This is a genomic window from Streptomyces sp. H27-C3 (assembly GCF_030063415.1).
Taxonomy (GTDB): domain Bacteria; phylum Actinomycetota; class Actinomycetes; order Streptomycetales; family Streptomycetaceae; genus Streptomyces.
Map to the genome: position 1 here is coordinate 113,489 of NZ_JASITA010000011.1, position 57,110 is coordinate 170,598.

Annotated in this window: 51 protein-coding genes and 1 pseudogene (2 of these 52 running past the window's edge); 32 read left to right on the forward strand and 20 right to left on the reverse strand. The window is 70.5% G+C overall.

What is annotated here, in order from left to right:
* Both QMK30_RS13380 and QMK30_RS13385 read left to right on the forward strand, forming a co-directional pair.
* Positions 1-600, forward strand: the 3' portion of a protein-coding gene (locus tag QMK30_RS13380) for a hypothetical protein (RefSeq protein WP_283517896.1). The gene continues 123 nt to the left of window position 1, outside the view; the window shows 600 of its 723 coding nt (coding positions 124-723); its start codon lies off the left edge, out of view; it ends in the stop codon at positions 598-600.
* 26 nt (positions 601-626) lie between these two features.
* Complete coding sequence (locus QMK30_RS13385; RefSeq protein WP_283517897.1) at positions 627-1,133, forward strand: GNAT family N-acetyltransferase; 507 nt, start codon at positions 627-629, stop codon at positions 1,131-1,133.
* Positions 1,134-1,316: 183 nt separating this feature from the next.
* Here the strand turns inward: QMK30_RS13385 and QMK30_RS13390 are convergent.
* Positions 1,317-2,372 (reverse strand): annotated as a pseudogene (locus QMK30_RS13390) (AMP-binding protein).
* 169 nt (positions 2,373-2,541) lie between these two features.
* Positions 2,542-2,829, reverse strand: coding sequence for a hypothetical protein (locus QMK30_RS13395; RefSeq protein ID WP_283517899.1), 288 nt, complete (start codon positions 2,827-2,829; stop codon positions 2,542-2,544).
* A 184-nt stretch (positions 2,830-3,013) separates the two neighbouring features.
* Between QMK30_RS13395 and QMK30_RS13400 the strand changes: the two genes are divergently transcribed.
* On the forward strand, positions 3,014-3,265 hold the full coding sequence (locus QMK30_RS13400) for a LuxR C-terminal-related transcriptional regulator (RefSeq protein ID WP_283517901.1): 252 nt from the start codon (positions 3,014-3,016) through the stop codon (positions 3,263-3,265).
* Positions 3,266-3,313: 48 nt separating this feature from the next.
* On the opposite strand, the gene QMK30_RS13405 is transcribed toward QMK30_RS13400, so the two are convergent.
* Positions 3,314-3,529, reverse strand: coding sequence for a hypothetical protein (locus tag QMK30_RS13405; protein WP_283517902.1), 216 nt, complete (start codon positions 3,527-3,529; stop codon positions 3,314-3,316).
* Positions 3,530-3,653: 124 nt separating this feature from the next.
* Positions 3,654-4,769, reverse strand: coding sequence for a winged helix DNA-binding domain-containing protein (locus tag QMK30_RS13410; protein WP_283517903.1), 1,116 nt, complete (start codon positions 4,767-4,769; stop codon positions 3,654-3,656).
* A gap of 145 nt (positions 4,770-4,914) precedes the next feature.
* On the opposite strand from QMK30_RS13410, the gene QMK30_RS13415 reads away from it, so the two are divergent.
* Entirely contained in the window at positions 4,915-6,045 is a 1,131-nt protein-coding gene (locus QMK30_RS13415) for a magnesium and cobalt transport protein CorA (protein WP_283517904.1), read from the forward strand.
* 733 nt (positions 6,046-6,778) lie between these two features.
* On the opposite strand, the gene hypB is transcribed toward QMK30_RS13415, so the two are convergent.
* Positions 6,779-7,555: a hydrogenase nickel incorporation protein HypB gene (gene hypB / locus QMK30_RS13420; protein WP_283517905.1), complete on the reverse strand. Its 777-nt coding sequence runs from the start codon at positions 7,553-7,555 to the stop codon at positions 6,779-6,781.
* A gap of 57 nt (positions 7,556-7,612) precedes the next feature.
* Complete coding sequence (locus tag QMK30_RS13425) at positions 7,613-7,942, reverse strand: hydrogenase maturation nickel metallochaperone HypA/HybF (RefSeq protein WP_283517907.1); 330 nt, start codon at positions 7,940-7,942, stop codon at positions 7,613-7,615.
* 302 nt (positions 7,943-8,244) lie between these two features.
* Here QMK30_RS13425 and QMK30_RS13430 point away from each other — a divergent pair, with 302 nt between their 5' ends.
* The 14 genes from QMK30_RS13430 to QMK30_RS13490 are packed head-to-tail and all read left to right on the forward strand — an operon-like array spanning position 8,245 to position 21,511.
* Positions 8,245-9,300 carry an NADH-quinone oxidoreductase subunit B family protein gene (locus QMK30_RS13430; protein ID WP_283517908.1) on the forward strand — a complete coding sequence of 352 codons (1,056 nt, stop codon included), beginning with the start codon at positions 8,245-8,247 and terminating at the stop codon, positions 9,298-9,300.
* A gap of 37 nt (positions 9,301-9,337) precedes the next feature.
* Positions 9,338-11,128 carry a nickel-dependent hydrogenase large subunit gene (locus QMK30_RS13435; protein WP_283517909.1) on the forward strand — a complete coding sequence of 597 codons (1,791 nt, stop codon included), beginning with the start codon at positions 9,338-9,340 and terminating at the stop codon, positions 11,126-11,128.
* A 1-nt stretch (position 11,129) separates the two neighbouring features.
* Positions 11,130-12,095, forward strand: coding sequence for a NifU family protein (locus QMK30_RS13440; protein WP_283517910.1), 966 nt, complete (start codon positions 11,130-11,132; stop codon positions 12,093-12,095).
* A complete protein-coding gene (locus QMK30_RS13445) occupies positions 12,092-12,745 on the forward strand; it encodes a DUF5947 family protein (protein WP_283517911.1) in 654 nt (217 codons plus the stop codon). Before QMK30_RS13440 ends, QMK30_RS13445 begins: the two co-directional genes overlap by 4 nt.
* The gene (locus tag QMK30_RS13450) at positions 12,742-13,383 is read left to right on the forward strand and encodes a DUF6084 family protein (RefSeq protein ID WP_283517913.1); all 642 of its coding nucleotides are present in this window, start codon (positions 12,742-12,744) and stop codon (positions 13,381-13,383) included. The genes QMK30_RS13445 and QMK30_RS13450 overlap by 4 nt, the downstream gene beginning before the upstream one ends.
* Entirely contained in the window at positions 13,380-14,822 is a 1,443-nt protein-coding gene (locus QMK30_RS13455; RefSeq protein WP_283517915.1) for a hypothetical protein, read from the forward strand. Before QMK30_RS13450 ends, QMK30_RS13455 begins: the two co-directional genes overlap by 4 nt.
* 14 nt (positions 14,823-14,836) lie before the next feature.
* On the forward strand, positions 14,837-14,956 hold the full coding sequence (locus QMK30_RS38780) for a DUF6893 family small protein (RefSeq protein ID WP_502963133.1): 120 nt from the start codon (positions 14,837-14,839) through the stop codon (positions 14,954-14,956).
* Positions 14,957-14,973: 17 nt separating this feature from the next.
* Positions 14,974-15,180 carry a hypothetical protein gene (locus QMK30_RS13460; RefSeq protein WP_283517916.1) on the forward strand — a complete coding sequence of 69 codons (207 nt, stop codon included), beginning with the start codon at positions 14,974-14,976 and terminating at the stop codon, positions 15,178-15,180.
* 3 nt (positions 15,181-15,183) lie between these two features.
* Entirely contained in the window at positions 15,184-15,696 is a 513-nt protein-coding gene (locus QMK30_RS13465; protein WP_283517918.1) for a hydrogenase maturation protease, read from the forward strand.
* A 2-nt stretch (positions 15,697-15,698) separates the two neighbouring features.
* On the forward strand, positions 15,699-18,257 hold the full coding sequence (gene hypF / locus QMK30_RS13470) for a carbamoyltransferase HypF (protein ID WP_283517919.1): 2,559 nt from the start codon (positions 15,699-15,701) through the stop codon (positions 18,255-18,257).
* 37 nt (positions 18,258-18,294) lie between these two features.
* Positions 18,295-18,591: a HypC/HybG/HupF family hydrogenase formation chaperone gene (locus tag QMK30_RS13475; protein ID WP_283517921.1), complete on the forward strand. Its 297-nt coding sequence runs from the start codon at positions 18,295-18,297 to the stop codon at positions 18,589-18,591.
* Positions 18,588-19,691 carry a hydrogenase formation protein HypD gene (gene hypD, locus QMK30_RS13480; RefSeq protein WP_283517922.1) on the forward strand — a complete coding sequence of 368 codons (1,104 nt, stop codon included), beginning with the start codon at positions 18,588-18,590 and terminating at the stop codon, positions 19,689-19,691. The genes QMK30_RS13475 and hypD overlap by 4 nt, the downstream gene beginning before the upstream one ends.
* Positions 19,692-19,699: 8 nt before the next feature.
* A complete protein-coding gene (gene hypE, locus QMK30_RS13485; protein WP_283517924.1) occupies positions 19,700-20,767 on the forward strand; it encodes a hydrogenase expression/formation protein HypE in 1,068 nt (355 codons plus the stop codon).
* The gene (locus QMK30_RS13490) at positions 20,768-21,511 is read left to right on the forward strand and encodes a DUF6390 family protein (RefSeq protein WP_283517925.1); all 744 of its coding nucleotides are present in this window, start codon (positions 20,768-20,770) and stop codon (positions 21,509-21,511) included. It begins immediately after the preceding gene.
* A gap of 72 nt (positions 21,512-21,583) precedes the next feature.
* Here QMK30_RS13490 and QMK30_RS13495 read toward each other — a convergent pair whose 3' ends face one another.
* Positions 21,584-22,114: a hypothetical protein gene (locus tag QMK30_RS13495; RefSeq protein ID WP_283517927.1), complete on the reverse strand. Its 531-nt coding sequence runs from the start codon at positions 22,112-22,114 to the stop codon at positions 21,584-21,586.
* On the opposite strand from QMK30_RS13495, the gene QMK30_RS13500 reads away from it, so the two are divergent.
* The 9 genes from QMK30_RS13500 to fxsT all read left to right on the forward strand — a co-directional run bounded on the left by QMK30_RS13500 (position 22,113) and on the right by fxsT (position 35,812).
* Complete coding sequence (locus tag QMK30_RS13500) at positions 22,113-22,409, forward strand: hypothetical protein (protein WP_283517928.1); 297 nt, start codon at positions 22,113-22,115, stop codon at positions 22,407-22,409. The genes QMK30_RS13495 and QMK30_RS13500 overlap by 2 nt on opposite strands.
* Before the next feature lie 81 nt (positions 22,410-22,490).
* Positions 22,491-23,000, forward strand: a complete 510-nt coding sequence (locus tag QMK30_RS13505; protein WP_283517930.1) for a CHRD domain-containing protein — start codon at positions 22,491-22,493, stop codon at positions 22,998-23,000.
* A 477-nt stretch (positions 23,001-23,477) separates the two neighbouring features.
* The gene (locus QMK30_RS13510; RefSeq protein WP_283517931.1) at positions 23,478-24,155 is read left to right on the forward strand and encodes a response regulator transcription factor; all 678 of its coding nucleotides are present in this window, start codon (positions 23,478-23,480) and stop codon (positions 24,153-24,155) included.
* A gap of 2 nt (positions 24,156-24,157) precedes the next feature.
* Positions 24,158-25,495: a sensor histidine kinase gene (locus tag QMK30_RS13515; protein ID WP_283517932.1), complete on the forward strand. Its 1,338-nt coding sequence runs from the start codon at positions 24,158-24,160 to the stop codon at positions 25,493-25,495.
* 76 nt (positions 25,496-25,571) lie between these two features.
* Positions 25,572-26,924 carry a hypothetical protein gene (locus tag QMK30_RS13520; protein WP_283517934.1) on the forward strand — a complete coding sequence of 451 codons (1,353 nt, stop codon included), beginning with the start codon at positions 25,572-25,574 and terminating at the stop codon, positions 26,922-26,924.
* Between the two features lie 545 nt (positions 26,925-27,469).
* Positions 27,470-28,699 (forward strand): hypothetical protein, encoded by a 1,230-nt coding sequence (locus QMK30_RS13525; protein WP_283517935.1) that lies wholly within the window; start codon positions 27,470-27,472, stop codon positions 28,697-28,699.
* 68 nt (positions 28,700-28,767) lie between these two features.
* The gene (locus tag QMK30_RS13530) at positions 28,768-30,366 is read left to right on the forward strand and encodes a VMAP-C domain-containing protein (protein ID WP_283517936.1); all 1,599 of its coding nucleotides are present in this window, start codon (positions 28,768-28,770) and stop codon (positions 30,364-30,366) included.
* Positions 30,363-31,403, forward strand: a complete 1,041-nt coding sequence (locus QMK30_RS13535; RefSeq protein WP_283517938.1) for an AAA family ATPase — start codon at positions 30,363-30,365, stop codon at positions 31,401-31,403. Before QMK30_RS13530 ends, QMK30_RS13535 begins: the two co-directional genes overlap by 4 nt.
* Before the next feature lie 110 nt (positions 31,404-31,513).
* On the forward strand, positions 31,514-35,812 hold the full coding sequence (fxsT, locus tag QMK30_RS13540) for an FxSxx-COOH system tetratricopeptide repeat protein (RefSeq protein ID WP_283517940.1): 4,299 nt from the start codon (positions 31,514-31,516) through the stop codon (positions 35,810-35,812).
* Between the two features lie 94 nt (positions 35,813-35,906).
* On the opposite strand, the gene QMK30_RS13545 is transcribed toward fxsT, so the two are convergent.
* From QMK30_RS13545 to QMK30_RS13580, 8 genes are all read right to left on the reverse strand, one after another.
* The gene (locus tag QMK30_RS13545) at positions 35,907-37,799 is read right to left on the reverse strand and encodes an aKG-HExxH-type peptide beta-hydroxylase (RefSeq protein ID WP_283517941.1); all 1,893 of its coding nucleotides are present in this window, start codon (positions 37,797-37,799) and stop codon (positions 35,907-35,909) included.
* 57 nt (positions 37,800-37,856) lie between these two features.
* The gene (locus tag QMK30_RS13550; RefSeq protein WP_283517942.1) at positions 37,857-38,036 is read right to left on the reverse strand and encodes a hypothetical protein; all 180 of its coding nucleotides are present in this window, start codon (positions 38,034-38,036) and stop codon (positions 37,857-37,859) included.
* Between the two features lie 136 nt (positions 38,037-38,172).
* The gene (locus QMK30_RS13555; protein ID WP_283517943.1) at positions 38,173-39,276 is read right to left on the reverse strand and encodes an effector-associated domain 2-containing protein; all 1,104 of its coding nucleotides are present in this window, start codon (positions 39,274-39,276) and stop codon (positions 38,173-38,175) included.
* Positions 39,277-39,661: 385 nt separating this feature from the next.
* The gene (locus QMK30_RS13560; RefSeq protein WP_283517945.1) at positions 39,662-40,810 is read right to left on the reverse strand and encodes an aromatic ring-hydroxylating oxygenase subunit alpha; all 1,149 of its coding nucleotides are present in this window, start codon (positions 40,808-40,810) and stop codon (positions 39,662-39,664) included.
* Between the two features lie 11 nt (positions 40,811-40,821).
* A complete protein-coding gene (gene solA, locus QMK30_RS13565; protein WP_283517947.1) occupies positions 40,822-41,985 on the reverse strand; it encodes an N-methyl-L-tryptophan oxidase in 1,164 nt (387 codons plus the stop codon).
* Positions 41,986-41,997: 12 nt separating this feature from the next.
* Complete coding sequence (locus tag QMK30_RS13570) at positions 41,998-44,448, reverse strand: GcvT family protein (protein ID WP_283517948.1); 2,451 nt, start codon at positions 44,446-44,448, stop codon at positions 41,998-42,000.
* Between the two features lie 66 nt (positions 44,449-44,514).
* A complete protein-coding gene (locus QMK30_RS13575; RefSeq protein ID WP_283517950.1) occupies positions 44,515-45,600 on the reverse strand; it encodes an S-(hydroxymethyl)mycothiol dehydrogenase in 1,086 nt (361 codons plus the stop codon).
* 191 nt (positions 45,601-45,791) lie between these two features.
* A complete protein-coding gene (locus tag QMK30_RS13580; protein WP_283517952.1) occupies positions 45,792-46,601 on the reverse strand; it encodes an IclR family transcriptional regulator in 810 nt (269 codons plus the stop codon).
* 155 nt (positions 46,602-46,756) lie between these two features.
* On the opposite strand from QMK30_RS13580, the gene QMK30_RS13585 reads away from it, so the two are divergent.
* On the forward strand, positions 46,757-47,095 hold the full coding sequence (locus QMK30_RS13585) for a bifunctional 3-phenylpropionate/cinnamic acid dioxygenase ferredoxin subunit (RefSeq protein WP_283517953.1): 339 nt from the start codon (positions 46,757-46,759) through the stop codon (positions 47,093-47,095).
* Between the two features lie 23 nt (positions 47,096-47,118).
* Positions 47,119-48,294 (forward strand): NAD(P)/FAD-dependent oxidoreductase, encoded by a 1,176-nt coding sequence (locus QMK30_RS13590; protein ID WP_283518017.1) that lies wholly within the window; start codon positions 47,119-47,121, stop codon positions 48,292-48,294.
* Between the two features lie 41 nt (positions 48,295-48,335).
* Here QMK30_RS13590 and QMK30_RS13595 read toward each other — a convergent pair whose 3' ends face one another.
* Complete coding sequence (locus QMK30_RS13595; RefSeq protein ID WP_283517955.1) at positions 48,336-49,019, reverse strand: pyridoxamine 5'-phosphate oxidase family protein; 684 nt, start codon at positions 49,017-49,019, stop codon at positions 48,336-48,338.
* 152 nt (positions 49,020-49,171) lie between these two features.
* On the opposite strand from QMK30_RS13595, the gene QMK30_RS13600 reads away from it, so the two are divergent.
* From QMK30_RS13600 to QMK30_RS13610, 3 genes are all read left to right on the forward strand, one after another.
* Positions 49,172-50,380, forward strand: coding sequence for a lycopene cyclase family protein (locus QMK30_RS13600; RefSeq protein WP_283518019.1), 1,209 nt, complete (start codon positions 49,172-49,174; stop codon positions 50,378-50,380).
* Between the two features lie 73 nt (positions 50,381-50,453).
* The gene (locus tag QMK30_RS13605) at positions 50,454-51,191 is read left to right on the forward strand and encodes a class I SAM-dependent methyltransferase (RefSeq protein ID WP_283517957.1); all 738 of its coding nucleotides are present in this window, start codon (positions 50,454-50,456) and stop codon (positions 51,189-51,191) included.
* Positions 51,188-52,762 (forward strand): FAD-dependent oxidoreductase, encoded by a 1,575-nt coding sequence (locus QMK30_RS13610; protein ID WP_283517958.1) that lies wholly within the window; start codon positions 51,188-51,190, stop codon positions 52,760-52,762. Before QMK30_RS13605 ends, QMK30_RS13610 begins: the two co-directional genes overlap by 4 nt.
* Before the next feature lie 166 nt (positions 52,763-52,928).
* Here the strand turns inward: QMK30_RS13610 and QMK30_RS13615 are convergent, their stop codons facing one another.
* The 4 genes in view from QMK30_RS13615 to QMK30_RS13630 are tightly spaced (each overlapping or abutting the next) and all read right to left on the reverse strand, a layout consistent with a single transcriptional unit that may run on beyond the window.
* A complete protein-coding gene (locus tag QMK30_RS13615; protein WP_283517960.1) occupies positions 52,929-53,966 on the reverse strand; it encodes a Rieske (2Fe-2S) protein in 1,038 nt (345 codons plus the stop codon).
* Entirely contained in the window at positions 53,963-55,036 is a 1,074-nt protein-coding gene (locus QMK30_RS13620; RefSeq protein ID WP_283517961.1) for a phytoene/squalene synthase family protein, read from the reverse strand. The genes QMK30_RS13615 and QMK30_RS13620 overlap by 4 nt, the downstream gene beginning before the upstream one ends.
* Positions 55,033-56,598: a phytoene desaturase gene (locus tag QMK30_RS13625; RefSeq protein WP_283517962.1), complete on the reverse strand. Its 1,566-nt coding sequence runs from the start codon at positions 56,596-56,598 to the stop codon at positions 55,033-55,035. Before QMK30_RS13625 ends, QMK30_RS13620 begins: the two co-directional genes overlap by 4 nt.
* A protein-coding gene (locus QMK30_RS13630; RefSeq protein WP_283517963.1) for a polyprenyl synthetase family protein crosses the window boundary here: on the reverse strand, positions 56,595-57,110 show its 3' end. The gene runs 924 nt beyond the window's last position; 516 of the gene's 1,440 nt are visible here — the last part of the coding sequence; the start codon falls outside the window, past its right edge; its stop codon occupies positions 56,595-56,597. The genes QMK30_RS13625 and QMK30_RS13630 overlap by 4 nt, the downstream gene beginning before the upstream one ends.

The window sequence follows — 57,110 nt, forward strand, 5'->3', positions numbered from 1 at the left end:
GAGCGGATCACGCACCGCACCTGGACCGACGCCTGGGTCACGGTCCGCTGCGAGTCCTGCGGGCGCCAGGACCAGTGGCCGCAGCCCGAGCTGGGCTGCGCGTGCGGGGTGGTACTACGCATTCCGGTGCGTCCGGTGCCGCGCACCGCGGCGGCAGGATCCCCGCCCGCAGCCGGTCACCCGTCCCACATCCCTTTGCCGCCGACCGAGGCTCCTCCGCGCCCCACGTTCCGCCCGATGACGATCAGGACCGCGCGGGACGCGGTGACCGCGGCGGCGCTCTATCTGAAGTGGCTCGGGTTCCGCGACATCATGCAGTCGCCCGAGCGGCCGGCGTCCGGCATCGATCTGCGCGGGGCCGGCCTGGTCGCGCAGATCGACCCGACGACCCGGCCCGCCAAGCTGCGCGACGTCGAATGCCTGTGGCTCAACGGTCTGAGCTCGTCGGCGGTGAGCGTCTTCTTCTCGCTCGCCGGGTACGCCGACGACGCCAGGGCCCGAGCGGACTCGCTGGGCATCCCGCTCTTCGTCATGGATCTCACGGGGACACCGCAGCCGGTCAACGGCCCGGCGGACGAGCTCATCAGCACGGGCGCGTAGGGCACTGCCTGAGCGATACTGCCGCCATGCGCATCCGACCCGCGACCTTGGCCGAACTCCCCCTGCTCCAGGCCGTCGAGCGTGCGGCGGGCGAGCCGTTCCGCGCTCTGGGCATGGCCGAGATAGCCGACGACGAGCCCCCGGCGCTGGACCTGCTGGCCCGCTACCTGCGGGCGGGCCACGCCTGGGTCGCGGCGGACGCCGGGGAGCGGCCCGTCGCGTATCTGATCCACGACGCCGTGGACGCGGCGGCCCACATCGAGCAGGTCTCCGTCCACCCCTGCGCCGCCGGCCGCGGCACGGGCCGCGCCCTGATCGACCACCTCGCGGACCGCGCCGCGGCCGAGAGCGCGACCGCCCTGACCCTGACCACGTTCACCGACGTCCCGTGGAACGCCCCGTACTACGCCAGGATCGGTTTCCGCACGCTCCCCGACCGCGAGCTCACTCCGGGCCTGCGGAAGATCCGCGCCGAGGAGGCGGAGCTGGGCCTGGACCGCTGGCCGCGAGTCTGTATGCGCCGAGAGCTCTGAGCAGCGCTCTCGCACCCGTGGCCAGGTGTACCGGTAGCTAGTGCCGCGGCAGGTGACGTTTGCCCGTCAAGGAGCGGCGTCCGGTGCGTGCTCTCGGCGTGCCGGCCGGAAGTCCTCGTACTGGACGTACTTGGGCTTTCGGCCGGTGCGGCGAGAGTATGTGCCGGCCGCCGCGACGGGGCACTAGGTGTACCGCTCGCGCAGTTCCGCCTTCCTGACCTTGCCGCTGACCGTCATCGGGAACGCGTCCATGACCTGGAGTCTGCGCGGGATCTTGTAGTGCGCGAGCCCGGTCGCGGCAGAACTCCGTCAGCTCCTCCAGCGTCGGCGGATACCGCGGGTCGCGCGGAATGACGCAGGCCAGGATCTCTTCGCCGTACCGCTCGTCGGAGGTGCCGACCACCTGGACGTCGGAGATCTTCGGATGGCCGTGGAGGAACTCCTCGATCTCTCGCGGATAGACGTTCTCACCACCGCGAATGATCATGTCCTTGATGCGGCCGACGATCTGGACATACCCGTCCTCGCGGATCACCGCCAGGTCCCCGGTGTGCATCCAGCGGCCCGCGTCGATGGCGTCCGCCGTCTTCCGCAGCTCCTCCCAGTAGCCGAGCATCACGCTGTAGCCGCGGGTGCGCAGCTCGCCCGCCGCGCGACAGCGTCACTCCCGTCACCGGGTCCACGACCTTGACCTCGATGTGCGGCAGCACCCGCCCGACCGTGCCCGTGCGGCGCTCCAGGTCGTCGTCGCGGCGGGTCTGGGTGGAGACCGGGGAGGTCTCCGTCATGCCGTAGCAGATGGACACCTCGGCCATGCGCATCTCGCCGCCCACCCGCTTCGCAGTCGCCCCGCACCTCTTCGACCATCCGCCGGTAGTCGCTTCCCTGGTGCGCCAGCGAGGCGATCAAGACCGAGACCCCTGCCTGGTTCAGGACGTGCTTCAGCTCGTGCGTGCGGTACGCGGGATTGATGTTGACCATGACCGCACCGATCCGCGCGGTGGCGTACCGCGTCAGCACCCACTCCGGGCAGTTGACCGCCCAGAGCCCCGACCTGAGCCACCTCTGCCAGACACTCGCCACGTTGCCGTATGGCAGCTCCGACCAGGGGCATCCGCTGCGCGCCTTGAGCAGCATGGCGTCCAGAAGGGCCCTGGGGTCCTTCGATCGACGGCCTGGCCGGGCATCAAGAATCGGCTTCGCACGGGCCCACGCGTCGTCGGTGAGGAGGGGAACCACACGCTCCCGCGCCCGGAACCAAGTGCTGATCTGGTCGTCGGACCGCTTCTTCCTTGGGGCCTCTCCCAAAATGGTCACGCGCAGGTCCAGCAGGTCAATCACGCTCTCCTGCTCCCAGGGCGCCATCCTGTGCGAATTCACCCGAGCCATCTCGACCAGGGCATTAAGGTCACGCGCCCGATCGACAGGTTTCTCTGCTTCCTTCCTGCCACGCCACTGCTTCGTTCCGGAGCTCTTCCAAGCCCGCCAGTTCGTCATTGAGTGGGCGAACTGCTCGATCAACGGCTTCCTCAGCCGCCTTGCGGTCGAGCTTCTTACGTGCGGCCTGTCGAGCTGTTACGGCAGTCGTCACGGCGATAGTCTCGTCCAACTCTTCTATCTGCTCGCCCAGCTCTTTGATGCGCGCCGCGTAGTCGGTGCCGTTACTGTTGACCATGTCAATCCAGTCAGCTGCCATCAGCTTCAGACGCTCAGGGTCTTCGAGGAGCCCGCAGACCTCAGACCAGACGCGGTTTTCCAGGGCGTCCGCGTTGATCCGCGTGGCCCGCGGCGTGGGAGCTGGTCAGGGACGCGCACCGGGAGCTGCGCGCGCTGGCCCCGCGCGTCGTCGACCCGGAGCTGCGCAATGAACTCGTCCTGGTGTGCGGCTGGTTGGCGGCGGCGACCGGGAGCGGCTCGGACCGGGCTCCGGCCCGCTGGTGGCGCTGACGCCGCGCGAGCTGGATGTGCTGGCGTGCGTGGCGGCGGGCTCGACGACTGCGGCGGCGGGTCAGCAGCTGGGGCTGCGGCCGGAGACGGTGAAGGGGTATCTGCGTTCCGTGATGCGGAAGTTGGGGGCGCACACAAGACTGGAAGCGGTGGTCGCGGCACGACGGGCGGGCCTGCTGCCGTGACGGTGGCCCGGGAGCGGGGAACAGCCCCGGGCAGCGGTCCACCCCCCGTCAGAACAGCGGCAGCTGACCCGAAAACGTCGGTACGTCGTACCCGTCCAGCGAAGCCCGCACCGCAGGATCCAGCGGCGCGTGCCTCCGCGACCCGAGGCACGACACCAAGTCGCCCACGTGCCGCGCCCCGGAAGGATCGTGGCGGGCAAACCTGCTCGCCACGACGGCGATTTCACGGCGGCACACCGGGCACGTGCGACGGGGAGAGGACATGCCCCCAGTCTGCCCTGCCCGCCGCGGCGCCGTGCCCCGGAGATCCGCGATGTCCCTCAGATGCCGGGCTCCGGGCTCCAAACCGCTCATCAGAAGCCCGTGTCCGCGGATGCGGCGAGGTCCCTCAGCTGTCGAGCGGCGCGAACCGGATCTCGTGCACGGCCGCCGACGCCATCGTGCCCAGCAGCCGCTCCCCCTCCTCGGCGATCTCCGCACGCTGGGCGCGGGTGAACGTACCCAGGGCCTCGATGGTGAGCGTCGCGGTGCCCTTGGTCTCCTCCATATGCCAGAGGCCGGCCGGGAAGCCGTCGACGAGGAGGGGGCGGTAGTACTCGTTCTGGTTCCGGGTACGGAGCCGGTACTTCGTCGCGACCACCCGGCTGCGGTCGGCGTGCGAGAGCAGCAGGTTGTCGAACTCGGGGAGGAAGCGGGGTGGGGCCGGGGTGTCCTCCGCCGGGCGGGACGCGTCGGGAAGGTCGAAAAGCTCGACGCCGTTCTCGTCGCTGAAGGTGAGCAGCCGCGGCCGCAGCCGCTCGAACGCCTCCCGCAGCCGGGTCAACCCCGCCCAGACCTGCATGTCCTTGACCGAGGCGGGCCCGAACGCCGCCAGGTAGCGCAGCACGGCCGCGTCGGGCGTCGCCGGCGCGGGCTCGGACGGCCGGCCCAGCCAGTGCTCGGCGGTGGTGAGCGCCACCTGGCCGCTCCTGCCCCACAGGCCCCGCGGAGTGACCTGGACCAGGGGCAGTTTGCAGCGGGCCGCGACGGCCAGGGCCGACGGGTCCGCGTCCGGCCACTCCTTCAGCAGCGCCTCCCGGAGTTCCGCCATGGTCCGTGGCCGCTCCTCGACGAGGCCACGGCTCAGCGCGGCCAGCCGGTCGAGGTCCACGCCCCGCAGCCCCTTGCGGAACGCCTTGAGCTCCCGTTCACGCGCCGCCTGGACGAGAGGCCGCAGGGCGAGGCAGTCGTCGGCGGTGTGCGTGTGGATGGTGGAGCGCATGGTGACGATGCGTACGACGTCGCGCGAAGCCATCAGGCCCGAGAGCTCCTCGGGGGCGAAGCCTTCGAGGCGGGCGAAGAGCTGGTAGTACGGCGGCTTGGTGTTCTGCGCCTGCAGGCCGACCAGATGCTCGACGGCGTCCGCGGCGGGCATCGCGGCGCGGGACAGCAGGAGCTGGCGCGCCAGAGTCGCGCGGTTCAGGGCACGGGTACTGAGCATGGCCTTCGCCGGGGATGTGGTCATGCTCCGCACGCTACTCACCCTTGCGGACAGTTTCCGTCCGCATCTCGGAGATCCCCGCACCTCGCAGGCCATGCGCCCGACATTTGGGACGTATATTCTGCACCGTGGCCATGACACCGCATCACCCATGGGAGGCGGGACCCGTATGAAGCACTCCTGGCGCCGCCAGCCGGCGCCCCCAGCCATGCCTCCCACGGCCGCGCGCCCTCCAGCCCGCCCGGCCGCCGCCTCCACCGATCCGGCGCAGCAGAACCGGGCCAGCGTCGTGCATGCCGCGCTCTACCGGTACGGCCGGCGCGTCTCCACGCCGGACTCGCTCGCCGAGACGTTCCGTCAACTGCGGGAGGATCCCGACGGCATGGCCTGGATCGGCCTACACCGGCCGACCGAGGCCGAAATCCTCACCCTGGCCGACGAGTTCGACCTGCACCCACTGGCCGTCGAGGACGCGATGGAGGCGCACCAGCGCCCCAAGCTGGAGCGGTACGGCGAGACGCTCTTCGTCGTCCTTCGAGCGGCCCGCTACCTGGACGCCGCCGAGGAGGTCGACTTCGGTGAGCTGCATGTCTTTGTCGGCAGGGACTTCGTCATCACCGTCAGGCACGGCGCGGCGCCCGACCTCTCCGCCGTACGCAACCGGATGGAGGAGACCCCGGAGCTGATGGCGCTGGGGCCCGAGGCGGTGCTTTACGCGATTCTCGACGCCGTCGTCGACGGATACGCGCCGGTGGTCGAGGGCGTACAGAACGACATCGACGAGATCGAGACCGAGGTCTTCCGGGGTGACCCCGAGGTCTCCCGGCGCATCTATGAACTCTCCCGCGAAATGGTGGAGTTCCAGCGCGCCACCCGCCCCCTGGTCGGCATGCTGCACGGTTTGATGGCGGGCTTCGCGAAGTACCGCACCGATGAGGAACTCCAGCGTTACCTGCGTGACGTCGCCGACCACGTCACGCACACCAGCGAGCGCGTGGACGGCTTCCGCCAGGCCCTGGCCGACATCCTCACGGTCAACTCGACCCTGGTCACACAGCAGCAGAACGCGGAGATGCGGGCCATCGCCGAGGCGGGCTTCGAGCAGAACGAGGAGATCAAGAAGATCTCGTCGTGGGCAGCGATTCTGTTCGCACCCACACTCGTGGGAACCATCTACGGCATGAACTTCGACGAGATGCCCGAGTTGCACTGGGCGTTCGGCTACCCGTTCGCGATTCTGCTGATGGCGGCGGTGTGCGTGAGCCTGTACTTCATCTTCAAGCGACGGGACTGGCTGTAGCCGACAGATCGACCCAAGCATCTATATCCGCATTAGCGAACCTTTCTCTGGGCTGGCCTCAGCGCTCTGGGGAGAATCTGGGGAGAATCCGCGGCGATGGGGAGCGGGGGCGTTGTCAACTTCCTGGAGCCCGCGGTGGCGTGGTCCGGATTGGGGCGTGTCTGGCCGTTGTGGGGGCCCCTGGTCAGGCGGCCGGGGACAGGCCCGTGGCCTGCCTCCAGGTGGTGAAGCGGTCGGTCATCTCGGTGCGGTAGTGGGGTGCGGTGAGGAGGTGTCGGCGGGGTCACCGCTGACGGATCGTCTCGTACGACACGACGACGCCGCGTTCCGACATCGCCTCCTCGACCTCACGGAAACGCCAAGGACAACTTCCCCACCGTCGAGGTGTGCCGCAACCTAAGGGCTGTCCCGTAATCCCTGGTGGATCAGCGCACGGCGTCAGATGCGGCGCATCGCAAGGCGGAGGGACGTTCGCATACTGGACGTATTCGGGCGTTCCGACAACGCGGCGAGGTGCCGTAGCTGTCGTCGTGCGCCTGCCAGGGATTGCGGGACAGCCCTTAGACCACTCGGGACTACGGCTGATCATCTGCGGAGGCACCTACTCGAAGGCCGACAAACGCTACGCCGACAACGTCGTGGCCTACGCGACGCTCGCGGCAGCCACCGCTGAGGCGCCGCCTGACGCCCTCGGCGCTGCCGGAGCTGCCCGGACCACTGCCCCCAGAGTCGTTCACTCCTGCTCCGCCACCCACTCGTACCAGCGATCCATCCCTTCCCCCGTGGTCGCGGACACCGCCAGCAACCTCACCTGCGGATTGACCGAGCGCGCATACGCCTCGCACTGATCGACGTCGAAATCGACATAGGGGAGCAAGTCGATCTTGTTGATGATCACCAGGTCGGCGGCGGCGAACATGTAGGGGTACTTCAGCGCCTTGTCCGTACCCTCGGTAACCGAGATGATCACGACCTTGCTGCGCTCCCCCAGGTCGAACAGGGCGGGGCAGACCAGGTTCCCCACGTTCTCGACCAGGACCAGCGAGCCGGCCGCGGGCGACAGGACCGTGAGCGCACCGTGCATCATCTCCGCGTCGAGATGGCACCCCGCCCCGGTGTTCACCTGGACCACCGGGCATCCGGTTCGCCTGATCCGGTCGGCGTCGAGCATCGTTTCCTGATCGCCCTCGACGACCGCGACCGGTCGCCGGCTCGCGAGATCGGCGATGGTGCGTTCGAGCAGCGTGGTCTTGCCCGCGCCGGGAGAGCTCATCAGATTCACCGCGACGATTCCCCGATCGGCCAGCCACTCGCGATTGCGGGCCGCGAGATCGTCGTTCTTGGCCAGCACGCGTTGCTCAAGCGTGATCGTCTCGCCGGCCGCCTTCGGGTGACCGTGCCCGTGGCCCCCCGTACGGTCGTGCGAGTGATCGTGCGAGTGGCCCTGCGGAGGGGCCTCCGCACCACCGGGTGGGCGGCCCCGCACCGTCGCGTCATCTGTCTTCGGCAAGGCGATTCTGGTTCCGCTGCCGCCCTCTTCACCACAACCGCAGGTGCCACACATACGTCAGCCCACTCTCATCGAAATGATCTCAAGTTCCCGTCCCGATGTGATCTCCACGTCGGCGCTGCCGCAAGGGCAGAGCAGGACAAGATCGGTCAAGGTGACATCGGAGTCGCAGGTGCGGCAGTGCAGGACCCCGGGAGGCTGGTCGATGTCCAGCCGCGCACCCTCGGCCGCAGTGCCCTCGGTGACCAGGTCGAAGGAGAATCGCATGGAGTCGGCCACCACTGCGGTCAGCACGCCCACCCGCAGCCGGACCGCGTGCACCTGCCGACCGGCAGCGCGTTCACACACCGCGTCGACCACGCTCTGCGCGATCGCCAATTCATGCACAGCCGCCCCGTTCTCGCGTCCACGTCCAGCCCGCATATTCGCTTGCCGGCCGAGACCGCCCGCCGGTAAGCCATTCATCCCGCCGAGCCGCTCACTGGCTCCTATTCCGCTTGGTTCACGCCTGATCCACGATCTCCGCCGACCTGGAAGAGGAATACCATGGTCGACTTGCGAATTCTCGTGTTGACAGGGCACCCGAAAGGAGTCTAGATGGTAGCAATGTGAGCTACACCATACCGATGGGCTCAGCTGATCTCAGTGAAGCGGCAGATCGGCCGTCGGCCCCGGAAGGCGGCAGCGCTATGCCGACAGACGCAGCGGTCAAAGCAGAGGAAACGCTGATCCACGTGCTGTGGATCAATGCCGGTCTCAGCTGCGACGGGGATTCGGTGGCGCTCACCGCCGCCACTCAGCCCAGCATCGAGGAAATCGCGCTCGGCGCATTGCCCGGCCTTCCGCAGGTCGCGGTGCACTGGCCACTGATCGATTTCGAATGCGGCCCCAACGGCGGAGCAGACGACTTCCTGGAGTGGTTCTTCAAGGCGGACCGGGGCGAGCTTGAACCGTTCGTCCTGGTCGTCGAGGGGTCCATCCCGAACGAGCAGTTGCACGACGAGGGCTACTGGTCCGGCTTCGGCAACGACCCCGCCACGGGCCAGCCGATGACCACCAGCGAGTGGCTCGACCGGCTCGCGCCGAAGGCCACCGCGATCGTCGCGGTGGGCACCTGCGCCACGTACGGCGGCATCCACGCCATGGCGGGCAACCCGACCGGTGCGATGGGAGTGCCCGACTACCTGGGCTGGGAATGGAAATCCAAAGCCGGAATCCCCATCGTGTGCGTGCCGGGCTGCCCCATTCAGCCGGACAACCTGTCGGAGACGCTCACCTATCTGCTCTACATGGCCACCGACCAGGCGCCCATGATTCCGCTCGACGACGCGCTCCGCCCGACCTGGCTGTTCGGCCAGACGGTGCACGAGGGATGCGACCGGGCCGGCTACTACGAGCAGGGCGACTTCGCCACGGAGTACGGCTCGCCCAAGTGCATCGTAAAACTGGGCTGCTGGGGTCCCACCGTCAAGTGCAATGTGCCCAAGCGTGGCTGGATGAACGGCATCGGCGGCTGCCCCAACGTGGGGGGAATCTGCATCGGCTGCACCATGCCCGGGTTCCCGGACAAGTTCATGCCCTTCATGGACGAGCCCCCCGGCGGCAAGCTCTCCACGAACGCGGTCGGACTGTACGGATCCACGATGCGCCGACTGCGGCAGATCACCTCGCACACCCTGGACCGCGAGCCGAAATGGCGTAAGCCGGGGAAGACACTCACGACCGGTGCCACCCGCACCTGGTAACCCACACACCGCGAAAACAGAGAGCTGAGGCGGCGCAATGACAGCGACGCGCAACAAGGGGGGCGGCGGAAGCCGGGGCCAGGACGAATTGGTGGAGATGGCGTGGGACCCCATCACCCGGATCGTCGGCAGCCTGGGCATCTACACGAAGATCGACTTCAAGCAGCGAGTGGTCGCCGAGTGCCACAGCACGAGCTCCATCTTCCGCGGCTACTCGGTCTTCATGAAGGGCAAGGACCCACGTGACGCGCACTTCATCACCAGCCGGATCTGCGGCATCTGCGGTGACAACCACGCCACGTGTTCCTGTTACGCGCAGAACATGGCCTACGGAGTGAAGCCGCCGCATCTCGGCGAATGGATCGTCAATCTCGGCGAGGCAGCGGAGTACATGTTCGACCACAACATCTTCCAGGAGAACCTGGTGGGGGTCGACTACTGCGAGAGGATGGTCGCCGAGACGAATCCCGGAGTGCTCGAACAGGCCAACCGGACCGCCTCGCCGCAGGCGGACGCCCACGGGTACAAGACCATCGGCGACATCATGCGCTCCCTGAACCCGTTCACCGGCGAGTTCTACCGCGAGGCACTCCAGGTGAGCCGGATGACCCGGGAGATGTTCTGCCTGATGGAGGGCCGGCACGTGCACCCCTCCACGCTGTACCCCGGTGGCGTGGGAACCGTGGCGACCATCCAGTTGATGACGGACTACATCACGCGTCTTCAGCGGTACGTCGAGTTCATGAAGAAGGTCGTGCCCATGCACGACGACCTCTTCGACTTCTTCTACGAGGCGCTCCCCGGCTACGAGCAGGTCGGCAACCGGCGCATCCTGCTGGGGTGCTGGGGCTCTTTCCAGGACCCCGAGCACTGCAACTTCGAGTACAAGGACATGACCAACTGGGGTCGGAAGATGTACGTGACCCCGGGCGTCGTCGTCGACGGGAAACTGGTCACCACGGACCTGGTGAAGATCAACCTGGGTATCCGCATCCTGCTTGGTTCGTCCTACTACGGCGACTGGGAAGACCAGGAGATGTTCGTGACCCACGATCCGCTGGGCAATCCGGTCGACCGGCGCCACCCCTGGAACCAGCACACCAACCCGCAGCCGCAGAAGCGGGACCTGGACGACAAATACAGCTGGGTCATGTCGCCGCGGTGGTTCGACGGAAAGGACTACCTCGCACTGGACACCGGAGGCGGACCGCTGGCCCGGCTGTGGGTCACGGCGCTCGCCGGCCTGGTCGACATCGGCTACATCAAGGCCACCGGCGACAGCGTGAAGATCAACCTCCCCAAGACCGCCCTCAAGGGCCCGGTCGAACTGGAATGGCGCATCCCGCAGTGGAGCAACACCCTTGAGCGCAACCGGGCCCGCACCTACTTCCAGGCGTACGCCGCCGCCTGCGCGCTGCACTTCGCGGAGAAGGCCCTCGTGGAGATCCGGGCCGGGCGGACGAAGACCTGGGAGAAGTTCGAGGTCCCTGAGGAGGGCATCGGCTGCGGCTTCACCGAGGCGGTGCGCGGCGTCCTGTCCCACCACATGGTGATCCGGGACGGCAAGATCGCCAACTACCACCCGTACCCGCCGACCCCGTGGAACGCGAGCCCACGCGACACCTACGGCACGCCGGGTCCCTACGAGGACGCGGTGCAGGGGCAGCCGATCTTCGAGGAGAACGACCGGGAGCACTTCAAAGGCATCGACATCATGCGCACCGTCCGCAGTTTCGACCCGTGTCTGCCCTGCGGAGTGCACATGTATCTCGGCGAGGGCAAGAAGCTGGATTTGCTGCACTCGCCGACCCAGTCCGCGGGTGCGTAACGTGACCGGGCACTCCGAGCCGGCGGCCCCCGAGCCCGCTCCCGCCTCGTCGGACTGGCGCGCGACCGGCGACCGCATCGACGCCCTGATCGCCGCCAGCGCGTCGGGGGGCGCCGTCGCGCGAGAACGAAGCGAGGAACTGGTCCGACTCGTCACCGATTTCTACGGTGCCGGACTGGAGCAGCTGCTCGACGTCCTGTACGAACGGGGCCGACTGGACGACGACGTCCTGGCCGCCCTCGCCGCAGACGACCTGGTGGCCAGCCTTCTGCTGGTGCACGGAATGCACCCCTACAGCGTGGAGACACGGGTCGAGAAGGCGCTGGAGAGCGTGCGACCGTATCTGGGCTCCCACGGCGGAGACGTGGAGCTGCTCGGTGTCACCGATGACGGTGTCGTCGGGCTGCGACTGCTGGGCAGTTGCGACGGTTGCCCGTCCTCCTCGGTCACGCTCAAGCTGGCCGTGCAGGGCGCGGTCGAGGCGGCGGCTCCGGAGATCACCACAATCGAGGTGGAGACCGCCGGCGAAGGGCCATCGGGCGCCTCCGGTCCGGTGGTACCGGTCGACGCGCTGTTCTCGCGGCTTCACGAGGCCTCTGCGGCGCCCGGCCGACCGGGCGCGTCGTGGCAGCCCGTACCGGAGCTGAACGCGCTGCCGTCCGGTGGCGTCGTCCGGGTCACCGCGGGCGGCGTCAAGGTGCTGGCCTGTCGGATCGGCGCGGACCTGTTCGCCTTCCGGGACTGGTGCGCCCAGTGCGACCTGCCGCTGGAGGGCGCCGCACTGGCCCGACGGCTGGGTGGCGCATCGGGAGACGCGGTGCTGCGCTGCCCCGCCTGCCGCGCGCACTACGACGTGCGGCGCGCGGGCGCCTGCCTGGAGGAGGAGGGGCTGCATCTCGACCCGCTGCCGCTGCTCGCGGACGGTACGAGCGTCTCGATCGCGGTGCCCACACCGGTGGCGACATGATCATCCGAAGCTGTGCGTCGTCCCCCGCGGCCTCCCTGCTGCGGATCACCCGCAGGCGTCCGCAACCGGCGGCGGGCGAGCGCTGCGAGATGTGCGCGGAGCCGCTTGGGACAGATCATTCCCATGTGGTGAACCTGGACAGCCGGGCCCTGATGTGCGCGTGCCGACCCTGCTATCTCCTGTTCAGCGACCAGCGGGCGCACCTGCGCTACCGGGCGGTTCCCGACCGCTACCTGCAGTTCGGCGGCCTCACCCTGGACGACCGGACCTGGGACGAGCTGCAGATCCCGGTCGGACTGGCATTCCTGTTCCGCAACTCCCTGCAGGACCGCACCATCGCGTTCTACCCGGGGCCCGCCGGCGCCACCGAGTCCGAACTGCCACTGGACGCCTGGGGCACCATCGTCGAGGCCAACCCGGAGCTGGCGGTGCTGCGCCCCGACGTCGAGGCACTGCTGGTGCGCCGCACGGACGGGCCGGAGGGGTCGTGCCACCTGGTGCCCATCGACACCTGCTACGAGCTCGTCGGCAGGCTGCGAACGCTGTGGCGCGGCTTCGACGGCGGCCAGGAGGCGCATCAGGCGATCGACACGTTCTTCGCGCAGGTGCGGGAACGCAGCCGCCCCGCGACCATGGCCGGTCCGTCATGACCGGCCTCGGTTTCTCCGTGCTCGACATCGTCGCCGAGCCGTACACCGTCGTGCCGCAACTGACCGCGCGGCTGCGGATCGAAGAGGGCTCCGGCGAACGGATCCATGCCATCGTGCTGCGCTGCCAGGTCCGTATCGAGCCGCAGCGCCGACACTACGACGACACCGAACGGGACGGGCTGCGCGGCCTGTTCGGGGAGCGGGATCGGTGGCCCGACACCCTGAAACCGTTCCTGTGGATGCAGTGCAACGCCACCGTGCAGGGGTTCACCGGCGCCACGGAAAGCGACCTCGCGCTGCCCTGCACCTACGACTTCGACGTGATCGGCTCCCGGTACCTGCACGCCCTCGGAGACGGCGAGGTGCCCCTCACCCTGCTCTTCTCCGGCACGGTGTTCACCAAAGGCAGCGCGGGCTTCGGGGTACGCCAAGTGCCCTGGGACTGCGAGGCCCGCCATCTCATGCCGGTCACCGTGTGGCGGCAGATGATCGAGTCCCACTTCCCGAACTCCGGCTGGATCAGGCTGGACCAGGACGTACTCGACCGGATCGCCGACTTCCGTGCGCGGCGCGGGCTGATCAGTTGGGACGAGACGGTGAGCACCCTGCTGGCGGACCTCGGCGAGGTGGTCCCGTGAGCGGTCTGCCCAGCAGGACCGAACCGACCGGCCCGACCGATCCGGTGGGCCTGGAGCACGTCCGTACGGTCGCCGACGCGGTGCTCTACGAGGGCTACCTGCTGTATCCGTACCGTGCGAGTTCGCACAAGAACCAGTCGCGCTGGCAGTTCGGGGTCCTGGGGCCGCCGTCCACGTCTCCGGGGAGCTTCGGCGAGGAGCCGGGCATGGCTGTGCAGTGCCTGCTGACGGACCCCGGCGGCACGCCGGCGGCGGTCACCGTCCATCTGCGCTTTCTCCAGCTGCAGGTCCGCGAGGTGTGGCGCCGCGACGAGGACGGCAGTCATACCGCGGTCGGAGCTCTGAGCGTCGACGGGGTGTCGGTGCTGAGCTGGGACGAGGCCGTGGAGCGGGAAGTCGGGCTGTCCGCCGTGCCGTTGGCCGAACCGTCCGACCACCTGTACACGATCCCCGGCGGGGAGGACACCGAGCCGCTGTCGGACACCCGCGGCACGCCGCTGGGCCGCATCGTGCGGCGCCGCGAACCTCTGACGGTCCGGATCCGAACCCGGGCGACGGTCGACGGCGGCTTCGTCCGGCTGTCCGTGACGGTGGACAACGAGCACGCCGGGACAGCGGTCGGCAAGGACGCCGCGATCCGCGCCTCGCTGATCGGCTCACACCTGATCCTCCAGGCACACGGCGTCCGGTTCGTCTCACTGCTCGATCCACCGACCGAGGCCGCGCCCGCCGCTGCCCGCTGCCGGCAGCACCGCTGCTGGCCCGTGCTCGCCGGGGCGAAAGGGACGGCCCACACCGTGCTCGGGGCGCCGATCATCCTGTACGACCACCCGGAAGTGGCCGAGCAGAGCGCCGGCGCGCTCTTCGACTCCACCGAGATCGACGAGATCCTGACGCTGCGCGTGATAACGATGACGGAGGTGGAGAAGGCCGAGGCGCGGGCCACCGATCCCCGGGCGCGGGAGATCATCGACCGCTGCGAGGCCATGTCGTCCGCGGATCTGCAACAGCTCCACGGCCTGCTTCGTGATCCGCACGCGCCGACGTCCCCGCCCGGTCCCGAGGCCGCCGCGGCGTCCGATCTCCGTGACGCGGAGCCGGCCCCCTTCGACACGGGCGGCGCACCCTGGTGGGACCCGGCGTCCGACGCCCTGGTGAGTCCGGCGTCCGACGCGGTCGTGATCGACGGCGTCCGGGTCGCCAAAGGCAGCCTGGTCCGCGTGCACCCCTCCAGACGCGCCGACGCACAGGACCTGTTCTTCGCCGGCCAGGTGGCTCGGGTCACCGCCGTACTCTCCGACGTCGACGGGGCGACGCATGTCGCGCTGGTGCTCGTCGACGACCCCGCGGCCGATCTGCACGACTGGTACGGCCGCTACTTCTACTTCGCGCCCGACGAGCTGGAACCGCTGCCCGTCGAGGGCCCCCCGGACCCCTGAGAGGAGAGCCGACCATGAGGATCCTGGGCTTGATCACCACCGGTGTGGCGGCAGTCGCGGCGGCCGCCGCCCTGGTCGTCGGAGTGATGTCGATCCCCGACATCCGCCGGTACCTGCGCATGCGTTCGATGTGAGTGAGGAAGTGGACCCCATGACCGACACGCCAGCCGAGGACGTCGAGGAAGAGCCGCAGGAGGAGCGTGGCCCGAGGGGGTCTCGCGACACCGGGTCCGACGAACCGTCCGGTGGGCCCGTCGACCGGCCCTCGGGCGAGGGCGACGAGAAGTCCGACACCTCCATCAACCCGCAAAAGGCGTCCCACCCGGACGCCCCCGACCTACAGTCCGGCGGAGGCTGACCGATGGCCGGTGGCGTGCTCGTGGCGGGCATCGGCAATCTCTTCCTCCGCGACGACGGCTTCGGCCCCGAGGTCGTAAGGCGCCTGGCCACGCCCGGTGGCCTGCCCCCACGGGTCCGGGTGACCGACTACGGCATCCGCGGCATGCACCTCGCTTACGACCTGCTCGACGGGTACGACGCGCTGGTCCTGGTGGACGCGTACCCGGGGGGCGGCCCGCCCGGCGAGCTGACGCTGCTCGAAATCGGCGCGGAAGATCTCGGCACCGGAGAATTTGACGCACACGGCATGAATCCGGTGTCAGTCCTCGCAAATCTGGATAAAATAGGCGGTAGTCTTCCGGTCACCCACCTCGTGGGCTGTACCCCCGCCGATGTCGATGAGGGAATCGGCCTCAGCGAGGCAGTTTCCTCCGCCGTACCCGCGGCGGTCGATGCCGTACGCGCGCTGGTCCGGCGCCTGGCATCGGCCGAACGCGCAGAGACCGTCCTGCCCGCAGAGCCCAGGAGCCCTTGATCATGTGCCTTGGCATTCCCGGTCGAGTCGTGGAGACCGTGGACGGATACGCCGACCAGCTCGTGCTCGTCGACGTGGAGGGGGCGCGGCGGCGCGTCAACATCGGGATGCTCGACACGCCCCCGGCCGACGGTGACTGGGTACTACTGCACATGGGCTTCGCGGTGGAGGTCATCGACGAGGCCCAGGCCCGAAAGGCCCTTTCGGGCCTGGAGATGATGGGCCAGGCCCGCCCCGGTCGGGTCCGGCGACGCTTCGAGGTGCACGGTGTCGTCCAGGGCGTCGGCTTCAGGCCGTTCGTCTATGCCACCGCCTCCGATCTCGCGCTCTCCGGCACGGTGGCCAACACCAGCGCGGGCGTGGTCGCCGAGGTCGAGGGGGAAGCCGCCGCAGTGGAGGCGTTCGGCCGACGGCTCCGGGCGGACGCGCCGCCGCTGGCGGTCGTGGAGTCCGTGCTCGCGTCGGAGCAGCCGACGCGGGGCGGAACCGAGTTCACCATCGAGAACTCCACTGACGACGGCGGGACCCGCACGCTGGTATCCCCCGACATCGCTACGTGCAGGGACTGCCTGGACGAGATGCGCAGCCCGGAGAACCGGCGGTTCCGCCACCCGTTCATCACGTGCACCAACTGCGGCCCCCGCTTCACCATCATCACCGGTACGCCGTACGACCGGGCCGCCACGACCATGGCGGCGTTCGGCATGTGCGCGGCCTGCCGGCAGGAGTACGACGACCCGGCCGACCGGCGCTTCCACGCCCAACCGATCGCCTGCCACGAATGCGGGCCCCGGCTCGAACTGATCCGCAAGGACGGGCCGTCCGATGCGCCGGAGAAGGACGAGGACGCGCTGCGAGGGGCGCGGGAACTGCTCGCCGAGGGCCGGATCGTAGCCGTCAAGGGCCTCGGCGGCTACCACCTCGCGTGCGACGCGCGCAATGAGAAGGCCGTGATGGAGCTGCGGCGGCGCAAGCAGCGGGGAGGCAAGCCCTTCGCGGCCATGGTCTCCGGTCTGGAGGTCGCCGCGGAGCTCGTGACGATGACCGGGGACGAGGAAGCCCTGCTGTCCGGGGTCCGCCGACCGGTCGTGCTCCTTCCCCGCCGGGCGGCCCAGCCGGGAGCCGCAGTGGCCGACGCGGTGGCACCGGGGAACCCGGACCTGGGACTGATGCTTCCCTACACCCCGTTGCACGTACTGCTCTTCGGGGTCGGGGACGACCGTCCGGGTCCCGACGTGCTGGTGATGACCTCCGCCAATCTGGCCGGCGAGCCGATCGTCACCGACGACCGCCGCGCGCTGGCCGAACTGTCCCCCCTGGCCGACGCCTGGCTGCGCCACGACCGGGTGATCCACGTGCCGTGCGACGACTCGGTGAGCCGGTTCGTCGGCGGCGCGGAGCTACCGGTACGCCGGTCCCGCGGCTACGCGCCGCTGCCACTGGCGCTGCCCTTCGACGTACCACCGATGCTCGCGGTCGGCGCCGATCTGAAGAACACCTGCGCGCTGGCTGAAGGGCGCTACGCGTGGGTCAGCCAGCACATCGGCGACATGGACGACCTGTCCACCGTCCGAGCCCTGACCCGCAGCGAGGCGCACCTTGAGCACCTCACCGGCGTCAAGCCCACGCAATGGGTCGCCGACCGCCATCCCGACTACCGTTCCGCCGATTGGGCGCGGGCGCACGCGAACGGCCGTCCGGTGCGGACGGTGCAGCACCACCACGCCCACATCGCCTCCGTCATGGGGGAGCACGGCCTGAGTCCCGCGGAGAGCGTGATCGGCGTCGCCTTCGACGGAACCGGCTACGGGACCGACGGAGCCGTGTGGGGCGGCGAGGTCCTGGTCGCCGGCTACAAGTCCTTCCGCCGGGCGGCACACCTCGGGTACGCGCCGTTGGCGGGCGGCGACGCGAGTGTGCTGCGGCCGTACCGGATGGCGCTCGCCCACCTCCACGCCGCCTCCGTTGCCTGGGACGAGGGGATTCCGGCGGTGCGCGCCTGCCCGGCCGGGGAGCGGGACGTACTGGCGCACCAGTTCACCACCGGCTTTGGCTGCGTACCCACGTCGAGCATGGGCCGGCTCTTCGACGCCGTCGCCTCCCTCGCCGGTGTGCGGCACGAGGTGAGGTACGAAGCGGAAGCGGCCGTCGAACTGGAGGGGCTGGCCCGGTCAGCCGGAGCCGGCTCCACCCAGCCGGGGAACGGCTATGCCTTCGGCATCGGCCCCTCGGAGGCCGGGGTGCCCGTCATCGCCGATCCGGGGCCGGTGATCCGCGCGGTGGTGTCCGACGTGCGGTCGGGGGTCCCCGCGGAGCTGATCGCCGCACGCTTCCACGCGTCCGTCGCCGCTCTCGTCGCCGACCTGGCGGAGGTCTGCCGCGTACAGACCGGCCTCGACGTAGTGGCGCTCGGCGGCGGTGTGTTCCAGAACGCCGTCCTGCTCGAAGCGGCGCAACGCACTCTCACCGACCGGGGTTTCACCGTCCTGCGGCCACGGCTGCTACCACCCAACGACGGCGGGATCGCCTTCGGCCAGCTCCTGATCGCCGCCGCGGGCTGATCCCGTGGACTCCAGGGATTCACAGAGAAGAGGGACCATGTGTCTGGCAGTTCCGGGGCGTGTCCTCAGCACCGCCGAAATCGACGGCGCGTTGATGGCCGAGGTCGACTTCGGCGGAGTACGCAAGGAGGTGTGCCTCCAGTACATCCCCGACGTGACGATCGGTGAATACGTCATCGTGCACGTCGGATTCGCCATTCAGCGTCTCGACGAACGGTCGGCGCAAGAGACGCTGGCCAACTTCGAGAAGCTCGGGATTTTGGCGGAGGAGTTCGGCGACGGGTTCGAACTCGCCGCCAGGCAGAAAGAATTCCCCGAAGGAGCGGACAAGTGAAGTACCTCGACGAATTCAGCAATCCCGATCTGGCGAAGAAGCTCCTGGACCAGATCCACGCCGCCACCACGCGGCCGTGGGCCCTGATGGAGGTCTGCGGGGGCCAGACGCACTCGATCATCCGGCATGGCATCGACCAGTTGCTTCCCCCGGAAGTCGAGATGATCCACGGCCCCGGCTGCCCGGTGTGCGTGACCCCACTGGAGATCATCGACCGGGCACTGGCCATCGCCGCCCGCCCCGGCGTCATCTTCTGCTCCTTCGGCGACATGCTGCGCGTGCCGGGCAGCAGCCAGGACCTGTTCTCGGTCAAGAGCGCCGGCGGCGATGTGCGCGTGGTGTACTCACCGCTCGACGCGTTGAAGCTGGCCCGGGAGAACCCGGACCGTGAAGTCGTGTTCTTCGGGATCGGGTTCGAGACCACGGCGCCCGCCAACGCGATGGCCGTGTACCAGGCCAAGCGCCTCGGGGTTCGGAACTTCTCGCTGCTCGTCTCCCACGTCCTGGTGCCGCCGGCGATGGCAGCCATCATGGAGTCCTCCACCTGCCGGGTACAGGCGTTCCTCGCCGCCGGGCATGTGTGCAGCGTGATGGGCACGGCGGAATACCCGCCCCTGGCGGAGAAGTACAAGGTCCCCGTCGTCATCACCGGGTTTGAGCCGCTGGACATCCTCGAAGGCATCCGCCAGACGGTCATCCAGCTCGAAGAGGGCCGCCACGAGGTACAGAACGCCTACCCGCGTGCCGTACGCGACGAGGGCAACGTCCCCGCCATGGAAATGCTGCGGGATGTCTTCGAGGTGACCGACCAGACGTGGCGCGGCATCGGGATGATCCCGCGCAGCGGCTGGCGGCTGTCCGACAAGTACCGGGATCTCGACGCCGAGCGCCGGTTCGACGTGGCCGACATCCGCACCTCCGAGTCGTCGCTGTGCCGGTCCGGGGAGGTCCTGCAGGGCCTGATCAAACCCCACGAGTGCGCCGCGTTCGGCAAACAGTGCACTCCGCGCAACCCGCTCGGAGCGACGATGGTGTCGTCCGAGGGAGCGTGCGCCGCCTACTACCTGTACCGCCGGCTGGAACTGGTCGATGCGAAGTGACCGACGCCATGCAACACACAGCGGACCTCGACTTCGAGAGCTGGGTCTGCCCCGTACCGCTGCGGGACACGCCGTCCATCGTGATGGGTCACGGGGGCGGCGGGGCGATGTCGGGCGAGCTGATCGAGCACCTGTTCCTGCCCGCCTTCGGCGCGGCCGCGGCGGCCGAGCTCGGCGACTCGGCTGTCCTGTCGATGGACAACGGCAGCCGGCTCGCCTTCTCCACCGACTCGTTCGTGGTGAAGCCGATGTTCTTCCCCGGCGGGTCGATCGGTGACCTGGCAGTCAACGGGACGGTCAACGACCTCGCGATGTCGGGCGCGTCACCGCTGTTCCTGTCGACGGCGTTCATCCTCCAGGAGGGCACCGGGCTGAGCGAACTCGGGCGGATCGCCGAGGCGATGGGGGCGGCGGCCCAGGCCGCCGGCGTACGGCTGGTCACCGGAGACACCAAGGTCGTCGACAGCGCCAGCGGCGACGGCGTCTACATCAACACCTCAGGCATCGGCATGATCCCCGACGGTGTCGACATCCACCCGCGCCGGGCGCGGCCCGGTGACGCGGTGCTCATCAGCGGCGACATCGGTGTGCACGGTGTGGCGGTGATGAGCTGCCGGGAGGGGCTGGAGTTCGGCACTGCGGTCGAAAGCGACACCGCCGCCCTGCACGGCCTGGTCGCCACCATGATCGCCACCGGCGCGGACCTGCATGTGCTGCGCGACCCGACCCGCGGCGGCGTATCGGCTTCGCTGAACGAGATCGCCCGTGCGTCGGCGGTCGGAGTCGAACTGGTGGAGCGGGAGCTGCCGATCCCGCAGACCGTGCGGGACGCCTGCAGTCTGCTGGGGCTCGATCCGCTCCAGGTGGCGAATGAGGGCAAGCTCCTCGCCTTCGTGCCCGCCGAATCCGCGGACGAGGTGCTGGCGGCTCTGCGGGCGCACCCCCTCGGGCGGTCGGCCTGCCGGATCGGCACCTGCGTCGCGGACCACCCGGGCATGGTGGTGGCGAAGACCGCTTTGGGTGGCAACCGGGTCGTCGGGCTGCCGATCGGCGAGCAACTGCCGAGGATCTGCTGAATGAGCGCCCAGGGAGCGCTGGTCTTCGCGCGATACGCCTACCCTCCCAATGAACTCGGCTACTGCGGTCCCCCGGACGCCTCGGCCCTGCTCAGGCCCGAGGCGACGGCCGGCATCGAGCGGCGGGCGCGGCAGTTCGAGGGGGCATGGTGCTATCTCGAATTCCTGGCCGAGTCGGCCGGGCTCCCGGATCCGCTCGACGTGCGTGTGGTCGAGGCGTACTGGATCGGCAACGAGCTGCTGGAGCAGGTGGACCCCGCGGCGCTGCTCGACCGGCTGCTGGAACGCTTCCGCGGCCAGATCGGCGGCACCTGGCGCGAGGCGGGGCGCCGCGCTCGCGCCCATCACAGCTTCCAGGTTTTCGACGTGTACCCGTGGACCCGGCTCCTGCGGGCCGGCGGCAACCCGTCCGCCTTGTCCGTGCTCGACCAGTGCCGTATCCGCACCGGTGTCGTCCTTCACGTCGACGGCGAATCGGCCACCGTGGAATCCCGCCCCCTGCGGCTGGAAGGCGACGCCGTGGTGACCGGTCCGCTCAGGCAGGAGGTGGTGCGCTGGTCGACCGGCGGCCGGTCGTTGATCGGCGGGCTCACCCCGGGGGACCGGGTGGCGCTGCACTGGGACTGGGTGTGCGACATCCTCACCGAGGAGCAGTGCGCGCGCGTCGAGGCGCTGGAGGAGCGGCAGCGCGGCGAGGTCGCCGGCCTCGCGCCGTGGCCGCTGCCGGGCGGGCCCGGGCGGTGACGAGTGCGCCGCGGAGGGTCCCTACGGTCGCGGCTTGGTCACCGCCTCGGGGCGGCCGGGAGGCCCGGCGACCTACTGTGCGGTGTGCGGGCCCGGTCCGACGCCGCAGCGGCGACGACGGGCCCCTTGCCTTTCTTCGGGCCGGTACGGGCCTCCTTCGCGGGGCCGCGCCACCACTTCGGGTGCTCGCGGAGGGGGAAGCCGCAGTGAGCCGTTGCCGATGCGCGCATCTCGGATCACCTTCGGTTCCCCGACCGGCTTGCCCTTGAGGTCGGTTGTCACTGCCACCGCGTGGCGCCCCAGGCACCGCTTGCGCTCGTCCGGCCGGTCACAGAAGAGCGTGTCCCCCTTGAGGCGGTCGACTCGTCCCGGCACCAGTCGCCGCACCCCGGTGTACGTGGAGAGCACCGCGTCGGGATGGGATTCCCTGAGCCAGGGTGCGACGTTCTCGCGCACATCCTCGCCGAACCGCTCCTTCTCCTCGAACGGGCGGACCAGGCTTGCGACACCTGATCCAGGGTCGACCGTCCCGTCACGCCAGGGGTAGCCCACCCGGTAGTAGGGGTGTCCGGACAGCGCGCCGAGCGGCTTGGAGTCGCTCATGCGCATCAGGGTCGGCCGCCGGTTGCGTACGGCATCGCTTCTGCACGACCTGGTCCTGCTGCCCCTCTACACGGTCACCGACCGCACCGCCCAGGCCCTGCTGGGCGGCCGCCGCGGCGAATCCGCCGCTCATGCCCGGGGCGAAGGCCGTCCGCTGATCCGGGGGTGGATCAACTACGGCTCTCGGAGCGCCTCTCCGAATCTGCTGCTTCGAGATCGGACCGAGCAGCTCCCCCCAGCGGCGGGCGCCCATCCAGCCGCACAAATATTGAGCAAGGGCTACGCATGGTCTTGAGTCGAAACGGCGGAGATCACTTCCCAGAGCACATCACTCGATCTCCCAGCCCCGACCGCCCGACAAAGAATCGAGACGTCCATGCGTGCCCTGACCTCAATGATGGTCGCAGCCGTTGGCTGCGCCGCGGCCCTCACCGCCCTGACTGCTCCTGCCACCGCATCGGGCGTCCTGCCCAGCGTCGATGGGGCTGACAAGATCGCCCATGGCGCAGCCGACTTGACCGGCCGCGAAGAAGTACCCGGCCCGGGCGACCGTAACGGCGGAGGCGAGTTCTGGTTCCAGGTCAAGAACGGCAGCCTCTGCTACTCCCTGAGCGTACGCAGAATTGACCAGCCCACCGCATCTCACATCCACGCGGGCAAACGCGGAACAGCCGGGCCAGTCGCCATCACGCTCAAGACACCCAAGCACGGCAAATCAAGCGGCTGCGTCAAGGCACAACGAACCCAGACAACAGAGAACGCCGCCACGGTACTGACCTACCGCGAACTGCGAGAACTCGCTTGCAAACCGCAGAAGTTCTACGCAAACGTACATAACCGCCCCTTCCCTGACGGAGCCGTCCGAGGGCAGCTCATCCACCAGTAGCCGAGCAATCGGCCTGACTGGCCAACGAGGACTTGGCGGACGGCAGGACGGCAGGACGGCGCCGGGCCGGCCCCGACGGTTCCGGCATGGTTGACCTCGGCCCGGAAAGTGGACCGGCCGCGCTGGACGCCTGCGACCGTGACCGCGTCCGAGAACGCGGTCACGGTCGGCGCCCGGAAGCCCGACCCCGAGTACCGCAACGAGAAACTGCCAAGCTCTGGAGGTGCTCGACGATCGGCTCGCCCAAGGACGGCGACGTATGCAGGGCCGGGTCTCCCGCAACCCGCCGAAGAAGCGCTTCCCGGCCGCCCCACCAGGCGGGAGCCAGGTGGTGTGGATGGGCGGCGGCTGGAGATCACACGTGATGCGCAGCCTCCAAAGCGTTCTCAACCAGATGTGAAGCGTTCCGGGTACGACCGGGACCATCGTCGGTGTGGGTTCAGCTCCGATTCAGGTACGGAGGGCCACAATCGGGGCATGCGGATTCTGGTCGTCGAGGACGAGGGCCGTTTCGCCGAAGGGCTGCGAAACGGCCTGGAGGCGGAGGGCTTCGCCGTCGATGTCGCGCTCGACGGTACGGACGGCCTGTGGCGGGCGCGCGAGAACCCGTACGACGCGATCGTCCTCGACATCATGCTGCCGGGCCTGAACGGCTACCGCGTCTGTGCGGCCCTGCGCGCCGAGGGCAACTGGACGCCGATCCTGATGCTCACCGCCAAGGAGGGCGAATGGGACGAGGTGGAGGGGCTGGACACCGGCGCTGACGACTATCTGACCAAGCCCTTCTCGTACGCCGTCCTGCTGGCCCGGCTGCGGGCGTTGCTGCGCCGCGACCCCCGCGAGCGGCCTGTCGCACTCACCGCCGGTGATCTGCGGCTGGACCCGGCGGCCAAGGAGGTTTCACGCAGCGGCGTCCTGGTCGAGTTGACCGCCCGCGAGCTGGCGTTGCTGGAGTTCCTGCTGCGCAGACGTGGCGAGACCGTGTCCAAGCGGGAGATCCTCGCGCATGTCTGGGACAACGACTTCGAGGGCGACCCGAACATCGTCGAGGTTTACGTCCGCCATCTGCGCAACAAACTCGACCGGCCCTTCGGGCGGGCCTCGATCGAGACCGTGCGCGGCTGCGGCTACCGGCTGGCCTCCGATGGAGGTTAGCGATGGGGGTTAGGGTCCGGTCGACCGTGGCGGCCGTCCTCGTCGTCGCGGCGGGACTGCTCGTGGGGGCGGTGGCCCTGGTCGCGCTGCTGCGGGCCGAGCTGACCGACGACGTACGGCAGGCGTCACGCGCCCGCGCGGAGCAGGTGGCCGCCGTCATCGAGTCCGGGCGCGGAGTGCCGTCGCTGGCCGTGGCCGAGCGTGACGAGCAGTTCATCCAGGTCCTGGACGCAAAGGGCGCCGTGGTGGCCGGCAGCGGGAACGTCGAGGAACTTCCGGCACTGGCTCGCCCGGACGCGGACGGCGAGTCCAGGATCACCACCCCGCTGGACGAGGACGAGTTCCTGGTGGTGGCCGTGGCCGCCGACGGGCCCGACGGGCAGAAGACGGTGCTGGTCGGGCGGGCGCTCATCGCGGTCGCCGAATCGACGCGGATCGTCATCCGGCTGTTGCTGGCGGGACTGCCGCTGCTCCTCCTGCTGGCCGCGGCGGCCACCTGGATGGCGGTCGGGCGGGCGCTCGCGCCGGTTTCGGCGATGCGCGCCGAGGTCGAGGCGATCTCCTCCGCCGAGCTGCACCGCCGGGTGCCGCTACCGCGAGGCCGCGACCAGATCGCGCGGCTCGCGGCCACCATGAACCACATGCTGGATCGCCTGGAACGGTCCCAGACCGCCCAGCGGCGCTTCATCTCCGACGCCTCGCACGAACTGCGCTCTCCCGTGGCGTCCATCCGCCAGCACGCCGAGGTCGCGCTCGCCCATCCCGGCCGGACGACACCGCAGAAGCTGGCCGCCACCGTACTGGCGGAGGATCTGCGGATCCAGCGCCTGGTCGACGACCTGCTGCTGCTGGCACGGGCCGACGAGAACGCGCTGCGGCCGCGCCTCCAGCCGGTCGACGTCGACGATCTGGTCCTCGACGAGGCGCGGCGGCTCCGATCGACTGCGGCAGCGCTGCGAATCGGCACGGCCGGAGTGTCCGCGGCGCGGCTGAACGCGGACCCGCAGGGCCTGCGGCGGGTGCTGCGCAACCTCGGTGACAACGCGGCCAGGCACGCCCGCTCCCAGGTGGCCTTCGACCTCACCGAGACGCAGGACGGCCGGATCGTGCTCGGGGTCGAGGACGACGGCCCCGGGGTGCCGGCCGCCGACCGGGAGCGGGTCTTCGAACGGTTCGTACGCCTCGACGACGCGCGGGCCCGGTCCGGGGAGAGGACCGGCGGCAGCGGGCTGGGGCTCGCGATCGTCGCGGAGCTGGTGGCGGCACACTGCGGCACGGCCACAGTGTCCGGCAGCCCGCTGGGCGGGGCCCGCTTCGAAGTGTCGCTCCCCTGTCGCTGAAGGCCCGTTCAGTTTTGTTCAGGGTCCTTTCAGCGCCCGGCTGCCACGGTTTCCGTACGAGAGAAGGAGGCGTGTCATGAACAACAGGAAGCTCGTGGCAGCAGTGGGGGTGGTGCTGGCCGCGACGCTCGCGGCCGGCGGGTGCAGCAGCAGCGCGGGAGGCAAGGAAGCGCGTACGGACTGCGTACGGATCGTGGACGGTGCCACCGGCAAGAAGACGAGCAAGTGCATGCCGCTCGCGCCCGAGAGGGACCGGGTCGACGTGGGCAAACCGGCCTTCTCCCGGCCGACGTCCATCACCAACCCGCTCCACCCCAGCTCACAGATCCAACAGGTGATCTACGGCGGTCAGGTCGGAGGCAAGCCGTTCCGTACCGAGTTCACGCTGCTGCCCGTCGCCAAGTCCATCACCATCAAGGGCGAGCAGGTCAAGGTCCGCACGCTCCAGTACATGGCGCTGTCCGACGGGCGGATCGAGGAGGTCGCGCTCGACTGGTTCGCGCAGGCCGACGACGGTTCCGTCTGGTACCTCGGCGAGGACGTCTTCAATTACAAGGATGGTGTCGTCGCCGACACCGACGGTACCTGGCTGGCGGGAAAGACTGGACCCGCCGCGATGATCATGCCGGCGCACCCGAAAGCCGGAGACGTGTACCGGCCGGAGAATGTGCCGGAGACCGTCTTCGAGGAGGTCACGGTCAAGGCGGTCGGGCAGACCGTCCCCGGTCCGTACGGGCCCGTCAAGGGCGCGATCACGGTGAACGAGCTCCACATGGACGGCACCCGCGAGGACAAGGTCTTCGCCCCTGGGTACGGGGAATTCTCCACCGGCAAGGCGGGCGCCGACGTGGAGGCCGTCTCGCTGGCCGTCCCCACCGACGCGAAGCCCGGCCCGGTGCCGGGCAGGCTGGCGGACCTGTCGGCCGCTGTGCGTACGGCACACGACGGGACGACGGACCCTGCGGCGGTTCGGAAGGTGCGTGCCGCTTGGGATGCGTACCGGACAGCGGATCGTGTGCCGCAGCAGCTCACCCAGCAGATGAACCGCGATCTCGACACGCTCGCCGCGGCCGTCGAGGCGCGCGATGCGGAACGCTCACGCGGAGCGGTGCTGAGGGTCGCGCAGAACGATCTCGATCTGCATCTGCGCTACGAACCGCTCGCCACGGTCGAGGCGGACCGGATGGATCTGTGGGCAAAGCAGTTGAAGGTGGACGCGGCCGCTGGGGACGCGGGTGCGGTTGCCGGGGACGTCACCAGCCTCGAACTCACCTGGGAACGAGTCCGGCAGAGCACGGGTGCCGACAAAGCAACGCAGATCGACAGCACGTTGCGTGAACTGCGCGGTGCGGCCGACCGCAAGGACACTGGCACGGCAGCGAAGTCGGTGCCCCGGCTGCAGGCCGCACTGGCGGCCGGGCAGCCATGACTCTGACTCTGCCCCGACCCGGCGGCGTACGTTTCCTGTGGTCCCGCCGGGGCGTCAGCTCTGCCGAACCTGAGACCGGACAACGGATGCGGGCCCCGACCAGAGATCGGTCGGGGCCCGCATCTGCCCGGAAGCAGGCGCTGCACCTTGCCGTCGACGGAGCCCGGGGCGGATTCGGTGAAGGCGCCCGCGCAGGGCGGCGGCGGACGGTACCCCACTCGCGGAAAACGGCGTCGTCCCGATTCCGAGCCCCCGTCTCCGGCCGGGCCGCCCCATGCGCGACCGGGGGATGAACAAGTTCCTCTCGGCGAACGGGGAACCGATTCGCATTCCGGCATGTCAGCGTGTCGGCGTTCTGGACAGACCGCAATACAGGCACATCGAGCGTTGGTGTTGTTCCTTCAATTTCCATTTGTTTAGCGGTACTTGAGGCGCAGGATATGACAGGCTTCTCGTCCGGCTCCTCAGAGCCCCGCTGAAGCAGTCGCGTCGCTCTGGGGAGAGTGCTGTCGAAGGGGGTCCGAAGAGTGGTCACGGTCTTGTTCGTGCACGGCACAGGAGTACGCGAGCCCTCCTACACCAAGGCGTTGGAAGGGATAAGGGCGGGGCTTTCCCGCTTTCGTCCCGATGTGCGGGTGGAGCCGTGCGACTGGGGTTCGGCGCTCGGGTCGTATCTGCGGGCGGGCGGTGTGTCGATACCCGGGTACCCGGAGTACGCGGCGGCCGCCGAGTCGCGCGGCAGCGGACCCCCCGCCGTCGAAGAGTGCGAAGACGACGAGGACCGGCTGCGCTGGGCGATGCTGTACGCCGATCCGTTCGCCGAACTCGGGGCCTACACCTTGGCCCAGCACTCCTCCGGCGGCTCCGCCGGCGCCGGGTTCGTTCCCGGTGCGGCGCCGTTCGGAGATCAGCTGATGGACGCCGTGGGCAGGTTGGATACGGCGGCCGCGGTGAGCGGCGCCTGGGGCGCCGTTGCCCCCGGCCTGTCGACGGCCGACGTCGTGGCCGCCGTATCGACGGCCCGCGAGTTCCGCGGCGCCGTCGCCTCCCCGCCTGCGGACGGGAGCGCCCTGCCCCGGCTGACGGCCCGGGCCATCACGGCCTGGGCGATGGCCCACGCGGACGAGGAGCCCGGCGCCGTCGCGGTCGCGGCCCGGGACGAGCTGGTCGATGTCCTCACGAACGAACTCGGTGGTGACACCAAGGGGTTGAGCGACGTGCTCGTGGCGGCGCTCGGGTTCTCCGCCCGGCTCTTCGAGCGCTCACTCGGCTCAGGGATGATCGTCTCCCGGCGGGCCGCACTCAGCAGCCGCTCGGTGGGCTTCGTCGGCGACGTACTGAGCTACCTGGCCCGGGGACAGGCGGTACGGGATTACGTTGCCGACACCGTGCGCGCGTTGCCCGGTCCTGGTCCGGTCGTCGTGCTCGGCCACAGTCTGGGCGGGATCATCGCCGTTGACCTGCTGGCCGACCCGGCCTCGGGCCTCGCGGTGGACCTGCTGGTGACGGTGGGATCCCAGGCCCCGCTGCTTTATGAGCTGGACGCGTTGCCCTCCCTCCCGTACGGGACCGGGCTGCCCGATGCCTTCCCACCGTGGGTCAACGTCCACGACCGCCGGGACCTGCTCTCCTATCTCGCGGCAGGGGCTTTCGGAAACGACCCGCGGATCACCGACGCGCCAGTGGACAACGGCCAGCCCGTCTCGGCGGCGCACAGTTCCTATTGGGCCAACGACGATTTCTACCGGGTGTTTTCCGAGGTACTTCCCGGGTGAACATGGAGCCCTTACCCTGGGCCTCCCTCGCGGTTCGAACAGATGTCGCGGTGCCAGAAAGGACGCGCGTGGTCACGGGAGGATTCGATGCCGCGCAACACCGGGTGCTGCGTGCGGTGGTCAAGACGCTGGAAGACCCGGCCGGGCGGCTCATCAATGACAGCAGCCGGGATCTGTGGCGGCAGATGGTCCACCAGCACATCCTCGCCCTGACGCCCTCGGGCTTCAGCGTGGCGCGTCAGGAGTTCGTCAGTACGGTGTACGGCTGCGCCGTCGTCGAGGACGGCATGGACCGGCTGGTGGAAGCCACCTGTCTGGTCACGCCCGTGCTCGAACCTGCACTACTCCTCCTGCTCGCCGAGTGGAAGGCCCGGCTGGCCTTTCCCGGGCCCGACTGGGAGCCGCTGCGTCATGTGCTGGACGTCGCCGTGGCCGAATTCGGAGCTCTGGTCGACCTGGCTACGGACGGCCTGGCTCCGCTGCCCGAGCACTGCGCCACCCCGTGGGAGGCCTTCGTCCATCTCGCCGACCACAACGGTCGCCCCGGCGAGTTGCTGCCCGCGATGGCCTTCCTCGAATATGTGTCGCACTGTACGGAAGTGGCCGCTGGAATAGGGGAGTTGCGTACCTGGAACGACTACTTCGCCCAGCTGTGGGATCTGTCCGAACCGCTCGCGACGCTGCGGACCGGCCTCAGGGACAACGCCGGCCCGGACGCCGAGCAGGCCGGCGACCAGGCCCCGGCCCCAGGCGGCTCGTCGAGACCGCTGATCCGGATATACGTCAAGGTGGAGCCGGACCGCACGCCGCACGCCGGCGCGGGCAAACGGCGGCCCGTGCGGGCGCAGCGCTACTTCGTCTCGGCGTGCGTGAAGTACACGGATTCGAACGCGCTCCAGAGAGATCCCCATACGGAACCTGGAGAGCCGGTGACCAAGTCGCAACTTCCTCTGGTTGTGGCAGAGTTGCTCACACACATGACCCAGCTGCGTCACTCCCGAGCCGAGAACGCCGCCCTGGAGATCTTCCTGCCGGCGGAGTTGCTCACCGAGCCCGTGGAGTGGTGGGACCGCGATCCCTCGCTGGGTTTCCCGAACGCCCTGCTGAGCCGATACCGGGAGATCCTGCTGCACAGCCTGGAGCGCGTACAGCGACCCACCTTCCACAACGCGTGGCGGGCCCGATGGGCACACTGGCGGGCCGGCGAGGGCCCGGGGCAGATGTACGAGTGCGCGCCGGACACTCTGACGGACGCCGAACACCTCGCTCTGATGGACGCGAAGATCGGCCGCGACGACGACGTGGTCGGCATGGTGCTGAGCAGACCGCCGCACCGTGACAGCGAACTGGGTCTGCGCGAGCTCAGTCTCGCCCTGGACCTCGGCGTGCCGGTGGTGGTCTACCACCGCGCGGATCCCGCGTCAGCGGCGTTCCGGAGCATTATTCGTGAAAGCTTGGCCAATGATGGCCTGGCGAGTCTTCCCGAACGTGCGCAACAGTGGAAGTCCGACCTTGTCGTCCGTACGACGGCCGTGACCGGAGCAAGCGCCGCACAGGACCGGGACGTTGACGCGATCCGGTCGATGAGCATGATCTGGGACGACCCCGAGCATCTTCTCGAGGGCGGGCAGAACGCTCCCGCCACTTTCGTAGGGGGGACCGAGTGAACGCGGCGCACCAGGACGAGCAGCTCTACCGGGGCGCGGGGGAATCGTTACCCGACACGCCGTACGAGAAGCGCACCTGGCCGGAGGGTCCGCCCTGGCGCACCTTCCGCGGTGCGGTCACGATGCCCGAGCCGCCCGACGACGACGAGGCGGACCGCCGGCTCGGCCCGCCCGGACGCCCCCGGGCCCCCCGCGCCGAGGAGGTGCGGCTGATCAACGCGGCGCTCCTGCTGCGCAGGCCGCTGCTCGTCACCGGCCGGCCGGGGGTGGGCAAGTCCGGCCTCGCGTACCGGATCGCCCGTGAGCTGCGGCTCGGGCGCGTACTGCACTGGCCGGTGACCAGCCGGACCACACTCGCCTCGGGGCTGTACGAGTACGACGCCATCGGGCGGGCGCAGGCCACCCAGGACGCCGCAGCGGGAACGGGACGGCCCGGCATCGGGAACTACGTCCAACTGGGCCCGCTGGGTACCGGGATGCTCCCCCACAGGCTGCCGAGGGTCATCCTCATCGACGAGATCGACAAGTGCGACGCCGACCTGCCGAACGACCTCCTGACCCTGTTCGAGGACGCGTGGTTCGAAGTGCCGCCACTCTTACGGGTGAAGCAGACGGAATCGACCGCCACCGTCCATACGGCTGACCCCGGGCACACCGCTGTGGTCGAGAACGGAGTGGTGACAGCACACACCTTTCCGGTCGTCGTCATGACCTCGAACGGTGAACGGGAGTTCCCCGAAGCATTCATGCGGCGATGCCTGCGGCTCGACATTCCTGACCCGGACGCGGAGACATTGGCAGAACTGGTATCCGGGCATTTCGGTAATCTCCTCAGCGGGAGCCAGGAGGCGCTGATCCAGGATTTCCTCCGGCGCAGCTCACAGGTGGGCGGACTGGCCGCCGATCAGTTGCTGAATGCGGCCCACTTGGCGACATCGGGTCTCTACCTCCAGGACGGAGGAGATGTCACCGAGTGGCAATCGGTTCTCGCCGCTATTTGGCATCCCCTGGGCGCTGAAGGGGCGGACACGGCGTGACCGGTCAGGAGCCGGCGGCGAGGGACGCCGGCGCTCAGCGCCGACGGGACGGGCCGACGCCCCCGCCCGATGGCCGGCGTCTGCCCCTGAGTGACTTGTACGCCTGGGAAGTGGCCGACGCCCTGTGGCTCGCGGCGCGCCACCCCTGGCTGGCCGACGGGCCGCCTCCGGTGGCGGGGGAACGCGCCGAAGGCACAGAACTGCCGCCCGCGGCCGCGCGGGAGGACAGCAGCGCCGACGCCGGTCCGGAGCACGCGCGTGCTCCGGGGCGACCGGAGGGGAGCGGGGAGAGCGAGCGGCCACCGTACCGGCCGCCTGCCCCCGCAGCGTCGCACGCCGAAACGGGGGCACGGGACACGCCGGGCCCGGAGGAGCCCGTTCGGCCACGACCGCAGGTGCCGGCCGGCCTCCCCGTCGCCCGGGCCACCGGCACGGTCCGGCGCGGCGCACCCGGCCATCGGAGCCTGGGCCGCGCGCTGCGTCCGCTGCGGGCCTTCGCCGCCTCGGCCCACTCGCACATCGTCGACGAGGCGGCGACCGCGGAGCGGATCGCCCTCGCCCCGCGTCTGCCGCCCGTGCTCGTACCCGAGCCGGAGCGGCTGCGCAGCGCCGTGCTCGTGGTGGACGACGCCCCTCACATGGCCCTGTGGCGGCCCGCCGTGCAGCAGTTCCGGTCACTCCTGAGTCAGTACGGCGGGCTGCGCGACGTACAGATGAGGACGCTCGACACTTCGGACGCCTCGCGCGCACTCCTGCGCGTGTCCGCGACGTCCCGGCCGCAGCCGCCGCGGAGCCTGGTCGAGCCGGCGGGTCGGCGGATCGTATTCCTGCTGACGGACGGGGCCGCGCCCGCGTGGCGCTCGGGGGCCGCTCAGCGGCTGGCCGCGCTGTGGGGGAAATTCCAGCCAGTGGTCGTGTTGCAGGTGCTGCCGCAGCGGCTGTGGCCCAGTACGGGGCTGTTCCCTGTGCGAGTGAGGCTGCGCGCCCAGGGGCCCTGCTCGGCGAACGGGCAGGCGCGGTGGGAGGCGGCCGAGCCGCTTGCCGCGTCGCTGCTGCCCGGTTCGCCGGGGCACGTCGTGCCCGTCCCGGTGCTGGAGCTGGGCGCCGAGTGGCTCGGCCCGTGGGCCCGGTTCGTCTCCGGTACCTCCCCGCGCTGGGCGGACATGGCCGCGGTCCTGACCACTACCCGTCCGCTTCCGCCATTCCCACCGCCCCCGGCCTCGGGGGCCACCGCGGCCGAGCTGGTCGCCCGGTTCCGCACCAGGGCATCAATGGACGCGTTCGCGCTGGCCACACGCCTGGCCGCGGTCCAGCTCGATGTGGAGACCATGACGGAGGTGACGCGTCAGATCATGCCGCGCGCCTCCCGGGCCCATCTGGCCGAGCTGCTGATCAGTCCGCTGGTCGAACCACTGCCCGGCTGTGACGGGAGTTCTTATGTATTTGTCGACGGCGCCCGTGAGGAGTTACTCGCCTCCGGCAGCAGAACCGCAACGGAACAGACACTGAGGAAGGCTGCCGAATTCCTGGCACCGCACAACGAGGCGGCTCGAGAATTCCTCCGATATCTCCACGGATCCAGTAACTCGCCCCATCATGACGACGCGCTGTCGGCAGTCGAATCGACGACAGAAAATCTTCGGTTCCGGCAGGCGGAGCACGCAGCGCTGCAGGCGATTTCCGGGGCTCATCTGCACCGCGCCCGCAGGCTCGGCGAGCACATCGGGACCGACCGGCCGACAGCTTCGAACACGCCTGAGGTCCCGCGTCGGGAAACCCCCCCGCGTGATCGCAGCGATGAGACACTCCCCGACGACACCACCCCCAAGTCTGGAGGCCCACCAGTGAGTACGGTCCCCGCCCCGGCGCAGAGCCAGGCTCAGCCGTCCCCGGCCGGAGGCGGTGCGCGACCGGCCATGCCCGCCGTCTGGGGCAACATGCCACCCAGGAACCTTGTCTTCACCGGGCGTGAAGAGTTGCTTGTCAGCCTGGAATGCGGCCTGCGTGAGGGGCCGACCGCCGTACTCCCGCACGCGCTCCACGGAATGGGCGGTGTCGGAAAATCGCAACTCGCTCTGGAGTACGTATACCGGCACGCCGCCGAATATGAGGTGGTCTGCTGGATTCCCGCCGAGCGCCCCACCCAAATTCAGCAGGCGTTCGTGGAACTGGCCCGGCGGCTACACCTGCCGGTGAGCTCCGAGGCGATTACCGCCGTCCCCGCCGTCCTGGAGGCGCTGCGCACGGGAAACCCGTACGGAAAGTGGCTACTGGTGTTCGACAACGCCGAAAGTCCGGGAGCCGTGCAGGAATACTTCCCGAGCACCCCCGAGGGGGGACCGGTAGGCTCCGTAATCGTGACATCGCGCAATCCCCAGTGGAACACCCTGGCCCATCCGTTGGAAGTCGATGTGTTCGAGCGCCGGGAGAGCATTCAGCTGCTCCGGCGACGAAATCCCGACCTGTCCACCGAGGACGCGGACATGCTCGCCGCGGTCCTCGGCGACCTCCCGCTCGCGGTGGAGCAAGCGTCGGCGTGGCGTGCCGAGACCGGCATGCCCCCGGCCGAATATCTGAGGGTGTTCGAAGAAAAGAGCGCCGAGCTGATGGCGGTGTCGCCGCCCACCCAGTACGAGAAGACGGTCGCCACCGCGTGGAACGTCTCCCTCGACCACGTCGAGGGCAAGAACGCCGGGGCGATCCAACTGCTGGAACTGTGCGCCTACTTCGCACCGGAGCCGGTCTCCCGACAGTTCTTCTCCAACGCCGTCTCAGAGCCGATCGCCCGGGAACTGGACCGGATTTTCACCGACCCGATCCGCCTGAGCCGGGCCATCCGCGAGATCAGCCGTTACTCCCTGGCGAAGATCGACCACCGCACCAACTCGATTCAGATGCACCGGCTGGTCCAGGCCGTGCTCGAAGCGCGCATGTCGGAGGAGCAGCGCCACACGTTCCGCCACGGCGCCCATCTGCTGCTGGCCGCCAACGCTCCCAGCGACCCGCGTGCCCCGCAGAACTGGGGCCGCTTCGGCGAGCTCTATCCCCACGTCATCGCCTCCCGCGCCGCACTGTCGCCCAACCGCAATGTTCGCCAGATGGTCTACAACGTCGCGGAATACCTCTTCTACTGGGGTGACCACGAGGCCGCGCTGCAGTTCGCCGGGGAAACCTACGAGCACTGGTGCCGGCTCTTCGGGGAGGACGATCAGCAGACCCTGATTCTCGGTCGGCATGTGCGCTTCATCATGTGGACGATGGGGCACTACCAGGAGGCCGCGGCCCTCGGCGAGCGGATGCTCGCCAAACTGGAGGACGCCGGGCCGGACCTGGAGGAGGAGTACCTGCGTGTCAAGGGCCAGGTGTCCGGCGACCGCAGAGCACGCGGGGACTTCCGCGGCGCCTTGCAGTTCGACGAGGAGGTCTACGCCCGGGCGGTCAGATCGTATGGTGACGAGGACCCCGAGACGCTCCTCCATGCGCACAACCTCGCGGTGACCCGGAGGGGCAACGGTCTCTTCCGCGAGGCGCGGGACCTGGACGAGGCGAGCTGGCGCACCAAGGTACAGATGTTCGGTGCGGACGCGCCCACCACGCTCAACTCCGAGGTCTCCCTCACCCTGGACCGGCAGGAACTCGGCGAGTACGCCGAATCGGAGAAGGCGTGCGAGGAAGCGGTCGACACGTTCCGCGAGACCTTCGGCGACCTGCACCCCTCGACCCTGCGGGCCGTGGCGCGCCTGGGCGTGGCCCAGCGCAAGGCCGGCCACCACCTGGACGCTCAGGCAAACACCAACATCGCCAGGGACGCGCTCATCAACCGGTACGGCGAGCGCAGCCCGGACGGACTACAGACGTCCTTGAACCTCTCCATCGACCTGCGGCAGAACGGCGACCTGCAGGAGGCGCTGAAAATTGGAGAGCGGACCAGGACGCTCTACGCCGAGGTCTTCGGCAAGGACCATCCCCACACCGTGGCGGCCGACGGCAACCTGGCCATCACGCTGCGGCTGGTCGACCGGGTGGACCAGGCACGCAAGCTGAACGAGTCCGCGCTGGCCCGCTTCCGGGGTCCGCTCGGCGACACGCATCCACACACTCTCATCTGCGCGATCAATCTGGCCAACGACCTCTTCGCCCAGGGCGAGGCGGCCGCCGCACTCGAACTCGATCAGGCAACGCTGCCAGGGGTGACCGAGGCGCTGGGCGAGGGGCACCCCACCGTGCTGGTCCTGCGCAGCAACACGGCTTGCGATCTGCGGGCGTTGGGGCGGACCGGCGAAGCCGAAGAACTGCACCGCAGCGCGGTCGACGACATCGTGGCGAAGCTGGGCGACGACCACCCGGCCTACCGAGACACACTCGCCTGGCGCCGGGCCAACTGCGACATCGACCCGATGCCGATCTAGCGGCCGCGGCGCCAAGCCGGCGCCGCGCGGTTCGGCCGCACACCGAACCGCGCGCCGTCATGGCAGATGCTCGCCATGGGACGGCTGGGCCGGGTCACGCCCGACCCAGCCAGCGCGCGAGGTCGACGGGGTCCGGCGGCCTCCCCACGGTCCGCCGCACGGTGCGGTGAACCGCCGCGACCAACTCCGGCGCGGCCGTCAGTGCCCGCACCGCCTCCGGCGCGCGCCCGGCGTCCGCGAGGACAAGCCGCAGCCCGGACCAGGCCCCGGGCGACGCCGGATCGCCGCTGATGTCCCGTACGTAGCAGGGCAGTGCCGCGGCGAAATCGCCGCAGGCCCAGAGCAGATCCGCGGGGGTGGCTCCGGCGACCCCGGCAACGGTGTCGCCGGGGCTGTCCCCCATCTTGTCGAGCGCCGCCGGGTCCGTGAGACCGATGCGTACCAGCATGGCGCGGGCATCCAGATGCCGCGCCGTCGATGACCTGGTCGGCGGCCGAGGGCGTGAGATGAGCGCGGGTGGACGTTCCCGGGCCGCGCACCACGCCGCCGACAGCCGTGCCACGGCGTCGGGCGGGGGCGGCACATGGGCAAGCCGCCAGGCCGCCCGGTGATCGGCGGCCATCCGGTGGGCCATCGCCTCCTCGGGGCCTTCTCCGGAGCGGTCGCGCCGTCGGCTCACGGCGTCCAGCAGGTCGTGGAGGGCCTCCCGGCCCAGCTCGGTCACTGCGGGGTCGGCTGCCAGCTCCGGCAGGACCCGCGCCAACTGGCTTTGCCACAGGGCGGTTTCGAACCGGGCGAGCGCGATGTCCGGCTCTCCCGGGCATCGTGCGCGGGCGCGCCAGAACCGCGCCACGGCCGCGAAGGCGTATGCGCCCTGGAGCATCCCGCCGAGCGGCCTGGGGTCGTCACGCCAGGGCGCGTAATAGAGCCGCACGGGCTGCTCGGCCCGCGGCGGTCCGCCGTCCTCCGGGGCCTGCGGCTCCTCGTGCAGCGGGTACAGGTGCATCAACGCGCTGAGTTTGCTGTGCTGAAGTTCGTGCACGAGTGTGGCCGCCCAGACGGTCACGGAGTCGGACATGGAGGACGCGAAGCCTCCGACACCGTGTCCGCTGCTGACGCTGCGCACCCGGAAACGTTCGTGGGCGGGCATCGGCTGCACGGAGCGCAGGAGCACATCGGCGGCGGCGGCGGTCGGCGGATCGGCGGCGCTCACCAGGGCGTACGCCGCCTGGAGCAGCCCACTCCAGGCGGTGTAGGCGCTGTGAGTGAGCCGCTCGGGCGCGCCGTCCGGCAGTGGCGCTATCCGGTGGCGGCCCAGGTCGTCCAGCACGATCCGGGCCGTCCCGCCGACGGTCAGGGCCAGTCGGCGCTGCGGAGTCCAGCCGGATGCCGGGTGCTCCGGGAGCGTGGGAAGGCGCAGGTGTCCGTACCCGCCGGTGAGGTGCAGCCGGCCGTGGATCGCCCGCGACTCGACCGCGGTCCACGCGGTGCGGTGCCGGTGCGCCGAGGGGAGACAGGCGGTTCCCAGCGTGGGCAGCCAGACCCTGCCGCCGTGGGCGGGTACGGGGAAAGCGAAGGTGAGGCCCGCGCGGGCCGCGGCGACGGCGGCCAGCGTGTGCAGGTGACCGATCTCGGCCCACAGCGGGGTGCTTTCACCGCCGGGCGCACGCAGCCGGGTCAGCAGGCGGGTCAGCCACAGTCCGGTCTCCGGAAGGAGGACGAGCTCTTCGACTACCTCCGGGCTCTGCCGCTGCGCGGCGGCGAGCAGGTCCCAGGCCCGCTCGGGGGCCGGGAGGGGACTGGACAACCCGGCGAAGGGGCTGACGGCGTCCATCAGTAAATCGAACAGGAGGAGACGGTGGCTGAACTCGGCGCGTGCCAGTGCGGCGAGCGTGGCCCGGCCGGCGTCGCCGCGGGCCAGTTCGCGGAATTGCTGATGCGTCAGTGAATGCTGCGCCTGAGCGGCGTGCCGTGAGTCAGGGCGCATACACTCCCTCTGCGTTGGCCGGACCGGGACGGCCGGATCGGGGACGGGCAGGGATTGTCAGACGGTCCAGCTGTTCTCCCCGCCGGCAGATACGCTCCTGGCCGACCGCCCGACGTCCTCCAGCAGCCGCCGCTTGGCAGGTGTTCTGGTGTTGTCGGACCGGGCGCGCAGCGCCTCAAGGGATGTGCCCGTGAGATCGGGCAGATCCGATGTGATGGCGCTTTCCGGCTTTTCCACTGCCGTGAGACCTCCCCCGAGTCGTGCGGTGTTCGATCCGTCCTTACATGATGTCCTAAGCACGCACTGCTGGAAACATGCTCAACCGGTCAGCCTCAGGGGTTCTACGAGCTTCGGATGGCTGAATCACGAAGCGTCAATTCAGGTTTCGCTGCGTCGGAGTGAACCATTCCGGATACCCCTCGAAGACCTCCAGCAGCTCGCCGAGTGCCGCTGTCCCCGGATCGACGAGTGAGACCGCCTCCCACAAGTGAGTCAATCCGTCCCGAAACGACAGGCATGTTTCGACGAGATCCAGGATTTCCAGGCGCATCACCTCGGAGCGCGCGACATTTCCAGCTATCTGTTGTGGAAGCAGACCAATGACCCGGCTCCGGGATTGCGGCTGCCGCATCGCGTCGACCGCGCCCAGCGCGTCGAGCAGTCGCCTTCTGTCGGACAGCCCCAGCGCCTTCCGCGCGGCTGCGGGGGGCACGGCCCGAAGCGGGGGCGCCGCGCCACTGCCGTGCGTCCGCAGCGCGTCCCCGTCACCGTCGAACCACAGTGACGTTGTGGCCCCGAACCGGCCGCGCAGCGCATCGGCCAGCGGTCGGGGTGTGCGGCGCCAATCGGGGTGCTCGCGCAGGAGCCGTACCGCCTCGGCGCTGAACACACCGGAGCGCATCGCGTTGCGCGTTGTCCCACCGGGTCCGCACGCGAACAGCACATGCTGATCCGCCTGCCGGCGGGGGACGGAGCGCGGAATGGGGTCCGGCCGCAGCGTCCCGCCCGTCGTTGCCGGGTCCGCGTGCGTCTGACAGGCGTCGAACAGCCAGAGCTGGCGCGGGTGCCCGGGTGCACCGTCGGAGCGGTAGAGGGCGAGCAGCGCCTCAATGTCCAGACAGCGCAGATCCCGCTGAACGGCGTCCGCGTAAAGCAGCCGCCGGCTCCGCTCCGTGTCGATGAGTCCGTGCCCGGACCAGGCGACGAAGAGCCAGTCGCTGCGCTCGTCCGCGAGCTCCCTGGTCAGGACCCGATGGACGGTGTCCCGGTCGGCGGGCCGGTAGTCCAGCCCGCACCCGTCGGCGAGGGCTCGGTTGCGGTCCAGCGGTGACAACAGCAGGGTCAGCGACTCAGCCGGGAGGCCGAGCTCCCGCAGCCAGCTCGCATAGCCGAGGGCGTCATGCACCGGACCGTCCAGGTTCCAGGCCGACCCCGCCTCGTAGGACTCCACCCCGACCACGAGCGCCCGCATTCGCATCTGTTGTCGCCTCCCGGTTGCCATTGTGGGCCACCCGGGGTGCTCCGCGCAGCTGAGTGCGTGCGACACCGTCCGCGTCCGGTGAGGGGTCCGGTGTCCGCACTGAAACCCGAATGCCAGGCCATCGGCACGTATCCGGAACAATCCGTCCTGTACGAGCGCCCCCTGGCGTCCCTGTACGTGCGGCCCTGGTCGTAGGGGACATTGGCGCGTCTGTCGTACCAGTATCGGGCCCGTTCGAGAATCTCCGATCGGGTGATCGGGCCAGCCACCATAGAGGCGTCCGCCGCCTGAGCGGCGGTGACCGTTGGGCTGGTGCCGGGATCGGAGGAAACCATGCGTTCAGTCTGTACCGGCGCTCCCTTCACTCTCCGCTGCTATTCGATCAGCCGGTAACGCCGAGCCGGTGGGCGACCCAGGTGTGGAACGCCCCAATGTGGTGCTCGGCCGGCACAAGGACCCCGCCGTCGCGGTACGCCCGGGAGGCCATCGCGGGCTGGGTGCGCTCGCAGACTTCGAAGTCCTGGGCGTTCACCCGGTGGAACAGCTCGACGGACTTGTCGAGGTCCGCGCCCGACGCCACGACCCCGGGGGCGTAGAGCCAGTCGCACTCGACGATCGTGCGGTCCTCGGCCAGCGGGAACATCCGGTGGAAGATCACATGGTCGGGGACCAGGTTGACGAACACCTGCGGCTTGACGGTGATCGCGTAGTAGCGGCGGTCCTGCTCGTCCGCGATCCCGGACAGCCGCTCGAATCCGGCGCTGCCGTCGACGGTGAAGCCGTGGGCGTCCGCGCTGAACTCCGCGCCGTGCCCCACGTAGTACTGCGCGGCCAGACCGTCCGCGAACTCCGGCAGCACATCGGTGAGTTCGGGGTGGATCGTGGCGCAGTGGTAGCACTCCATGAAGTTCTCGACGATCAGCTTCCAGTTGGCCCGTACGTCGTAGCGGATGCGCCTGCCGAGGGCCAGGCCCTCGGTCTCGTACGCCTCGATGGACTCGGTGTCCCCCAGCCGCTCCACGACCTCACCGATCACCGTCTCGTCGAAGGACGGCGGCTCGTCGGCCAGGCACACCCAGGCGTAGCCCAGCCACTCCCGCACCGCCACCTTGACCAGGCCGTACTGCTCGCGGTCGACGTCCGGCATCTTCACCAGGTTGGGTGCGGCGACGAGCTTGCCGTCCAGGCCGTACGTCCAGGCGTGGTAGGGGCACTGGAGGTTGCGGCGGACCTCCCCCGACTCCTCGGTGCACAGCCGGGCGCCGCGGTGGCGGCACACGTTGAGGAAGGCGCGCAGCTCGCCGGTGCGGGTCCGGGTGACGAGTACGTTCTCGCGGCCGACCTGCACGGTCCGGAAGGAACCGGGACGGCCCAGGTCGGCGGAGCGTACGCCGCAGTACCAGAGCGCTTCGAAGATCCGCTCCTGTTCCTGCCGGAAGATTCCGGGGTCGGTGTAGAAGTGGCCGGGGAGCGTGGAGATCAGGCTGCCGGCGGCGGGGGCGGAGTGCGCGGAGACGGGGCTCGTCGTCATGGGGCTGCCTCTCAGGCGGACGCGGCGGCGAGCCGGCGGGGGTCGAACAGCTCGATGGGGTGCCGGGTGGCGCCGTCGACGGCCAGGTCCGCGAGGATCTCGCCGACCACCGGGACGAATTTGAAGCCGTGCCCGGAGAAGCCGCAGGCGACGGTCACGGCATCGGGGTGCGCCGGATGGCGGGCGATCACGAAGTGTTCGTCGGGGGTGTTGGAGTACATGCAGGTGGCAGCCTTCAGGAAGCGGCCGGGGAGCGTGGGGATGCGCGGGGCCATCTGGGCGGCCATGGCGGCGACCTCGTCGTCGTAGACCCTCCGGTCGATGGTCTCCGGGGTGCAGACGGTGCCTCTGCGGAAGAAGGCGACCTTGGCGCCCTTCTCCGGGCCGTCGATCGCGGGGAACCCGTAGACCTGCACTCCCCCGGCGTCCTCCCAAATGTAGATCGGGTGGTGCGCGGGGAGGAAGGGACGGGTGCCGCCGGTGGGCTCGAACCAGTACATGACCTGGCGCTCGATGCTGAAGGGCACCCCGATGTCGGTGAGCAGCTGCGGCGCCCAGGCACCGGGGCAGATGACCAGATGGCCTGCCGTGTACGTGTTCTCCGCGGTGTGCACCCGCACGCCGCGACCGCCTTCGAGCGCCTCCCAGCGGGTCATCGGCTCATTGAAGTGCAGGTCGGCGCCGTGTCCGGTGGCGAGTTGGAGGTGGGCGGCGACGGTGTGCTCGGGCCTGACCAGGCCGGCCCTGGCCTCGTAGAGCGCGACCTCGTCGTCGCCGGGGGTGAGGGTGGGGAAGCGGCGCCTGATCTCGGGGGCGTCGAGCATCTCGTGCGGCAGGTCCCACCGCCGGGCGGAGAGCAGCGAGCCGGAGACGGTACGGGAGTCGGGGCGGCCGATCATGACGCCGCCGCACAGGGTGGCGACCTCGCGTCCGGTGTCGCGGCCGAGCCGGTCGTACAGCTCGTAACTGCGCAGCAGCAGCGGTACGTACGCCGGGTCCTCGAAGTAGGACTGCCGGGTGACGCGTGAACCTCCGTGGCTGGAGCCCCTGTTGTGGACCGGGCCGAACTTCTCCAGGCCGAGCACGCGGGCGCCGCGGGCCGCCAGGTGGTGGGCGGCTGCGCTGCCCATGCCGCCGAGACCGACGACGATCACGTCATGGGTGGGTGGTGGCATCGGTGGCCTCGCTCACTTCAGGATGTGGGTCATCTTCGGGTCGAAGAGGGGCTCTTCGACCACGGTGGCGGCGGTCTTCTCGCCGAAGTACTCGATGTGTACGGGGGTGCCGGGCGCCAGTGGCGGGAGCCAGGCGTAGGCGACGCAGCGACCGAGCGTGTAGCCGTATCCGGCGCTGGTGACGTAACCGGCCGCGCATCCACCGGAGTTCACGTACACGGGTTCCTTGCCAAGGACGACGGCGGCCGGGTCGTCAAGGGTGAGTGCGGTGAGCCTGCGGGTCGGCTCACCGAGGGCTACGAGGGCGTCGCGGCCGATGAAGTCGCCCTTGTTCATGCGGACGGCGAAGCCGAGTCCGGCCTCGTACGGGTTGTGCTCGGCGGTCATGTCGTGGCCCCAGGCGCGGTACCCCTTCTCCAGCCGCAGGCTGTTGAAGGCGGAGCGCCCGGCGGCGATCACGCCGTGCGGTCGGCCCGCTTCCCAGAGGGTGTCCCACAGGCGCAGTCCCAGGTCGGCGGTGGTGTAGAGCTCCCAGCCGAGTTCGCCGACGTAGCTCAGCCGCATGGCGGTGACGGGGACATGGCCGATGTGGGTGCGCAGAGCCTTGAAGTAGCCGAGGGCCTGGTGGGAGAGGTCGTCGCGGGTGAGCGGCTGGACGAGGTCGCGGGCCAGCGGGCCCCAGACGCCGATGCAGCAGGTGCCCGGGGTGATGTCCCTGATGTGTACGTCGTCGGGGGCGTGGTCGAGGAGCCGGTCGAGGTCGGCGGGGGTGTTGGCGCCGAGCTGGAAGTGCTGTTCGGCGAGGCGGGCGACGGTGAGGTCGGAGAGAACACCGCCCGTCTCGTCGAGGAGGAGCGTGTAGGTGACCGAACCGGGCTTCTTGGCCAGGTTGTTGCTGGTCATGTGCTGGAGAAAGTCGAGGGCGCCGGGGCCGGTGACCTCCAGCCGCCGCAGTGGCGTCATGTCGTACATCGCGACCTTCTCGCGGGTCGCCCTCGCCTCGGCGGCGGCGATCGGCGACCAGTGTCGGGCCGACCAGGGTTCGCGGGTGGGGAGTTGCTCGGTTGCGGCGAGTCCGGCGTTGGCTTCGTACCAGTGTGGGCGTTCCCAGCCGCCGCCCTCCAGGAAGTGGGCGCCGAGCCGGAGTTGGCGGGCGTAGAAGGGGCTGACGCGCAGCGGGCGGGGCTGCTCCATGCTCTGGAGGGGGTGGATGACGTCGTACACCTCGATGAACTGCCGGGCGGCCCGCTCCTCGACGTACGCGGGTGAGCTCTGCGCGCTCTCGAAGCGGGACACCTCGCATTCGTGCAGGTCCAGCGATGCGCGGCCGTCGGTCATCCATTCGGCGACGGCCTTGGCTACGCCTGCGGAGTGGGTGACCCAGACGGCTTCGGCGAGCCAGAAGCCGCGCAGCGCGCTGCTTTCGCCGAGGACGGGCATGCCGTCGGGGGTGAAGGAGAAGACGCCGTTGAAGCCCTCGTCGACGCGGGTGTGGGCGAGGGCGGGCAGCAGGGTCTTGCAGTCCTCCCAACTGGGGGCGAAGTCCTCTTCGGTGAAGGGGTACGAGGACGGCATGGCGGGGGCTTCGTCATAGCGCGGCACGGCGAACGCGTCGACGGGCAGCGGGCGGTGGGCGTACGACCCGATGCCGATGCGGTCGGTGTGCTCACGGAAGTAGAGGTCGCGGTCCTGGTGGCGCAGGATCGGCCTGCTGGCTTCCGTACGGGGGTTGTTGACGCCCGCGAGTTCGGCGAGCGGCGTGGTCTTCGCGTACTGGTGGGCGAGTGGCAGCAGCGGGATGCCGATGCCCGCCATCCGTCCGATCACCGGGCCCCAGAAGCCCGCCGCCGACACGACCAGGTCGGCCGCGAAGGACCCGCGGTCGGTGGTGACGCCGGTGACGCGGCCGCCGCGCTGCTCGATGCCGGTGACGGTGGTCCGGTCGAGGAAGCGCGCGCCGCGCGCGACCGCCCGCTCCGTCTGGGCGCGGCAGGCGGACAGTGAGCGGGCCAGGCCGTCGCCCGGGGTGTGGAATCCGCCGAGTACCCGGTCGCGGTCGAGGAGCGGCCACAGCTTGAGGCATGCGTCGGGGCCGATGATCTCGCCCTCGATGCCCCAGGACGCGGCGAGTCCGGCCTTGCGGTGGAGGTCGGCCCACCGTTCGGGGGTGGTGGCGAGTTCCAGGCCGCCGACCGCGTTGAAGCAGGACTGCCCGTCGGCCCGGAGCGCGCTGAACTTCTCCACGGTGTACTGGGCGAAGGCCGACAGGGTCTTGGACGGGGAGGTCCGGTAGACCAGGCCGGGTGCGTGCGAGGTGGAGCCGCCGGGGGCGGGGAGCGGGCCCTGTTCGAGGACGGTGATGTCGTCCCAGCCGCGGGCGGTGAGCTCGTCGGCCAGTGAGCAGCCGACGATGCCGGCGCCGATGACGACCACGCGGGGGCTGGTTGCGGGCGTGCTGGACATGCCCCTCCTAGCGGTGAAGTGGCTTACGGGATCACGGTGTTGGCCGGACGGTCGCTCCGCCCGGCGTCAGAGCACCGCCACCGAGCGGAGCACCTCGCCGCGCCGCATCTTCGCGAAGGCCTCCTCGACGTCGTCCAGGGCGATCGTCTCGCTGACGAAGGCACCGAGGTCGAGCTTGCGGCTGAGGTACTGGTCGATGAGGATCGGGAAGTCCCTGCTGGGCAGGCAGTCGCCGTACCAGGAGGACTTGAGGGCGCCGCCGCGCGAGAACAGGTCGATCAGCGGGATGTCGAGCATCATGTCCGGCTCCGGCACGCCGACCTGGACGAGGATCCCGGCGTGGTCGCGCATGTAGAAGGCCTGGCGGTACGTCTCGGGGCGGCCCACCGCGTCGATGGCCACATCGACGCCGAACCCGCCGGTGAGTCCGCGTACGGCCTCGATCGCGTCGGTGCCAAGGGAGTTGACGGTGTGGGTGGCGCCGAAGCGGGTGGCGCCGTCGAGCTTTGCGTCATCGATGTCGACGGCGATGACGCGGCGGGCTCCGGCCAGTGCGGCTCCGGCGATGGCGGCGTTTCCGACGCCCCCGCAGCCGATGACGGCGACGGTGTCGCCGCGGCCCACGTTGCCGGTGTTGACGGCCGCTCCGTAGCCGGCCATCACGCCGCAGCCGATGAGTCCGGCCGCTTCGGGGCGGGCCGCGGGGCTGACCTTCACCGCCTGGCCGGCGGCGACCAGCGTCTTCTCGGCGAAGGCGCCGATGCCCAGGGCGGGGCTGAGCGCCGTGCCGTCGAGCAGCGTCATCGGCTGGGCGGCGTTGCGGCTGTCGAAGCAGTACCAGGGGCGGCCCCGGCGGCAGGACCGGCAGTCGCCGCAGGGGGCGCGCCAGGCAAGGACGACGTAGTCGCCGGGGGTGAGGTCGGCGACGCCCTCCCCGACAGCCTCGACGATTCCGGCGGCCTCGTGCCCGAGCAGGAACGGGAAGTCGTCGTTGATCGCCCCGTCCCGGTAGTGCAGGTCGGTGTGGCAGACCCCGCAGGCCTGGACGGCCACCAGCACCTCTCCCGGGCCCGGGTCGGGAACGATGATCGTCTGCACCTCGACGGGCGCACCCCTCTTCGCGGCAACAACCGCACGGACCTCGTGTGGCACGACCGAGCCCCTCTCCTGTTGCGCAGTGCAAGACCGATTGCGCTATGAGAGACATCTTGAGAACGCCATCAAGGGCTCGTCAAGGGGGCCGGGACATGGATTCGCAAAAGACCGGGACCGCCCCGGACGCCCTGGGCGCACCGGAGCGCGGGACCGTATACCACCCGGCCCCGCGCTCCGGTGGCTCTCCGTCAGATGCGGTACCCCATGCGGTAGGAGAGCTCACCCGCCGCGTCGGCGGCCGACTTGACCAGCTCGCGCAGCCGCTCCTCGTCCATCCGGTACACCGGTCCGGAGATGCTGACCGCCCCGATGACCTGGCCGTCGTGCGCCCGCACCGGCGCCGCGACCGCGCTCAGCCCGACCTCCATCTCCTCGGCCACGACGGCGTAGCCCTGGGCGGCGATGTCCGCCAACTGGGCCCGCAGCTCGGCGGCGGACGTCACGGTGCGTTCGGTGAATCTCGGCAGTCTGCGGGCCAGGAAGATCTCCTGCATCGGTGTCGGCAGCCCGGCGAGCAGCACCTTTCCGCTGGAGGTGGCGTGCAGCGGGGTGCGCCGGCCCAGCCAGTTCTGCGCGGTGACGGACGCCGCGCCGCGCGCCTGCATCACATTGACCGCGCCGTCGTCGTCGAGGACGGCGATATTGACCGTCTCGCCCGCGTCGTCGGCCAGCTCCCGGACGACGGGGGCGCTCTCCTGGGAGATATCCAGCCGTCCGGCCGCAGCACCCGCCAGCCGCAGCACACCGGCCCCCAGGTAGTACTTACCCCGATCCTTCGCCTGCCCGACCAGGCCGCGGTTCTCCAGCACCCCGAGCAGCCGGAACGCGGTCGACTTGTGCACGTCCAGCTCGTCGGCGATCTCCGTCACTCCGGCCTCGCCGAGCCTGGCGAGGATCTCCAGCACACTCACCGCGCGGTCCACCGACTGCACGGCACTCGCGGCCCCCTTGGACCGCCTCACCTCGTCGGACCCCTCCGCATTGCTCTTGCTCGCCATCTTGTCCGCTCTCACCGCCCGGCGGCCGATTCCCGGCCGACATTCAGGGGGGCCCTTGACGCAGCGGCTCCCGATCCGGATTCTGTTGCGCATCACGCGCTTCAATGCGCCATATGGAACGCCATGTTACCGAAGAGTGAAACCTGGGGGCTCTGGTGAATCCCGTCTGCCACCTCGACGATCTGCCCGAAGGCGAATCCCTGCGGCTGCCCACCGAGCCGCCGATCGCCGTCTTCCACACCGAGGGCACGCTCTACGCGATCGATGACACCTGCTCCCACCAGGATGCCTCCCTCTCCGAGGGCTGGCTGGAGGGCTGCTTCGTCGAATGCCCGCTGCACGCAGCCCTGTTCGACCTGCGCACCGGGCAGCCCAGCTGTCTGCCCGCACGCCGTCCGGTGCGGACCCACCGGGTGACGGTCGACGCCTCCGGCGGCGTGCATGTCCAGCCCACCGTCGGGGAAGGGCACGCCGAGGAAGGTACCGCCGCATGAGCACCATGCCACCCGCGGACCCCATGGGCACCCTTGCGGTCGTGGGAGCCTCGCTCGCGGGCCTGTATGCCGCGCGGGCTCTGCGCGACCAGGGATTCGACGGCAGGCTGGTGATCATCGGGGACGAGAGCCACCGCCCGTACGACCGCCCGCCACTGTCCAAGGAGTTCCTCACCGGAGCCGTGTCCGAGGACCAACTGGCCCTCTGCGACGCCGAGGAGGAGACCGAACTCGGGGCCGAGTGGCTGCTCGGCGTCCGCGCCGAGGGCCTCGACACGGCCGCCCGCACCATCCGGCTGGACAACGGCCGTACGGTGCGCGCCGATGGCGTCGTCATCGCCACCGGCGCGACCCCGCGACGGCTTCCGGGCACCGGCGCGCTGCGCGGCGTGCACACCCTGCGCACCCTCGACGACGCGTGGGCCCTGCGCGCCGAACTGGCCGGGCGGGCCGGGCGCCAGGTGCGGGTCGTGGTCGTCGGCGGGGGGTTCATCGGCTCGGAAGTCGCCTCGTCCTGTGTCTCGCTGGGCCATCACGTCACGGTGGTGGAGGCCGCTCCACTGCCGCTCCTGCCCCAGCTCGGCGATGCCATGGCAGGGATCTGCGCCACTCTGCACGCCGGGAGCGGGGTCGAGCTCATCACCGGCTCGGGGGTCGCGGCCCTGCACGGCGCCGACGCGGTGAGCGGTGTGAGCCTCACCGACGGACGGCTGCTGCCCGCCGACGTGGTCGTCGTCGGCATCGGCGCCGCCCCCAACACCCGGTGGTTGCACGGGTCTTCGCTCGCGGTGCGCGACGGGGTGCTGTGCGACGACGGCTGCGTCACCGCGCTGCCCAGGGTGGTGGCGGTGGGCGATGTGGCGCGGGTGGGGGGCGTCCGCGACGAGCACTGGACCAGCGCCACCCGGCAACCCGCGGTCGCCGTACGGAATTTGCTCGCCGGGCACACCGTGCGCGGGGCGCGCCCGCTGCCGTACTTCTGGTCCGACCAGTACGGCGTACGCATCCAGTTCGCCGGCCGCTCGCTGCCCGGCGCCACCACGCGGATCACCGAGGGGTCCGTGGAGGAGCGCAGCTTCCTCGCCCTCTACGAACGCGACGGCGCGGTCACCGGCGTACTGGCCGTGAACCGTCCACGGCCCTTCATGCGGGTACGCCGTGAACTCGCCCGCGCGCAGGAGCCCGTGGCCACCGGCTGACGTGGTCATGGGCCGACCGGGCTCCGGGGGCGCCGCGCGGATCAGGGCCAGAGCAGCCCGTGGCGCCATACGTCGTTGACCATGTGGTACCGCAGGCGCACATGCGCATGGTCGGGCGCCCCCTGGAAGAACTCCGTCTCGTCGATATGGACGACGTACACCGCGTACGTCTCGGGCACGGCGTCCGGGTCGTCCTCGATACGGTGCGCGGCGCGCTCGCGCGCCGCGTCGTAGTCCTCGCCCGGCGCCATCGGGTGACTCATGCGGCCGGTGAAGGCCGCGGCGCGCCCCGGCTCGCCAAGACCGCGGAAGTCGGCGCGCCGGTCGCCGTCGCCGAGCAGGCCGACCGGTCCGGTCGCCCGGATCTGCCGGCCGTGCCGGGGCCAGAACCAGGTGAGGCTCGCATACGGGTTGACCGCGAGGTCACGGCCCTTGCGGCTGCCCACGTCCGAGGAGAAGACCACCCGGCGGCGCCGCAGATCCACCGCGGTGATCTCGATGGCGCGCGCCGAGGGGCGGCCGTACGCGTCGGCGGTGCCGAGCATGGCGACATGGCAGGCGGGCACGCCGTCGTCGAGGGCGTACGAGAGCCAGTCGGCGAACAGCGGGCCGGGCACATTCGGTGACTTGGACACGTCGAAGTCGGGAAAGGGGCCGCTCAGGGGCGGCACCGAAAGCATCCGTTCGCGCAGCCGTCGGGCCGCTTCCCGTAGCTCATGGCTCATCTGGTCGTTCCCCCCGCGAGGCCTGTCGTTCCCCATCCATTCTGGTCCGCCCCGCCGGAGCGGCACAGCCGGTTGGCGGAATCGGCCCGGACTCGCTCCGGCCATGTGCATCCGCCGACCGGCCGTGGACCGTATGACTGGGTGTGAAGGAGATTTCCGTGAACGGTGCGAGCGGTGCGGACGTCATCATCGTCGGCGCGGGGGCCGCCGGTCTGTCGCTCGCGCACCACCTCGCCGCGGCGGGCGGCCCGGCCGGGACCACACCCACCATGGTCCTCGTGGAGGCCCCGGACGGGCCGCTGCGTCCGCCCGAACGCACCTGGTGCTTCTGGGAGGAGGAGGACGGCGCCTACGAGGAGGCCGTCGTCGCCTCCTGGAGCCGGCTGCGCGTCCGGACGGCCGACGGGCGGACGGTGGAGGGCGACCCGGGCCCGCTGCGGTACAAGATGATCCGCTCCGGCGGGTTCGAGCAACTGATCGGCAAGCGGCTGGCGGCCCGCCCCGAGGTGCGCCGAGTCCGGGCCACCGTCGATGGGGTGCGCGATGTGGCGGCGGGCGCCGAAGTACTGTGCACCACGGCAGCCGGCGAACGCCTCACCCTGCGCGGGCGCTGGGTCTTCGACTCACGTCCGCTGCGCCGGCTGCCGCCCGCGCGGAGCAGCCTCGTGCAGCACTTCCGGGGGTGGTTCGTCCGCACGGAGCGGCCCGAGTTCACCCCGGGCGTCGCCGACCTGATGGACTTTCGTACCGCGCAGCCCGATCACGGCCTGTCGTTCGGGTACGTACTGCCGCTCGGCCCGCAGGATGCGCTGGTGGAGTACACCGAGTTCTCCGCAGCCCCGCTGACCGGACCGGAGTACGAAAAGGCGCTGCGGCACTACACCCGCGATGTGCTGGGGCTCGGCGCACTGCGGATCGTCTCCACCGAGCAGGGGGCGATCCCGATGACCGACGCGGTCTTCCCCCGGCGCGTCGGCGCGTCCGTGTTCCGTATCGGCACGGCGGGCGGCGCCACCCGCCCGGCGACCGGCTACACCTTCGCGGCGGTGCAGCGGCAGAGCAGGGCGATCGCCGCCGCCCACCGGCGCGGCCGGGTACCGGTGCCGCCGCCCGCGCACCCGGCCCGAGCCCGCGCGATGGACGCGGTCATGCTGCGCGCGCTGGACACCGGCCGGGTGAACGGCGCCGACTTCTTCGCCGGGCTCTTCGGCCGGACACCGATGGAGCGGATGCTGCGTTTCCTCGACGGCCGCTCCCGCGTGTGGGAGGACATCGCGATCGGGTTGCGGACACCCGTCGGCCCCATGCTGCGCACCGTCGCCGAGCTCCCGTTGCTCCCCCGCAGGGAGCAACGCCCCTGACCCCACAGCTGTCCTGCCCCGTCCCCCGCTCCCCCACCGGCACCACGGACCCGACACCCCGAGGAACATATTCATGACTCTCCTGCGCGACGAAGAACTCGCCACCGCCTTCGATCACGCCGCGCACACCTACGACCGGCTGGTCGCGGCGAACCCCGGCTACCACGCCCATCTGCGGCGCTCCGCCCGTCGGCTCGCGCTGCCCTTCGGCGGCGCGGGAATGCGTCTGCTGGACCTGGGCTGCGGCACGGGCGCGTCCACCAGGGCGCTGCTCAAAGCGGCGCCGTACGCGCAGATCACGGCCGTCGACGCGTCCGCGGGCATGCTGGAGCGGGCGGCGGCCAAGTCGTGGCCGTCCCAGGTGCGTTTTGTGCACGCCCCGGTTGAGGGACTGTCCGACGTCGACGCCGGCGGTCCCTACGACGCGGCGTTCGCCGCCTATCTGTTCCGCAATGTCTCCGACCCCGACTCGGTCCTGGCCTCCGTGCGCGATCTGCTGGTGCCCGACGGCCGGTTGGCCGTGCACGAGTACACACTGACCAACGCGTGGGCGTCGCGGGCCCTGTGGACGGCGGTCTGCCGGGGAGTGGTGGTGCCGGCCGGCACCCTGACCGGCGACCGTGCGCTCTACCACCACCTGTGGCGCAGCGTCCTGGCCTTCGACCGGGCGCCCGCGTTCCGGCAGCGGATGGCCGGCGCCGGTTTCCGGCACGTCAGGTACGCACCGATGCCCGGCTGGCAGACCGGAATCGTGCACACCTTCGTCGGTCTCGCGGACGACGCCGCCGCCTCCGGACCGGGTGGGGCATGAGCGCGGGCCGTGCCCCGGCCGGGGCCGCGCGGCGGGGCCGGGACCGCCGCGCGCAGGTCCTGCCGGCCACGCCGGGCCGGGATCGGTTCACCGACCCGGGCACCGCGCCGCGCGTCGCGGTCGTCGGCGGCGGCATCGCCGGGCTCGCCGCGGCCACGGGGCTCGCCGAACGCGGCGTACACATCACCCTGTACGAGAAGGAGTCCGCCCTCGGCGGCCGACTGGCGGGGTGGCCCGTGGAGCTGGCCGACGGCTCGTCCGCCACCATGAGCCGCGGCTTCCACGCCTTCTTCCGCCAGTACTACAACCTGCGCGGCCTGTTGCGCCGGGCCGACGGGGGCCTGACCTCGCTCACCGGCCTGCCCGACTACCCGCTGCGGCACAGCAGTGGGCTGAGCGACAGCTTCGCCAAGGTGCCGCGCACACCGCCGTGGAGCGCGCTGGGCTTCGTCGCGCTCAGCCCCACCTTCGGCTGGCGGGACCTGGCCCGAATGGACCCTGTCGCCGCGCTGCCGCTGCTCGATGTGCGGGTGCCCGAGGTGTACGAGCGGCTCGACTCGACCAGTGCCTTGGATTTCCTGGCCGCCATCCGCTTCCCGGAGGCGGCCCACCACCTGGCGTTCGAGGTCTTCTCCCGGAGCTTCTTCGCCGATCCCCGGGAGCTGTCGGCGGCGGAGCTGGCGCTGATGTTCCACATCTACTTCCTGGGGTCGTCGGAGGGCCTGCTCTTCGACGTTCCCAACGAGCCGTTCCCGCAGGCTCTCTGGGAACCGCTGGGGCGCTATCTGACCGGCCACGGCGCGCGGTTGCTGACCGGTACGCCCGTCGGCCGGATCGAGCCGCTGCCAGGCGGCGACCTGGAGGTGGCCGCGGACGGGGCTGCGCCCGAGCGTTACGACGCGGTGGTCATGGCTCTGGACACCGGGGGGCTGCGCGGTGTCGTCGAGCACTCGCCCCGGTTGTGCGACGCGTCGTGGCGCGCCCGGATCGGGGGGCTGCGGAACGCGCCGCCCTTCCTCGTCTCCCGGCTGTGGCTGGACCGTCCCGTGCGGGCGGAGCGTGCCGGGTTCCTGGGGACCAGCGGGTACGGGCCGCTGGACAACGTCAGCGTGCTGGAACGGTGGGAGGGCGAAGCCGCCGGGTGGGCGAAGCGCACCGGTGGCTCCGTACTCGAACTGCACGCCTACGCCGTGGACCCGGCGGCCGACCGGGAGGCCGAACAGGAGCGGCTGCTGGCCGAGTTGTACCGGGTGTATCCGGAGACACGGGACGCGAAGATCGTGGACGCGCGGCACGAGTGGCGTGCGGACTGCCCGCTGTTCCCGGTCGGCGGCTACCAGGACCGGCCCACGATCCGCACCCCCGACCCGGCCGTGACGGTGGCCGGGGACCTGGTCAGGACCGGCCTCCCGGTGGCCCTCATGGAACGCGCGGCGACCAGCGGTTTCCTCGCGTCCAATGCCCTGCTGGAACGCTGGGGCGTGCGCGGCCAGACGCTGTGGACCGTGCCCCGCAAGGGACGCTCGGGCCTGCTGCGGGCGCTCGCGGGACCGCGGGGCGAGCGGGACTGAGGGGCGCGGCGGGACTGAGGGGCGCGGCGGGGCCGGCGGCTGCGGGCACGGGGCGCAGCCCTCGCAGCGGGGACGGCGTACCGTCCCGCCCGTACGAGCCCCCCGGGGCCCGGGCTCTTGAACTCCCGGGCCCCCGGCCCCGCTTCTCCTTCGATTCCGCCGGGTATCAGCCGGGGAAGCGGCCTGTGCTGCGCAACTGCCAGCGGCGTTGCGCGTAGGCGAGGTCGTCCCGCCACAGTCGGCCCGCGGCGAGCCGCATCAGCGGGCGCAGGGCGGGCGCCGCCGCTCGGGCGGCGGCGAACCCGGGGCGCTCCGACACGGCGATGACAGCTTCGACCACCGCGGTGCGCGGGCGGCCCCGCGCGTCCGGGGCGAGCGGCGTGGCGTGCGTCTCGACGACGGAAGTACGGCCCTCGCCCTCGGTGATGTGCATGACGACGGTGCGCGGCTCCGGTGCGCTGAACACCGCGCGCACCGGCACGACCACCCGGCCCGCCAGCTTGAAGGAGACGTCCACCGCGAAACCGTCGTCCTGGGCGGGGTCCCCGTCCGCGGGTGTGCTGAGTACGGTCAGATCCACGAAGGAGTACGGGTGGAACCACGAGCCGTGCCACGGGTCGAGCCGGTTCGCCACGATATCCTCGGGCTCACAGATGCCCACCGCGGAGTACACCGAGTCCACCGCGCCCGAGGCCGGTCGCTCGGGGACGACGGGCTTCGGTGTCGGCTCCTCGCCGCCGAGCGCGTCCAGCCTGACCCAGGCCAGCACCCCGTCGTCATGCGCGGGGTAGGGCTCCCAGCCGGCGAACGGCTCGCCGTCCAGGGCAAGTCCGTGCCAGTGACAGACGACGGTGCCGCAGTGCACCCGGCTCTCCCGCAGCGGGGCGCCCAGGTGGGGGCAGATGCCGGAGCCCGCCGTGAGGCGGCCGGACGCGTCCCGCCACGCGATGACCTCGGTCCCGCCGACGTTGCGGCCGAACGGCTGCTTGCGACGGCCGATGTCGCGGCTCGCGCCGAGCACGTACCAGTTGCCCGACGGGCGGGCGCAGGCCCGCTTGAGCGCGTCCGAGATCAGCGCGGGCTTCGCGTCCCGCCAGGTGGGCCGCTGGCTCGCCCAGGGCACGGGCCGCCGCAGCCGCAGCGGGAACCGGGCCCCGCGCCGGCCCGGTCCGGGGGGCGGGCCCGGCGTCGTACCGCGCGTCATGCCGGGTCTCCTTCACCGAGCGGCTGAAGGGGTTGCATGGGCTGCACCGACGGTCCGATGTCCGCCCGCTGCCGTGCCGCCCCGGGCTGGCGCACGGCCGGGGTGCCGGCCGCAGGGCGGCGCGGGCGCCGCACACAGGCATCCCACAGCCGGGCCGCCGCGATCTGTCCGACGCCGCCGAGCGCCACCGCCGCCCGCCGCCCGCGGGGCACCACCGAGCGGCGGTGCAGCGCGGCGTAGCCGTCGTCGGCGACGGCGTCCAGGATGCCGCCGTAGAGCGTGTACGCCGTGCGGATGCAGGGCCGTACCACCGGGTCGAGCATGTCCAGGCCGGGTGCGGCCTCGCGGTACACACCCCGTGCCAGCTCGGCCGCTTCGGTCAGGGCGGCCCTGATGCGCGGGTCGGTGCAGCCCGTGTCGCGGCTCCACCGCAGCAACGGCCGGTCGACACCGTGCGCGGCGAGCAGGTCGGTGGGCAGGTAGATCCGGCCGCGGTCGAGGTCCTCTCCCACGTCGCGCAGGAAGTTGGTGAGCTGGAAGGCGACGCCGAGTGCGGCGGCGTGCGGGGCCGCTTCCCGGGTCGGGACCACCGTGCCGAGCACGGGCAGCATCTGGAGACCGATCACCGCGGCCGATCCGTGCATGTACCGGGCGAGGTCGTCGTACGTCGGATAGTCGGTGACGTCCAGATCGCTGCGCATCGATCCCATGAAGTCGGCGAAGTGCCGTGGATCGATGCCGTACCGCGCGGCGGTGTCGGCCACCGCCACGACGACGGGCTCCCGGGTCGCACCGCCCCGCAGCGCCGCGTCGAGCTCGACCTGGAGCGCCCGCAGTGCGGCGTCCCGCTCCGGCCTGCCGACCTCGCCGTCGAGGTCGTCGACGATGTCGTCGGCCCCGCGGGCGAAGCCGTACAGGGCGTGCACGGCGGGACGGCGGTCCGGCGGCAGCAGGCGGGTGGCCAGGAAGTATGTCTTCCCGTGCCGGGCGTTGAGCTGCCGGCAGTGCGTGTACGCCGTGCGCAGCGCGGGGTCGGTGATCCGCGCCGCGTCGAGTTCACGTCGGGTCATCGCGGGGTGCCTTTCGCGGGAACGGGGCGGGGCGGCGGCGCGGCAGACCGCAGCCGGGACACGGCGGATCGGGGGCGGGTGCGGGGGCCGGTGATGCGGGCCGCCGCGAGCTTCCCGGAGATCAGCACGGTCGGCACGCCGACTCCGGGGGTGGTGCCGCAGCCGGCCAGTACCACGTTGTCGACGCCCCGTACGAGGTTGCGCGGCCGGAACGGGCCGGTCTGCGCGAAGGTGTGGGCCACCGAGAACGGCGTACCGGCGGCGTGCCCTGCGGCCGTCCAGTGCACCGGGGTCACCACGTGCTCCTGCTCGATGGAGTCGCCGAACCCGTCGAGTCCACGCCGCTCCAGCTCGGCCACCAGGCTGTCGCGGTAGCGCGGGGCGAGGTCGTGCCAGGCGCGGACGTCGGGGCCGGTGTCGGTGTTGGGGCAGGGCGCGAGGACGTAGTGCAGGTGCTTGCCCTCGGGGGCCAGCGAGGGGTCGTGCGTGGTGGGCCGGGTGATGAGCAGCGAGGGGTCGCTCATCAGGCGGCCGGTGCGGGTGATCTCGTCGAAGGTCTGCTTCCAGGCGCCGCCGAAGGAAATGGTGTGGTGCGCGAGGTCGTCCCAGGTGCGGTCGGTTCCGGCGTGCAGGATGACGGCGGACGGCGAGTGCCGCAGGGCGATCGGGCGGCGAGGGGCGCGCCCGAGCAGCCGGTGGGCGACCGGCAGGTCGGGGGTGAGGACGACCGCGTCGCAGGGGACGCGGTCGCCGGTGGAGGTGTGTACGGCGGTGACCCTTCCGGCGGACCGCTCAAGGCGGGTCACTTCGCTGCTCCAGTGGAACTCGGCGCCCGCGTCCCGGGCGGAGTCGGCCAGCGCGCGGGGCAGGGCGTGCATGCCGCCGCGAGGGAAGTAGACGCCCGCCACAGTGTCCATGTACGCGATCACCGCGTACGCGGCGAGGGCGCGGGCCGGCGGCACTCCCGCGTACAGGGCCTGGAAGGAGAAGACCCGGCGCAGCCGTTCGTCGGACAGGAAGCGGCCGATCTGGGCGTCGAGGGTGCTGAATCCGCGCAGCGCCGCGAGTCGGGCCAGGTCGGGGTGGAGGAGTTGGAAGGGGGAGTCGAAGTTGGTGTCGATGAAGCGGCGCATCTGGGCGGCGTGCAGGTCCTGCAGCCAGCGGCGGAGCCTGCGGTAGCCCGCGGCCTCGCGCGCTCCGGCGAACCGGCGGATCTCCTCCTCCATCGCCTCGGCACCGGTGTGCACGTCGAGGCCGGACCCATCGGCGAACCTGGCGCGGTAGGCGGGGTGCAGCTCGATGAGTTCCAGCCGGTCGGCCAGCGAGTCCCCGACCGCCGCGAATGCCTCGTCGACCAGGTGCGGCATGGTCAGGACGGTGGGCCCGGTGTCCGCCGTGAACCCGCCGAGGTCGAGGCGGCCCGCCCGGCCGCCGGGCTGGTCCGCGCGCTCGACGACGGTCACCCGGCGCCCGGCGCCGAGCAGATGCAGGGTGGCGGCGAGCCCGGACAGGCCCGCGCCGACGACCACGACATGGCCCGTGGGGCCGGGGACGGTCCTCATCGGCTGTGTCCGGTGTTCTCGGCGCCGACGCGCCGGGTGGCGGGGGCGGGCCCGCGCGCGATCAGCTGCGTCTCCTGGTCCGGGGAGTTCGCGGGGTTCGCGGGGTTCGCTGTGATCGCGGTGTCCGAAGTCACCGACGAAAAAGGCGAGTTCGGCGTCCTCGGAGTGATCGGGGTGCTCGGAGTGATCGGGGAGGCTGCGGTGTTCACGCCCGCGGCCACCGCGAGCAGTTCGGACAGCCGGTTGTGCGCACGCGGATCCATGGGAGCGCTCCTGAGGTGGCGTCGGCTGTGCAGCACCAGCCGTTCGATCTTCGACTCGACGGCGGCTCGTGCTCCGGTCTCCTCCAACACCGTTCGAACGCGGTCCAGTTGCACATCGGTCAGGTCCGGCGCGCCGAGACCGGCGGCCAGCACGTCGAGTGCCGCCGCGTCCCCCGAGGCGTCGGCCCTGGAGCGGGCCACCGCCACCAGGTACGTCAGCTTGCCCTCGCGGATGTCGTCGCCCGCCGG

What these genes read in the sequence shown, in the direction of transcription:
- QMK30_RS13385 (WP_283517897.1), top strand. Translation starts at nt 627, where the DNA reads ATGCGCATCCGACCCGCGACCTTGGCCGAACTCCCCCTGCTCCAGGCC.
- QMK30_RS13395 (WP_283517899.1), bottom strand. Translation starts at nt 2,829, where the DNA reads ATGGCAGCTGACTGGATTGACATGGTCAACAGTAACGGCACCGACTAC.
- QMK30_RS13405 (WP_283517902.1), bottom strand. Translation starts at nt 3,529, where the DNA reads ATGTCCTCTCCCCGTCGCACGTGCCCGGTGTGCCGCCGTGAAATCGCC.
- QMK30_RS13410 (WP_283517903.1), bottom strand. Translation starts at nt 4,769, where the DNA reads ATGACCACATCCCCGGCGAAGGCCATGCTCAGTACCCGTGCCCTGAAC.
- QMK30_RS13415 (WP_283517904.1), top strand. Translation starts at nt 4,915, where the DNA reads ATGAAGCACTCCTGGCGCCGCCAGCCGGCGCCCCCAGCCATGCCTCCC.
- QMK30_RS13430 (WP_283517908.1), top strand. Translation starts at nt 8,245, where the DNA reads ATGCCGACAGACGCAGCGGTCAAAGCAGAGGAAACGCTGATCCACGTG.
- QMK30_RS13435 (WP_283517909.1), top strand. Translation starts at nt 9,338, where the DNA reads ATGACAGCGACGCGCAACAAGGGGGGCGGCGGAAGCCGGGGCCAGGAC.
- QMK30_RS13445 (WP_283517911.1), top strand. Translation starts at nt 12,092, where the DNA reads ATGATCATCCGAAGCTGTGCGTCGTCCCCCGCGGCCTCCCTGCTGCGG.
- QMK30_RS13450 (WP_283517913.1), top strand. Translation starts at nt 12,742, where the DNA reads ATGACCGGCCTCGGTTTCTCCGTGCTCGACATCGTCGCCGAGCCGTAC.
- QMK30_RS38780 (WP_502963133.1), top strand. Translation starts at nt 14,837, where the DNA reads ATGAGGATCCTGGGCTTGATCACCACCGGTGTGGCGGCAGTCGCGGCG.
- QMK30_RS13460 (WP_283517916.1), top strand. Translation starts at nt 14,974, where the DNA reads ATGACCGACACGCCAGCCGAGGACGTCGAGGAAGAGCCGCAGGAGGAG.
- QMK30_RS13465 (WP_283517918.1), top strand. Translation starts at nt 15,184, where the DNA reads ATGGCCGGTGGCGTGCTCGTGGCGGGCATCGGCAATCTCTTCCTCCGC.
- hypF (WP_283517919.1), top strand. Translation starts at nt 15,699, where the DNA reads ATGTGCCTTGGCATTCCCGGTCGAGTCGTGGAGACCGTGGACGGATAC.
- QMK30_RS13475 (WP_283517921.1), top strand. Translation starts at nt 18,295, where the DNA reads ATGTGTCTGGCAGTTCCGGGGCGTGTCCTCAGCACCGCCGAAATCGAC.
- hypE (WP_283517924.1), top strand. Translation starts at nt 19,700, where the DNA reads ATGCAACACACAGCGGACCTCGACTTCGAGAGCTGGGTCTGCCCCGTA.
- QMK30_RS13490 (WP_283517925.1), top strand. Translation starts at nt 20,768, where the DNA reads ATGAGCGCCCAGGGAGCGCTGGTCTTCGCGCGATACGCCTACCCTCCC.
- QMK30_RS13500 (WP_283517928.1), top strand. Translation starts at nt 22,113, where the DNA reads ATGCGCATCAGGGTCGGCCGCCGGTTGCGTACGGCATCGCTTCTGCAC.
- QMK30_RS13495 (WP_283517927.1), bottom strand. Translation starts at nt 22,114, where the DNA reads ATGAGCGACTCCAAGCCGCTCGGCGCGCTGTCCGGACACCCCTACTAC.
- QMK30_RS13505 (WP_283517930.1), top strand. Translation starts at nt 22,491, where the DNA reads ATGCGTGCCCTGACCTCAATGATGGTCGCAGCCGTTGGCTGCGCCGCG.
- QMK30_RS13510 (WP_283517931.1), top strand. Translation starts at nt 23,478, where the DNA reads ATGCGGATTCTGGTCGTCGAGGACGAGGGCCGTTTCGCCGAAGGGCTG.
- QMK30_RS13515 (WP_283517932.1), top strand. Translation starts at nt 24,158, where the DNA reads ATGGGGGTTAGGGTCCGGTCGACCGTGGCGGCCGTCCTCGTCGTCGCG.
- QMK30_RS13520 (WP_283517934.1), top strand. Translation starts at nt 25,572, where the DNA reads ATGAACAACAGGAAGCTCGTGGCAGCAGTGGGGGTGGTGCTGGCCGCG.
- QMK30_RS13545 (WP_283517941.1), bottom strand. Translation starts at nt 37,799, where the DNA reads ATGCGCCCTGACTCACGGCACGCCGCTCAGGCGCAGCATTCACTGACG.
- QMK30_RS13555 (WP_283517943.1), bottom strand. Translation starts at nt 39,276, where the DNA reads ATGCGAATGCGGGCGCTCGTGGTCGGGGTGGAGTCCTACGAGGCGGGG.
- QMK30_RS13560 (WP_283517945.1), bottom strand. Translation starts at nt 40,810, where the DNA reads ATGACGACGAGCCCCGTCTCCGCGCACTCCGCCCCCGCCGCCGGCAGC.
- solA (WP_283517947.1), bottom strand. Translation starts at nt 41,985, where the DNA reads ATGCCACCACCCACCCATGACGTGATCGTCGTCGGTCTCGGCGGCATG.
- QMK30_RS13570 (WP_283517948.1), bottom strand. Translation starts at nt 44,448, where the DNA reads ATGTCCAGCACGCCCGCAACCAGCCCCCGCGTGGTCGTCATCGGCGCC.
- QMK30_RS13580 (WP_283517952.1), bottom strand. Translation starts at nt 46,601, where the DNA reads ATGGCGAGCAAGAGCAATGCGGAGGGGTCCGACGAGGTGAGGCGGTCC.
- QMK30_RS13590 (WP_283518017.1), top strand. Translation starts at nt 47,119, where the DNA reads ATGGGCACCCTTGCGGTCGTGGGAGCCTCGCTCGCGGGCCTGTATGCC.
- QMK30_RS13595 (WP_283517955.1), bottom strand. Translation starts at nt 49,019, where the DNA reads ATGAGCCATGAGCTACGGGAAGCGGCCCGACGGCTGCGCGAACGGATG.
- QMK30_RS13605 (WP_283517957.1), top strand. Translation starts at nt 50,454, where the DNA reads ATGACTCTCCTGCGCGACGAAGAACTCGCCACCGCCTTCGATCACGCC.
- QMK30_RS13610 (WP_283517958.1), top strand. Translation starts at nt 51,188, where the DNA reads ATGAGCGCGGGCCGTGCCCCGGCCGGGGCCGCGCGGCGGGGCCGGGAC.
- QMK30_RS13615 (WP_283517960.1), bottom strand. Translation starts at nt 53,966, where the DNA reads ATGACGCGCGGTACGACGCCGGGCCCGCCCCCCGGACCGGGCCGGCGC.
- QMK30_RS13620 (WP_283517961.1), bottom strand. Translation starts at nt 55,036, where the DNA reads ATGACCCGACGTGAACTCGACGCGGCGCGGATCACCGACCCCGCGCTG.
- QMK30_RS13625 (WP_283517962.1), bottom strand. Translation starts at nt 56,598, where the DNA reads ATGAGGACCGTCCCCGGCCCCACGGGCCATGTCGTGGTCGTCGGCGCG.